Genomic DNA, 56,133 nt, shown 5'->3' on the forward strand with positions numbered 1-56,133 from the left:
GGGCTTCGCGGCTCATGTCCCCCGGCATCCGCCTGGCGGCGGATGCCTCCTCCTTTACTTCCCCGCGAAGCCCTCCCGGCCACGACGGGGCCCTCCAGGTCACGGCAAGGCGTAGCGAAAGAAGCAGACACTCCTCGTCGAAAAACCCCGCGGGATGCGGGGTTGTTCAATTTCAGCGCGGGGAAGTCCCCAACCGTCCTTCGGTCAGAACTCGGTCGAGATGCTGAACGAGTAGGACACGCCCGGGTCGTAGCGCAGGACGTGGATCTTCTGGCCGCCGCCGCCCTCGATGTACTCGTCGTACCCGGTGTCGAGGATGTTGCGCGCCGCGAAGCCCAGGGTCACCGGCGTATCGCCGAAGCGCATGGTCTTGTTCAATACCAGGTCCAGCGTCAGGCCCGGCTCTTCCATGAGGTCCTGCCGCAGGTTGTTGCCGCGGGCCGAGATGCGCTCGCTGACGTAGTTGGCGATCAGCGTGGCCTGGAGGTCCTTTTCGGTGTTCTCGATGCCGAACTGCAGGTTGGCGATGTGCTCCGACTGGCCCTGCATGTCGCTGCCGTCCAGGATCAGGCTGCGTGCGGGCTGCAGGTGGCCCGTGCCGCCGTCTAGGGCCACCGTGTCGCTCGCGTCCGCGTTCACCTCGGACTGCGACCAGGTGTAGTTGGTGGCCAGGTAGAGGCGGCTGCCGTCCCACCAGTCCGCGGCGATGCCCACGTCGAAGTACTTCTTGAACTCGAACTCGGCGCCGTAGACCGTGGCCTCGGGTGCGTTGACGAAGGTCTGCCAGAGGGTGTCGCCACCGCCGGTGAACATGATCGCTTCGATCGGGCTGTCGATCTGCTTGTAGAACAGGCCGGCGGTGAAGTACTCGCCCGAGCCGAAGAACCACTCGTAGCGGGCGTCGAGGTTGGTCAGCTCGCTGTCGATCAGGTAGGGATTGCCGTACATCTGGCGATCCTTGTCGGGGTCGGTGTACAGCTGCGGCGACAGCTCGCGGAACTGCGGACGGGCGATGGTCTGCGAGGCGCCGAAGCGGATCTGCCGGTTCTCTGCGATGTTCCAGGTCAGGGTCAGCGCGGGCAGGAAGTAGTCGTTCTCCAGCGGCGCCACGCTGCTGGCCACGCGGTTGCCGGTATAGATGTCGTACGGGTGCACCGCCTGGGTGGCGTCCTCGTAGCGGACGCCGAGGGTGCCGCGCAGGTTGGGGGTGATCTCGCCTTCGACCTGCGCGTAGGTGCCGAGGACCTTGAGCGTGGCGTCGTAGGCAGCCTGGCCGCCGGTGCCCGTGGTCTCCTCGAGCCTCAGCCAGCCCTGGCTCAGGTTGTAGTCGGAGAACAGGTAGTCGGGGCGCTGGTAGGGGAAGTAGAAGGGCATCTCGGCGCCGCCCCCCGGGCCGTCGCCCGCGAAGTACCTGAACTCGCGCGACCAGGCATTGCGGTCGTTGTCCATGTACGAGGCGCCGGCGGAAAGCGTGACGTCGCGCTGGACCGGAAGGCGCCAGGTCAGGTCGACGCCGCCGCTGGCGACCTCGTCCACGACCTCGCTGAAGCGGGTGTAGTTCTCCTGGTTCCGGACCGAGTAGGCCCAGTAGCCGTCACCCTCGTCGCGGAAGCCGATCTGCTTCTCGTAGGGCACGTCGCGGGTCGCGCGGGCCCAGGCGGCGCGCCATCGTCGCGGAAGCCGATCTGCTTCTCGTAGGGCACGTCGCGGGTCGCGCGGGCCCAGGCGGCGCGCCACTCGACCTTGAGGTCGTCGTACTCGCCAAAGGAGTGTTCGCCGCTGACCTGGTTGTTGATCATTTCGCGCTCGAACCAGCGGGTGTCGTCTTCGCGGACGCGATAGCCGCTGATGTTGTCCATGCCGGCGCGGCTGCGGGCTTCCTTGAGGGTGTCGTGCACGTACAGGGTCGTCAGGTCGATCCTGTTGCGCCCCCATTCGTAGCCGGCGCCGAGCAGGGCGTTGACGCGGGCGTTGTTGCGGGTGGTGAGGAACTCGTAGTCCTTGCCGTAGGACAGGGTTTCCAGGTTGTCGCCGAGGAACACGCCCTGTTCCTGGTCGCCGAACGTGGTGCGCCACTTGTTGTCGAAGCCGGCCGCGGCGATGAAGCCGATGCGCGCGTCATCGCCCATCTCGGCGGAATAGCCGGCGCTGAAGCCGAAGTTGACGTCCGGATCGATGTCGTCCTTTTCCTGCAGGACATTGACGCTGGCGTTCTCGAGGCTGCGGCCGATCACCGCGAGCTCTTCATTGCTGAAGTTGTTGCGGTCGACCCGCTTGCCGGTGTCCATGGCATCGCGGAGCGCGCGCGGAATCTTGCGGGTGCCGTCGTCGTAGCCCCACCAGTCGTCGTCACCGCCGCCATAGTAGGTCAGGCCCTTCTCGCCGGTGGTGCCGTCATTGAAGCCGCCGCCCACGCTGATCTTGAAGAAGGGTTCTTCGGGGATGCTCAGCGACTGCAGGTCGATCACGCCGCCGCCGAACTCGCCGGGATACCTGGCCGAATAGGTCTTCTGCACGGTCATGCTCTGCAGGGCTTCGGCGGGGAACAGGTCCAGGGGCACGACGCGCTGCATCGGCTCCGGGCTGGGAAGGGGCGAGCCGTTGAGCAGCGCCGAGGAGTAGCGCTCGCCGAGGCCGCGAACGTAGACGTACTTGTCGCCGACGATGCTCACGCCGGACACGCGCTGCAGGGCAGCGGCCGCGTCGGAGTCGCCGGTGCGCTCGAAGTCCTCGCGGGTGACGAACGAGGCGACCTCGGCGGTCTGCAGCATCGGCTCGGGAATGTATTCGCCGCGCACTTCGACCGTATCGAGCGTCGCCGCCTGGTCGGCGGGCGCCTGCTGCGCGGTGGCCGTGGCGGCCGACTGCGCAATCGTGGCCTGCACGATCGTGGCCTGGGGCGGTACCGCGGCCTGGCCGCCGGGGCTTTCAGGCTGCTGGGCCCATGCGCCCTGGCATGCGATGAGGGTGGTGATCGCGACGAACAGGCCGCTGCGTGACGGAGTGCGCTTCATATTGGGACCTTGGGCTAGCGGATACGGGCCGGGGCGTAATGGGGCGGGGGCGGCCAAGCTGGCCGCCCCCTGTTGGAGTGTCGAGCCCGGATCAGCAGGAACTGTCGGCGGTGAGGCCGCAGGTCCAGCCCTGCCACCAGGTGTCGCTCGCGTCCTTCACGCCGCCGATGTAGTCGACCTGGCGGAAGAAGTCGTGCTTGCCGGGCAGGTCCGCAGCGGCTGGGACGGCGCTCTCGTTGGCACCGTTGACGAACACACTGGTCAGGGTCGAGTTGCCCGCGACCGTGTTGACGCCGGCAGCGAAGGCCGCTTCGGCATCGGCATTGTTGAAGTTGTTCGGGCAGCCGAAGAAGACCGATTCGAGGGTGGCGGCGCTGCCGCGCTCGGGGACGTGCTCGATGCTCAGGCAGGTCTCGCCCTTGCCCGTGCCGCCGGCCTTGCGGGTGACCACGGTGTTGTAGATCTCGGCGCGGGCACCCAGGTTGACGGTGAAGCCCGAGCCGTTGCCGCTGCTGCCGCCGGCGCGACCGACATAGGTGAAGTTGGCGACGTGGGGGTTCGAGTACTGCTCGGGCGACAGCGGGATGGGATTGCTGCTGTTGGTGCCGGACCACTCGTTCATGTTGTCGCCGGTGCTGTCGCGCTGGACCGCGATGCCGAACTGCACCCCGCCGTTCCAGCCGGAGTCGATGTCGAGGCTGTCGTCGCTGGCTCCGGTGATCACGATGTAGCGGGCGTTGACCGTGCCGCCAAAGATCTCGATGCCGTCGTCCGAGCTGTTGTGGACGTGGATGTACTCGACGGTGGTGCCGTTGCCGACGCCGCCCATGGTCAGGCCCTGGAGCTCGTTGCCGCCCGAGAAGGCGAAGCCGGAGTACCTGATCTGCATGTACTGCACGGTGCCCGAGTTGTCGGTTGCCGAGTTGCCGCCGTACATGCCGAGGTCACCGCCCTCGATCCTGGTTTCGCACTGCGCGGTGCCCGGCGTGAAGTCGCCGATGCAGGTGTTGACCGGCGCGCGGCCGGCCAGCACGAGGCCGCCCCACCTGCCGTCGGTTTCAGGGCCGGCGCCGCCTTCGATGTCGATCTTGGCGGTCATGATGATCGGCTCCTCGGCGGTGCCCAGGGCGTAGATCTTCGAGCCGCGGTTGACGATCAGCGCGTCGGGGCCGGCGGAGGCGTAGATGGTCACGCCTTCCTCGATGTTGAGGATGCCTTCGCGGGCACCCGTCCTCGGGGCGGCAGGGTCACCGCCCATGTCTTCGCCGACGTGGACCGCGCCATTGATGGCGTAGACCGTGCCGGCAAGCTTCGGGACGGTGAGCTCGCCGATGATGCGCTCCGGCAGTTCGCAGGCGCGGAGGTCGGCGATGATGCCGATGTTCTGGAAACCGGTCGGGCAGGACTCGGCGGGGCCAGCCGTCGGCGGCGGCTCGCTCGGCGGCGGCGGCGGCGGAGGCGGAGGCGGAGCGGCCGGCGGAGGCGGGAACGCACCCTCGCCAGGCGAGGCAACGCGGTCGGAACCGCCGCCGCAGGCGCTCAGCGCGAGCACCGCGCCGAAAGTCATGAGAAGGGCCTTGGAACTGTGGCGCATGGACATCGGTAGGTCTCCGGGAGGAAAGGACTGCGGACGCAGCGGTGGAACCGCGGCCGGTGCGCGCCTGGCAAGGCGGCGTCCGCTGCGTTCCGGATGAATCGGGGATGAAGGCTAGAGGTCGTTCGTGACAGCTTTCTTGCAGTTGTGGTCGGCATCGCCAACGCCGGTCACATGCGACATTCCGATGACGGTTGCATGTCGCTGTCATGTCGCTGTCATGTGCTGCTGGCCTGCTTTGTGCCGTCAGGAGCTGGATGGGGCGGGAGCGGATGGACAGGCCGGAAATCGATGCGGCGTTGATGCAGTGGTTGCTGGAGCGTGTGCAGTCGGGTGCGTCGCCGGAGGATGTGGTCGCGGCGATGGTCGGGCGCGGCTGGAAGGAGGGCGACGCGGTCGCTGCCCTCGAATCCGCGATGCGCGAGCACCTCGAGGCCCACGCCCGCGACAACGACCTGCCGCCGCCCGAGCGCGTGCCCGCGCCGCTGGCGTTGAACGGACCTTCGGTGATCGAGGCTGGTGACCGCCGGGTAACCGTGCTCGCCAACCTGCTGCACCCCCGGGTGGTGGTCTTCGGCAGCGTGCTGTCGGACGCGGAGTGCGACGCCCTGGTGGCGATGGGGCGCGAGCGGCTGCGGCCGTCGTCGGTCATGAACATGGACACCGGCTCGGACGAGGTGCAGTCGGGGCGCACCAGCGACGGCATGTTTTTTCGCCGCGGCGAGAACGCGCTCTGTGACCGGGTCGAGCGCCGCCTGGCTGCCCTGGTCGACTGGCCGCTGGAAAACGGCGAGGGCCTGCAGCTGCTGCGCTACGGCCCCGGCGCCGAGTACAAGCCGCACTACGATTATTTCGACCCTGCGCGGGTGGGCGCGAGCGGGACCCTGGCGCGCGGCGGCCAACGGGTGGCGTCGATCGTGATGTACCTCAACACGCCGGCGCACGGGGGTGCCACGACGTTTCCCGATGCGCGGTTCGAAGTTGCGGCGGTCAAGGGCAATGCGGCCTTCTTCACCTACGACCGCCCGCACCCGATGACGGGCAGCCTGCACGGCGGCGCACCGGTGATCGAAGGGGAAAAGTGGGTCGCGACCAAATGGCTGCGGGTCGGTCGCTACGATTGAGCTGCCGCTGGTCGGCAGCCTGCTACCGCTGATCAGCAATAGCGGTGTTTGTCATAGAGCTGTAACCCACGGCTGGGCGCCGCGTAGTGAGATCGGTCCATCACTCACTGACAGGCGCCAGCGCGCGGGAGCACCATCATGCAGCGGATCGCGATTCCCTTTCTTCTTTCCCTGGCACTGCCGTTCGCGGCGCAGGCCTCGGGTACGCCGGCGCCGTCCACGCAGCAGGTCTACACCTTCACCGTGGAACTTGGCGCCGATGGCCGGATCGCCGGCATCGCACCCCACGGCATCGCGCCCGGCAACAGCGGCGACGCGCTGGCCGCGGAGATCCGCAACTGGGTGTTCAACCCCGGCGAGGGCGCTGGCGACACGGCCACCACCTTCCTGCGCGTGGTGGTGGACGAAGCCGCCGGCGGCGGCTACGACGTGGTCTCGGCCACCACCGGCCCGGCACTCGCGGCGATGACCCCGCCCGAGTACCCGATGCGCGACCAGTTGGCGGGCAACGAAGGCATGGTGGTGCTGCGGCTCGAGGTCGGCGCCGACGGCGCGGTGCGGGCATCCGACGTGCATGTCGCCACCGGTACGGTCTCGCGCGCGATGGCGGCGGCCGCGGCGGACGCGTCACGCCAGTGGCGCTTCTCGCCGGAGCACGTCGCCGGCAAGGCGGTGCCGTCGACCCTGTTGTGGCCGGTGTGCTACCTCGGCCCGGCGTCGAACACCTCGGCCTGCAGCTGGACCGGCCCCGACGCGCTGCGATTCTCCAGCAAGACCGTGTTGCCGCTGGATCCCAAGGTCACCGTGTCCTACACCGCGGCGCGCTGAGCGCGCTGCATCGCGGCCCGCCGCATCAGGCGGCGGGCCCGGTACCCGGGGGCGGCCGATCGAGGGGTGTGTCGGGCGGCGCCTTGTCGGGCCAGGTGCACAGGTCGCGGATCACGCACGGCCCGCACTCCGGCCGCCGCGCCTTGCAGACGTAGCGGCCGTGCAGGATCAGCCAGTGGTGGGCGTCGTGCAGGTACTCCGCCGGCACCCGTTTGAGCAGTCGGTCTTCCACCGCGCGCACGTTCTTGCCCTGCGCCAGGCCGGTGCGGTTGGAGACGCGGAAGATGTGCGTGTCCACGGCCATGGTCGGTTCGCCGAAGGCGGTGTTGAGCACCACGTTGGCGGTCTTGCGTCCGACGCCGGGCAGCGCCTCGAGTTCAGCGCGCGTGCGCGGCACCTCGCCGCCGTGGCGTTCGAGCAGCAAGGTCGCCATCGCCGCTACGTTGGCGGCCTTGGCGTTGTACAGGCCGATGGTGCTGATGTAGCGCTTGAGGCCGTCCTCGCCCAGGGCGGCGATCGCGGCGGGCGTATTGGCCACCGGGAACAGGCGCCGCGTGGCCTTGTTGACGCCGACGTCGGTGGCTTGCGCGGACAGCGTCACCGCCACCAGCAGTTCATAGGGCGTCGAGTATTCAAGCTCGGTGGTTGGCTTCGGGTCGAGTTCCGACAGGCGCGCGAACATCTCGCGCACGTGTGCGTTGGGCATCACCCGGCCGCGGCGTTCGCGCGCGGCGCTCATGAGCGCGGCCCAGACGTGCGCGCCCTTGCGCGGGCCAGCGCGGCGGCGGCGGCGGGAGGCAGGGAGGGGCGATGCGGGATGGCCGGAGCAGTGGTGCCCGCGGCCAACCCGTCATCGGCAGCGGCCGGAGCGGGTGGAAGCGATCGCGCGCGCCTGCGCTCCTCGGCGATGCGCTCCAGGCGTTTTGCACGCGCGCGGTAGCGATCGCGCGCGGCCCAGGCCGCGAGCAGGCGGTCGCGCGCCGCGACCAGCAGGTCGTTGGTCGTGTCGTCCAGCCCCGGCAGCGCCACGAAGCCGGCGAGCCCGGCCCCGATCGCCGCATCGATGTCGTCGGCGCGCAGCAGCGCAAGGATGCGAAGCGACTGTGCCGCGTCGGGCGCAGCCGGGGCAGGACCGGCGTTGAAGCCGGGACCGGTCTCGGGACGGTCGGCCACCATGCCGTGGCTCAACGGTTGTCGAACGCCGGCTTGCGGCGCTCGAGGAAGGCGGTCATGCCCTCGCGTGCATCCGCGGTGGAGAACGCAAGGCCGAACTGCGCGCTTTCGTATTCGAGGCCGTCGTCGATGGCGCACTCGCCGCCGACGTGGATGGCATCGAGGATCCCGCGCATCGCCAGCGGCGCGTTGGCGGCGAGCTTCGTGGCCAGGGCCATGGTCTCGGCGTCCAGCCCGTCGGCAGGCACCACGCGATTGACCAGGCCGAGCTCGAGCGCGCGCGCGGCATCCACCGGCGCGCCGGTCAATGTCAGCTCCAGCGCGAAGGCGCGGCCGACCAGGCGCAGCAGGCGCTGGCTGCCGCCGAAGCCGGGCAGCAGGCCAAGGGTGACCTCGGGCAGGCCGAGCTTCGCGGTGTCGGCGGCGATGCGCAGGTGGCAGCACATCGCCAGTTCCAGGCCGCCGCCCAGGGCGAAGCCGTTGATCATCGCCACCACCGGCTTGGGCATGCGCTCCATGCGCCGCATCAGGCGCTGGCCGACCAGCGAGAAATCACGCGCCTGGACCGCGCTCAGCCCGGACATCTCGGCGATGTCGGCACCGGCGACGAAGGCCTTGCCGCCGCTGCCGGTGAGGACCAGCGCACGCACCGCCTCGTCGGCCGCGGCGGCGTCGAAGGCGGCGTGCAGCGCTTCGAGCGTGGCCCTGTTGAGCGCATTCAGCTTGTCTGGACGGTTGATGGTGAGAACGCGGACGGCACCGTGGTCGGTCGTGAGAATGAGTTGGGACATGGGATTTCCGTGGTCGGGCCCGGTGCGGGAACTTCCGGCGCCGGGCAGGGTCGGATGCTGCGGTGTCAGTGGCGGTTAAGCGCTGGGGCCAGTATCCTAGCGTGTCCAGACGGGGCGGCCAGACCGCCCCGCCGCGTCTTGGACCCACCCAATCTGCAATTCCGGAGAGTCCCACGAATGAAGTTGCGCCTGCTCGCCGCCGCCCTCGCGGCCACCACCCTGGTCGCCGGTACGGCCGCCGCCCAGGACATCACTTCCGAGAAAGGGAAGCTCAGCTATGCGATCGGTTACAACACCGGCGCAGAGCTCGCGGAGCTGACCGAGCGCGGTGAAGCCGTCGACGTCAACACCGTGGTCAAGGCACTGCAGGACGCCTATGGCAAGAAGGATCCCGCGGTCCCCGTTGACGACCTGCGCACGGCCGTCGAGAACATGCAGAAGCGCCAGCAGGCCAAGATGGAGGCGGAGTTCAAGCGCATCTCCGACGCCAACAAGACGGCCAGCGACAGCTTCCTTGCGCAGAACCGCGCCAAGACGGGCGTGAAGGCCCTGCCCAGCGGCGTGCAGTACCGCGTGATCGAAGTCGGCAACGGTGCCAAGCCCACCCAGGCCAGCGATGTCGCGCTGAGCTACAAGGGCTCGCTCCCCGATGGCACCGTGCTGATCGACACCAACCAGGTGCCGCAGGGCCAGACTCCCGGCCCGATCGAACTGAAGGTCAGCCAGGTTCCGCTCGAAGGCCTGCGCGAAGCGCTGCTGCAGATGCCGGCCGGCTCGCGTTGGGAAGTGGTGCTGCCGGGCGACAAGGCCTATGGCACCGACATCCGCGCCGGCCGCATGGCCAACCAGGCCGTGGTGTTCGACGTCAAGCTGGTCAGCGTCAAGTGACCGCGGGGCGCCGCCGGCGCCCCTTGCACCAGTGCGCGGCCACCGCCGCGCACGCCAATGCACCAAGGACGCGCCGGCCCCGTGCCGGCGCGTTCGCGTTTCGAGACCCCGCAATCCGGTGGATACGATGAGCACCGATTTCCGCGCCGTGCAGACTCCCTGCATCGGCGTGTGCACGATCAACGACGACGGCCTCTGCGACGGCTGCCTGCGCACCGGTGACGAGATCGCCGGCTGGCTGGCGATGGAAGATGCCCAGCGTGAACAGCTGATGGACCTGGTGCTTCCCGCCCGCGAGGCGCGTCGCGCCTGATGTCCCCCGGGCCCGCCGATGCCGCGCTGCAGGCCGCGCTGGAGCCGCTCAACGCGGTGCCCGCGGGTCCGGCCTGGAACCTGGACGAACTGCGCGACCTGCTGCCCCAGCGCGTCGCGCTGGCCGATGCCGCGGTGCTGGTGCCGCTGGTCGGCGATCGCGAGACCCGCGTCATCCTGACCCGACGCGACGATGGCCTGCGCCACCACGGCGGGCAGGTGAGCTTTCCCGGCGGGCGCGTGGACCCGGGCGATGCCGGCCCGCTGGCTGCGGCCCTGCGCGAGGCGGAAGAGGAGATCGGCCTGCGGTCCTGCGATGCGCACGTGCTCGGCTACCTCGACCCGCTGGCGACGGTCACGGGTTTCCAGGTGCTGCCCGTGGTCGCGCGGGTACCGACGGGTTTCGTGCCGCGGCCGCGGCCCGGCGAAGTGGCCGAGGTCTTCAGCCTGCCGCTGCGCTGGCTGATGGCGCCGGAGAACCTGGAGCGGATCGCGATCCATTACCGTGGCCGCGATCGCGAGGTGTTCGAGTACCGTCGCCACGAGGCCGCGCCCGGGCAGCGCGTGTGGGGCGCCACCGCATCGATCCTGTACAACCTGCGCCAGCGCCTGCTGGCCGCCGGAGGCCTGCCGTGAACAGATCGCCCGACTGGACCACCCTGGTATCGCCCTCCGATCTCGCGGCGCGCCTGGGCGACCCTTTGCTGGTGGTGCTCGATGCGCGCTTCTCGCTCGCGGACCCGGCTGCCGGCGAAGCGGCCTGGCGCGGTGGCCATGTGCCCGGTGCGCACTACGTGCATCTCGACCGCGACCTCTCCGGTGCGCACCTGCCCGGCGGCGGACGCCACCCATGGCCAGGGGCGGCGGATTTCGGCCGCATGCTGGCGGCGCGTGGCATCACCCCGGCGCACCAGGTGGTGGCTTACGACGCGGCCGACGGCGCCTTCGCCGCACGCGCCTGGTGCCTGTTGCGGCTGGCCGGGCACGCGCGGGTGGCTGTGCTTGACGGCGGTTTCGAGGCCTGGAGCGCGCAGGGCTTGCCCGTGGACAGGGACGTATCGGAGGCGCAGCGGGCCGCGCCGTATCCGGTGGCCTACGACCGCTCGCGGCTGTACGACGGCGCCCGCGTCGAGATGCACCTGGCCGGCGGCGGCCTGCTGCTGGATGCCCGCGGCGGCGAGCGCTTCCGCGGCGAAGTCGAACCGATCGATGCGCGCGCAGGGCATGTGCCCGGCGCGGTCTCGCGCCCGTACGCATCCAACATCGCCGACGGCCGCTTCAAGTCGCGCGCAGCGCTGGCGGAAGAGTTCGCCGACCTGCTCGGTCCCCGTGCGCCGGCCGATGTGGTCGCGATGTGCGGCTCCGGCGTCACGGCCTGCCACCACCTGCTCGCGATGGCGCATGCAGGTCTGGACGGCGCCGGACTCTACACCGGTTCGTGGAGCGGCTGGATCGAGGACCCGGCGCGCCCGGTGGCCACCGGCGACCGCTGAGTCCCCGGAGGACGCGGCATTACTTGCCCAGCCGCGCCACCAGGGCGCGCAGGCCCGCCTGGGTATCGGGATCGTTCCACGCGTTCACGAAAGTGTCGATGTCGATGTGCTCCGGTGCCAGCGCCGCGTGCAGATCGGCACGCGCGATCGCGCGCGTGCGCAGCACGGGCTCCCGCGGCAGCGCCAGCAGCCCCTCGAGCCAGGTGACCGCGTGCGCGACCACGTCGGCGTGCGGCGCGAGTGCGTCGACCAGGCCGATCTCGAGTGCGCGCGCGCTCTCCACCAGTTCGCCACCTACCAGCAGGCGCTCGGCGCGGTGGATGCCGACCGTGCGCCGCATCAGGTGCTGGATGCCGTCAGGCGCGACCAGGCCGACCTGGGTCTCGTTGAGGCCGATGCGGAACGGCCCTTCGGCCATCACCCGGTAGTCGCAGCACAGTGCGAGCACGCAGCCGCCGGCGGGCGAATGGCCGGTGATTGCTGCCGCCACGGGCACCTTCGATGCCGCCAGTGCGCGCGCGGCGGAAAAGAAGTCCGTCCACGCCGCGCCGAGTTCCTCGCGCGAGCGCAGCGACAGCAGGTGCGGCACGTCGAGCCCGGCGGAGAAGGCCTTCTCGCCGCCCGACAGCACGATGCCCCGTGCGCCCGCCGCGATGGCCGCCGGCACCGCCGCTGCAAGCGCCTTGCAGAGCTCCGGGTTGAGCGCGTTGACAGGCGCGCGTGCGAGCCTGAGCTCGGTGATCGCGCCGTGGCCGATGGTGTCGATGAGTGCAGTCATGCGTCGTCGCGTCCGCGTCGGAGTGGACGGGTATCATAGGTGCATGGGCATTCTCCTTCGCATCCTCCTTCCTGCCGCGCTGCTGTGTGCAGCGACCGCGGGCGCTTCCGCTTCGGATGCGACGGCCGCCGTCGATGCCGATGTCGCCTGCGTGCCGCGCGTGGTCGACGGCTGGCTGCGTTCGCCGCCGATGCCGATGCCGATGATGGCGGGCTTCGCCCGCATCGAAAACCGGTGCGCGGCCGACACCATCGTCATCGGCGCGCGCAGTGACGCGTTCGCCAGCGTCGAGCTGCATGAGACGCAGGTGGTGGACGGCGTCAGCCGGATGCGCGAGGTCGCCGAGCTGCCGGTGGCCGCCGGTGGCGAGGTGGTGCTGCGCCCGGGCGGCCTGCACCTGATGCTGATGCGGCCGGTATCGCCGCTGGCGACGGGCGATGTCGCGCGCGTCGAGTTCACCCTGGCGGACGGCCGCAGCGTCGGCACGGACTTCGAGGTGCGCGCCGCCGACGCGCGCTGAGGGCTCCAGGCAGGGCCGCGAGCGGCGGCCAGGGGCGCGATTCTCAAGAATGAAACATCAGCGCAGTGCGCCTCCAGGGCGGGCTGTGCCACGCCCTGGGCGGATCCGGCGTACCTGTCCGCGGGATCCCGCCCGAAGGCGACGGACCGCATGTTTCAGCGATGCAACATTTTCGCAGCCGGCGATGCGGATGAATACGACATCGCCGCCAGCAGCAGGGATGGCGGCGAAAAAAACGCCGCGTGATCAATCACATGCGCGTGTCCCCGCGGTCTGGCATCAAACCTGCATTAGACAGGGTCGCACCGGCGTGCGGCACCTCCCCCTTTGTGCGCTGGCGCGACATCCCCCTAGGAGAACGACAATGCGCATCCACAAGAGCATGTTGGCCGCAGCGGTGCTGCTCGGCATCGGCCTGTCCGCCCAGGCATGGGCACAGGACCAGACCGAAGCCGGACCGGGCGACAACAACGCCAGCAATAGCGAAGACAACAGCAGCGGCGACAGCCGCGACAACGCCGGCATCGCGGCGGGCATCGGCCTGTCCAACGCATCGGCGAACAACGGCAGCAGTGCCAGCACGAGCATCGCGAGCTCGTTCAACACCTCCACGGCGGTCGCCGAGACCAACCTCCTGGGTGCGGTCACCGGCAACAGCGTGCTGGTGCTGGGAAACGTCGCGCTCAACGGCGGCAGCGCGGATGGCGGTGATGGTGGTGCCGGCATGGGTGGTCTTGCCCTGGCCGGCGGTGGCGACGGTGGCGACGGTGGCGACGGCGGCGATGCCGCTGCGATCAGCGCGCGCGACGGTGATGCCGCTGCGGCGGGCCTCGCAGGCGCGCTGGGCGCTGCCGGCTCGGACTCCGGCGATTCCATCGCCACCATCGGGGACAGTGCCTCGGGCGACAGCAGCGCGACAGCTGACGCCAGCGCCACGGGTGGCGACACCACCGCCGACAACTCCGGCAGCAGCGGCGACGCGATGGCCACGGCCGGCACCGGCGGCGATGGCGGAGACGGCTCGGGCGGCAGCGCGACCGGCGGCGACGGGATGGGCGGAGCGGGTGGCGCGGGTGGCTCCAGCTGGGCCCATGGTGGCGTCTTCGATATGTCCAACTCGATGGACGGTTCGGCGAACGCAGCCGCGGGCATCATGGTGCTCGCGCAGAACAGCGGCGCGTCCTCGCTGATCCAGCAGGGCGTGACCGTGCAGGCCAATCTGAACCTCGGCACCAGCGGTCCGTAATCCGGGCACGGGCGCGCATCGCGGGTGCATGCCCGCGGTGCGTCGCCTGATCCTGTCAAGGAGGGCGCCATGCCTGCCATCGCGATTCCTGTCCTCGCCAGCGCGCTCGCGCTGGCATCGCCGTCCGCCGAGCCGGGGCCTGTCGAAGGCTTCGGGCAGGCGGTGTCCGTCCCGGCCCTGGAGGCCCTGCGCGGCGGCGAATCCACGATCATCACCGTGGTCGACGTCGACAACCAGGGCCAGGTTGACGGCAACACCGCCGTCGGGACCGTCGGCGGCCCGAACACCGTCACCGGCGGCGCCTTCGGCAACGCCGCGGGCATCAACACCGTGATCCAGAACAGCGGTGCCAACGTCCTGATCCAGAACGGCACCGCGGTCAACGTGCAGTTCGGCGGGCCCGGTCCGTGATCCGCGCCGGCGCCGCACTCGGGACCTGCCTGGCAGCCGCCTGCATCGTGGGGCTGGCGACGGTTCCAGACGTGGCGCTGGCAGGCCGGGCCGACGTGCGCGTGCCCTACGGCGGCAGCTATTCGCTCCCCGTGACCAGCCTCAAGGCCGCGCGTTACCGCACCACGATCCCGCAGCAGTACGACTACAGCTGCGGCTCGGCGGCGGTGGCCACGCTGCTGACCTTCCAGTACGGGCAGGCGGTCAGCGAGGCGGACGTGTTCCGGCACATGTACCAGCATGGGGACCAGGCCCGGATCCGCCGCGAGGGCTTCTCGCTGCTGGACATGCGTGCGTACCTGCAGGTGCAGGGCTATGTGGCCGACGGCTTCGAAGTGCCGCTCGACCGCCTGCTCGACGAAGGCCTGCCCGCGATCGTCCTGCTCAACGACCGCGGCTACCGGCACTTCGTCGTAGTGAAGGGCATGCGCCACGGACGCGTGCTCATCGGCGACCCGGCGCGCGGGACGCGGCTGCTGCCACGGCGCGAATTCGATCGGCTGTGGGACAACCGGGTGCTGTTCGTCGTCCATAACCGCCGCGCACTCGCGGCCTTCAACCATCCGCGCGATTGGCGCCTGGCGCCGCTGGCGCCCCTGGCCACCGCGGTCCAGCGGCAGGGGCTGCAGGACGTGGTCATGCGCCGTCGCGGTCCCGGGGACATCTGAGATGAAGACTCCATTCGCAAGCCGGATCGGTTGGCAGGCCCTGGTCACCGCGCTGCTGGCGCTGGCGGCCGTGGGCTGGCCCTCCCACGGCAGGGCCTCCGAAACCAGGCTGCCGGAAGGATGGGCGCCGCTGGATGCGGCCAGGCTCGATGCGATGCGCGGCGGGTTCGCATTGCCTTCGGGACTCGTGGTCTCGTTCGGCTTCGAGCGGATGGCCTGGGTCGACGGCGAACTGGTCGCATCGCTGCGCATCGACATCCCCGACATCGCGCGGATCACGCCCGTGCAGGCGCGCGAACTCGAGCAACTGCGCCAGGTGCAGGTCGTACAGGTGGGACCCGGCAATGCCTTCGATGCCGCCGGCAGCGCCGGCGCCGGCCTGGTACTCCAGAACACCCTCGACGGCGTGCACATCCGCGTGTCCACCAGCATCGATGCGGCGAGCAACACGCTGGGCCTGCTGCAGGCGATCAACTTCAGCGACGCCTTGGGCCATGCGGGCCTGATCGCGACCGGGACGCCATGATGCGCGCAGGGGGATGCCGGGCGATCGCACTGCTCGCCGCGGCCCTGGCGATGCCGCTGCCAGCGTGGCCGCAGGCGGTCGCTCCACCTGGCGCACCGCCGGCGGACAACGAAGGCCGCATCAGCGCCCTCGAGGCGCGCCTGGACGCACAGGCGCGGGAGATCGAAGCGCTGCGCACCTACCTCCGGGGTCGACAGGCGGACTGGGACCAGGATGCCGATGGCGTCGACGCGTGGCGCCTCGATGCGCTGCGCGCGCGCGGCGGGGTCGCGGGCGCGCTGCCCGCCGCCGTCCCGGCCGCGACCGCGGTGGCCGTGGCCCAACAAACAGGCGAACCGGTGCCGGTGGGGCAGGCACCGGAGGAGTCGACGCGGCCTCCGGAGGTGGCGCAGATCTTCGACCAGCCCGGCGTGCTGACGCCGCGCGGCGCGCTGATCCTGGAGCCCTCGCTGCAGACCGGCTATTACTCCAACGACCGCGTGGCGCTGATCGGCTACACCGTGATCCCGGCGATCCTGATCGGCCTGATCGACATCCGCCAGGTCAAGACGACCAGCGTGACCGCGGCGCTGGCCGCGCGCTACGGCGTCGGCAACCGGCTCGAGCTTGAGCTCAAGGTGCCCTATATGTACATCCGCGGCGACACCGTGAGCCGCGAGATCTTCACCGGGTCGGCGCAGGACAGCGTCTTCAGCGCCGACGGCAGCGGCCTGGGCGACCTCGAGCTGACCGCGCGCTACCAGCTGCCGAACAAGGGCGCGGACCGGCCGTTCTACGTGCTCTGGCTGCGCTACAAGACGCGCACGGGCAAGGACCTGTTCGAAGTCACCACCGACTGCGTCACGCGCTGCGTCGCCAACGCCACCGGCACCGGGCTGCCCCTGGAGCTGCCCACCGGCAGCGGCTTCGCCTCGCTGCAGCCGGGCGTGACCTGGATGTACGCGTCCGACCCGGTGGTGTTCTTCGGCAGCCTGAGCTATCTGCACAACTTCGCCCGCGAGGACGTTTCGCGCACCACGCTCAGCGGTGCACCCGAGGGCTTCCCGCAGACCACCACCGAGTTCCTGGGCGAAATCGATGCGGGCGACATCTTCGGCTTCAACCTGGGCGTCGGCCTCGCCCTGAACGACCGGGCAGCGATCAGCATCGGCTACGACCACAGCATGGTCCAGCGCTCGCGGCAGAACGGCAGCGACCTGCCGGGTTCGGTGCGCGTGGTGCTGGGCACGCTGATGCTTGGCGGCACCTACCGCATCAGCGATCGCACGAGCGTCAACATCGCGCTGGGCGCGGGCATGACCCGCGATACCCCGGACGTCACCCTGGTGGCGCGGCTGCCGATCCGCTTCTGAGCCCCTGCGCCCTGTTCAGCCGGAGGGATGTCCGCTTGCTCCGCGACCCCGCGTTGGAAGGGGTGGACACGGGACGGGAGGCCATCTGCAGGGGGCGGGTGCAGCGCAGACGAATGCCTGGATGCAACGGTGTGCGCGATTTCATTCACTGGGTGGTGGCCGGGGACCGCACGGCCGCGACCCTGCCATCGAGCCTTGGCGAGCGGGGCTGGCGGGCCTGTGTGGTCTCCAGCGCGGAGGCGGTTCCGGACCTCTCCGCCGATGGCGGTGGCCATTGCTGCGCCGGGCTGGTGGACCTCCGGGGCTGCCATGGGCCTGCGCCGGCGTCGCTGCAGCACATCCGTGACGTGCTTGGCAGCGGGCGGGCGTGGGTCGCGGGACTGTCGCCCGGGCAGGTCCGCCTGGATGTCGTGCGCAAGCTGGTCCGCGACCATTGCCACGACTACGTCGTGCTGCCCTGCGAGGATGGCCTGCTGGCCACGGTGCTCGGACACGCACACGGCATGGCGCGACTGGGCGGGCGCGACGACGTCCTTGCTGCGCCGGCGCCCTCGCTGGACGGAATGATCGGCGACAGCGCAGCGATGCAGCTCCTGTACCGGCACCTGCGGCGCGTGGCCCTGACCGGAGCGCCGGTCTGCATTGGCGGTGAGACCGGCACCGGCAAGGAGCTGGCGGCCGCGGCGATCCATCGCCACTCGGCGCGCCGGGACGGAGCGCTCGTGGTGATCAACTGCGGCGCGATCCCCGACAGCCTCCTGCAGTCGGAGCTGTTCGGCTTCGAGCGCGGGGCCTTCACCGGCGCGATCCAGCGCAAGCGCGGCCGCTTCGAGCATGCCGACGGCGGCACCCTGTTCCTCGACGAGATTGGCGACCTGCCGCTGGAATCGCAGGCGTCGCTGCTGCGATTCCTCGAGCAGGGCACGATCCAGCGCCTGGGCGGGCACGAGGACATCGCGGTGGATGCGCGCATCATCTGCGCGACGCACGTCGACCTGGGGGAGGCGGTGGAGCGGGGGCGCTTCCGCGATGATCTCTACCACCGGCTGCGGGTAATCGAGCTGCACATGCCGCCGCTGCGCGAGCGCGATGGCGACATCGCGCTGCTGGCGGCCTGGGCATTGGCACGGCACGTGGGCGAGGGCGGCAGCCACGTGCGCGGATTCACCCTCGATGCCCTGCGCGCGATGCACGACCACCCCTGGCCGGGGAACATACGCGAGCTGGTCAACCGCGTGCGCCAGGCGGTGGTGATGGCCGAGGGTCCCCGCATCACCGCGCGCGACCTGCGCCTGGCGGACGCTCCCGTCGCGATGCAGACCCTGGGCGAAGCGAGGTCGGAGGGCGAGCGCGTGGCCATCGAGCGCGCCCTGGCCCGCAACGGACGCCGCCTGCAGGCGGCGGCGCGTGACCTCGGCATCTCCCGGGTCACGCTGTACCGGCTGATGAATCGCCACGGCCTGCGCGGCCAGGCCGACGGGACCGGCACGGGTTGAACCCGGGTGGGGCTCAGGCGCCGGCGATCCTCCGCACCGCGTCGGGCAGGGCGGTCGGGCGGCCGCTGCCGCGGTCGATCCAGACCATGACCACGTGGCCATCGGCATGCAGGACCGTACCGTCGGCGCTGGTGATGCGGTGGCCGAGGGTCACGCTGCTGGTGCCGACGCGGTCGGCGGTGAGCTCGACCACGATCGCACCGGGGTAGGGAATCGGATGCCGGTAGTTCATCTGCACCGCTGCCAGCAGCGGAGCGATCGCTTCGGTCACCCAGTCCTCGCCCAGCGATTCGAACCAGCGGATCCGCGCCTCCTCCAGGTAGGTCATGAAGTTGGAGTTGTTGACGTGGTTGAAGGCGTCGAGGTCGCGCCAGCGCAGTTCGATGGGCAGGCTGTGGAGCAGCTTGCCGTGCTCGGCGGGTTCGCGGTTCATGAGGAGATGTCCCTGGCCTTGCGGCGGCGGGTGGGGGTACCGGTCTTGCCGCGGGAACGGGGCCGCGGGGCCTCGGCCACCGGTGCGGCCGAGGTGCGCCCCGCGTGCTCTTCGAGCAGCCTGGCGAGGAAGCGCCCGGTGTGCGACTGCGGCATCGCGGCCACCTCTTCGGGCGTGCCCTGGGCGATGATCTCGCCGCCGCGGTGGCCGCCGTCGGGACCCAGGTCGATCACCCGGTCCGCGGTCTTGATGACGTCGAGGTTGTGTTCGATCACCACCACCGTGTTGCCGTCGTCGCGCAGCTTGTGCAGCACGCCCAGCAAGTGGTCGATGTCGTGGAAGTGCAGGCCGGTGGTGGGTTCGTCGAGGATGTACAGGGTGCGGCCGGTGTCGCGTCGCGACAGCTCCTTCGACAGCTTCACGCGCTGCGCCTCGCCGCCGGAGAGCGTGGTCGCCGACTGCCCCAGGCGGATGTAGCCCAGGCCGACGTCGGCCAGCGTCTCGAGCTTGCGCGCGAGCGCCGGCACGGCGTGGAACAGGTCAAGCGCGTCCTCGACCGTCATGTCCAGCACCTCGTGGACGTTCAGGCCCTTGTAGCGGATCTCCAGCGTCTCGCGGTTGTAGCGCTTGCCGCCGCAGACGTCGCAGGGCACGTAGATGTCGGGCAGGAAATGCATCTCGACCTTGATCAGGCCGTCGCCCTGGCAGGCCTCGCAGCGGCCGCCGCGGACATTGAAGCTGAAGCGGCCCGGGCCGTAGCCGCGCGCGCGCGACTCGGGCACCTGTGCGAACAACTCGCGCAGCGGGGTGAACAGGCCAGTATAGGTCGCCGGGTTGGAGCGCGGCGTGCGCCCGATCGGTGACTGGTCGATGTCGACCACCTTGTCGAACAGGTCCAGGCCCTCGACCGAACGGAACGGCGCCGGCTTGTGCGAGGCGCCGTTGATCTCGTTGGCGGCCAGCGCGTACAGGGTGTCGTTGATCAGCGTCGACTTGCCCGAGCCGGAGACGCCGGTGACCACGGTGAACAGCCCGTTGGGGATGACCAGGTCGACGTCCTTGAGGTTGTTGCCGCTGGCGCCCAGCAGGCGCAACTCCAGCTTCGGGTTCGGCGCGTGGCGGGTGGCCGGGATCTCGATGCGGCGCTGGCCGGAGAGGTATTGCCCGGTCAGCGAGCGCGGCGCGGCGAGGATGTCCTCGTAGCGGCCCTCGGCCACCACCTCGCCGCCGTGCACGCCGGCACCGGGGCCGATGTCGATGATGTGGTCGGCCAGTCGGATCGCGTCCTCGTCGTGTTCCACCACGATCACGGTGTTGCCCAGGTCGCGCAGGCGGGTCAGCGTGCCCAGCAGGCGTTCGTTGTCGCGCTGGTGCAGGCCGATCGAGGGTTCGTCGAGCACATACATCACGCCGACAAGACCGGCGCCGATCTGGCTGGCCAGGCGGATGCGCTGGGCCTCGCCGCCGGACAGCGAGTCCGCCTTGCGTTCGAGCGTGAGGTAGTCGAGGCCGACGTCGACCAGGAAGCCCAGGCGCTCGCGGATTTCCTTGACGATGCGCTCGGCCACTTCGCCGCGCCAGCCGGGGAGCTCGAGTTCGCTGAAGAACTGCAGCGCCTCGCCGATCGGCAGCACCACGATCGAGGGCATCGCGCGCTCGGCCACGAACACGTTGCGCGCCGAGCGGTTCAGGCGCGCGCCGCCGCAGTCGGGGCAGGGCTGTTCGCTGATGTACTTGGCCAGTTCCTCGCGCACCGCCGCGGACTCGGTCTCCCGGTAGCGGCGCTCGAGGTTGGGCACGATGCCTTCGAAGCGGTGCCGGCGCTTGCTGCGCACGCCGCTCTCGGTCACGTAGGTGAAGGCGATCTCGTCGTCGCCGCTGCCGTACAGCACGGCCTGGCGCACGTCGTCGGCCAGCTCCTGCCAACGGGTGTCGACGTCGAAGCCGTAGTGGCGCGCCAGCGACGCGATGAGCTGGAAGTAGTAATGGTTGCGGCGGTCCCAGCCACGCACCGCGCCCGCGGCCAGCGACAGCTCGGGATGGACCACCACCCGCGTCGGGTCGAAGAACTGGCTGACGCCCAGGCCGTCACAGGTCGGGCAGGCGCCCGCCGGGGCGTTGAACGAGAACAGGCGTGGCTCGAGCTCCGGCAGCGCGTAATCGCAGACCGGGCAGCTGTAGCGCGAAGAGAAGAGCAGCGGTTCGGTCGCGTCGTCGTCCAGCGCCCGCACCTCGGCCATGCCGTCGCCGAGCTTGAGCGCGGTCTCGAAGGATTCCGCCAGGCGCTGCTGCATGTCCTCGCGCACGCGGAAGCGGTCGATCACCGCTTCGATGGTGTGCTTCTGGCGCAGCGCCAGCGGCGGCACGGCGTCGATCTCGTGCACTTCGCCGTCCACGCGCACGCGCACATAGCCCTGCGCGCGCAGCTGCTCGAACACCTGGGCATGCTCGCCCTTGCGCTCGCGCACCACCGGCGCCAGCAGCATCCAGCGCCGCTCGGCGTTCGCGGGATCGTTGGCGAGCGCCATCACCTGGTCGACCATCTGGCTGACGGTCTGCGCCTCGAGCGGGTAGTGGTGGTCCGGGCAGCGCGGCTGGCCGACGCGGGCGTAGAGCAGGCGCAGGTAGTCGTAGATCTCGGTGATCGTGCCCACGGTGGAGCGCGGGTTGTGCGAGGTCGACTTCTGCTCGATCGCGATCGCCGGGGACAGGCCCTCGATCTGGTCGACGTCGGGCTTGTCCATCACGCTCAGGAACTGCCGCGCGTACGCCGACAGCGATTCGACATAGCGACGCTGGCCTTCGGCGTAGATCGTGTCGAAGGCGAGCGAGGACTTGCCGGAGCCCGACAGGCCGGTGACCACGATCAGGCGGTCGCGCGGCAGGTCGAGGCTGATGTTCTTGAGGTTGTGGGTGCGGGCTCCGCGGATGCGGATGAGGTCCAGCGCCATCGGGGTGGGGATCCGGAAAGGGGGAGGGCGGGCGATCGACCAGCCTACCGAGACCCATGGATGGGGGCAATCGGCCGGATTTCCAGAAGGCGGGGGATGAAAAGTGGTTCATCTCCCATCTTCGGGAAAACGGTTCCGACGAGGAGCGTCTGCTTCCTTCGCCATGCGTCGCCGTGAGCTGGAGGGCCCCGCCGTGGGCGGGGGGGGGGGGGGGGCTCTGGCCCCCGCGCCCCCGCGTGGGGGGGGGGCCCCCCGCAGTGCCGCCCCCGCCCCGCCCTCCCGGCCACGACGGGGCTCGGCTTCGGCTGGAGTACGCACGATCCCCGGCTTTTGCTTCCGGGCCACAGCGTACTGCTCCGCACCGGGTGCCAAGGCCCTTGAGAGCGAAGTCAAGGAGGAGGCGATGGCCGCAAGGCCAGCGCCGGGGGACATGAGCACTCAAGGGCCTTGGCATCCGGCGCCCGCGCTGTATCTATAGGCGCGCCAGTCCCTCAGTCGGGAGAAGAGCCTGAAAAAAAGGGTCCGGCGAGCCGGGCCCCTCGTAACGCACCTTGCATCCTGGATCAGCGGCGTGCCTGCTCGGCCAGCGCAAACCGCAGGTCCGTAGCGGTGGTCGTGGCGTCGTCGGGCCCTGCAGCCGCTCTGGCCTCGGTCGCCCCGGCGTTGCATGGCGCGATGTGGGTCGTTTCTGCCCGGAATCGCCGCTGTTGACCCTAAGTCAATGAATCCCCTACAATTCCGCTCCTGTCCGCCCTCGATGGCAGGCAGGCGACCACAATAACTACAGAGGAAGCTTGGTCATGTACGCAGTCCTGGTAACGGGCGGCAAGCAGTATCGTGTGATGCAGGGCGAAACGCTCCGCGTCGAGCTGCTTGACGTCGAGGCCGGCAAGGAGATCACGTTCGACGACGTGCTCATGCTCGGCGACTCCGACGGCATCAAGGTTGGCGACGCGCTCAAGGGCGCCACCGTCACCGCCACCGTCAAGGCCCACGGCCGCGCCGACAAGGTGCGCATCGTGAAGTTCCGCCGCCGCAAGCACCATCGCAAGCAGATGGGCCACCGGCAGCACTACACCGAAATCGAGATCACCGGCATTGCCGGTGGCGACAAGAAGTAAGGAGCAGCAGCCATGGCACATAAAAAGGGCGTAGGTTCCTCGCGCAACGGCCGCGACTCCAACCCGAAGTACCTCGGCGTGAAGATCTATGGTGGCCAGGCGATCGACGCCGGCAACATCATCGTCCGCCAGCGCGGCACCCAGTTCCACCCGGGTTCGGGCGTCGGCCTCGGCCGCGACCACACCCTGTTCGCGCTGATCGACGGCAAGGTCGAGTTCACGACCAAGGGTCCGAAGAAGCGTCGCACCGTGAACGTGGTCGCCGAGGCCTGAGCCCCGCGCCACGTTCCACGAAGGGCCCCGCTCCGGCGGGGCTTTTCTTTGCCGGGGGATCGATTCCGGTACCCGCTACACTGCCCGGGCTCCCGGCCCCGGAGTCCCGGATCAGATCCGGCACCCGGTCCCGGACCGCTCCAGACCGCTCCAGACTCCAGGCCAGCAGCCAATGAAACTCGTAGATGAAGCCGAAATCACCGTCATCGCCGGCAACGGCGGCAACGGCTGCGTGGGCTTCCGGCGCGAGAAGTACATCCCGCTCGGCGGCCCCGACGGCGGCGACGGCGGCAACGGCGGCGATGTCTGGCTGCAAGCCACCCGCAACCTCAACACCCTGGTGGATTTCCGACACCAGAGGATGTTCCGCGCCCGGCGCGGCGAGGACGGCATGGGCCAGCAGCGCTATGGCAAGGGCGGCGATGACACGGTGATCATGGTGCCGGTGGGCACCCAGGTGCTGAACATCGACACCGACGAGGTGATCGGCGACCTGGTGGGCGACGGCGACCGCCTGCTGGTGGCGCGCGGCGGCCAGGGCGGCCTGGGCAACATGCACTTCAAGACCTCGGTCAACCGGGCCCCGCGCAGGGCCACGCCGGGCAGTGAGGGCGAGGAGCGCACGCTGCGCCTGGAGCTGAAGCTGCTGGCCGACGTCGGCCTGCTGGGCTTTCCCAACGCCGGCAAGTCGACGCTCATCCGTGCGGTCTCCGCCGCCACGCCGAAGGTGGCGGACTATCCCTTCACCACGCTGTATCCGAACCTGGGCGTGGTCAGCGTGGAGCCGGCGCGCAGCTTCGTGATCGCCGACATTCCCGGCCTGATCGAGGGCGCCGCCGACGGTGCCGGCCTGGGCGCGCTGTTCCTGCGCCACATCCAGCGCACGCACCTGCTGCTGCACCTGGTGGAGGTCGAGCCGCTGGACGGCTCCGACGCTGGCGACCAGGTGCGCGCGATCGAGCACGAACTGGAAAAGTTCGACGCCGGCCTGCTGGACAAGCCGCGCTGGCTGCTGTTCAACAAGGCCGACCTGCTGCCCCCCGAAGACGCCCGCGCCCACGCCGAACGCGTGGTCGCCGAACTGGGCTGGACCGCCCCCTGGTTCGTCGTCTCCGGCCTCGCCAGTGACGGCACCCGCGAAGTCATGCTCCGCGTCCAGGCCTTCCTCGACGAACAGGCCCGCGACGCAGCCGATGCCGCTGACGCCTGAGGCGGGCGGGATGGAAAGAGCAAGAGCGTTCTTTTGCCACGGATTTGCGCGGATTGCGCGGATCTGGGTGCGGCCAGTCGGAACACTACGCGCTGCCCCTGCTTTTTCTTCAGATGGGGAGCCTATGGCTACAGGCTTGCCTCAGCCTGATCCGCGCAATCCGCGCAAATCCGTGGCCAAGAACGCTTTTCTCAACACCCACGCGAAAAGCCCGGCCAGGGCCGGGCTTTCGGGTGACGCGGTGCGACTCGCCTCAGGCGGCGGTGGCGAGCGCCTTGATGCGCGCGATCAGGCGGCTCTTGTGGCGGGCGGCCTTGTTCCTGTGGATCAGGCCGCGGGCGCTGAAACGGTCGAGCAGCGGCTGCGCGGAGGTGAAGGCCTCCTGGGCGCCGGCGGCGTCGTTGGAATCGAGCGCCTTGAGCACCTTCTTGACGGCGGTGCGCAGCTGCGAACGCTGGCTGTTGTTGCGCAGGTTGCGCACGACAGCCTGCTTGGCGCGCTTCTTGGAAGACTTGATGTTGGCCACGGTGGGATCCTGGGAGCGGGTGTAAAGACGGAATTCGGGTCGAGCGAGCCGGAAAGTATGGGGGAATCAGGAGTTTGGGTCAAGAATCGCCCCGGCGCGGAGCGGGCGTCGTGAGCGGGCCCTCCAAAAGCGGGCTGCTGCGCTCCACCGCGGTCTTCAGCTCGATGACCCTGCTGTCGCGGATCGCCGGCTTCCTGCGCGATGCCCTGCAGTCGCGCGTGTTCGGGGTCTCGGTGGCGATGGACGCCTTCGTCATCGCCTACCGGATCCCGAACTACCTGCGCCGGATCTTCGCCGAGGGTTCGGTGCAGATGGCCTTCGTGCCGGTGTTCAACGAACTGCGCGAGCGCGGCGACGAGCGCGCGCTGAAGGAGTTCCTCGATGCCATGGCCGGGGCGCTGCTGGCGGTGGTGCTGGTGTTCGCCGCGGTGGGAATGCTGGCCGCGCCGCTGCTGGCGCGGATGTTCGCCCCCGGGGCCATCGACGAGCCCGAGAAGCTGGCGCTGATCGCCGACATGTTGCGCATCACCTTTCCCTACCTGGTGGCCATCTCGCTGATGGCGCTGGTGGCCTCGGTGCTCAACAGCTTCGGCCGCTTCGCGCTGCCGGCGGTGACGCCGGTGCTGCACAACCTGGTGATGATCGTCGCCATCGTCTGGGTGTCGCGCTGGTTCGCCGAGCCGGTCGAGGCCCTGGCCTGGGGCGTGCTGGTGGCCGGCGTGCTGCAGCTGGCGGTGCTGTGGCCGGCGCTGGGGCGGCTGGGCCTGCGGCCGCGCTTCAAGCCCGGCTTCAACCATCCCGACGTGCGCCGGGTGGTCAGGCTGATGGTGCCGACCCTGTTCTCGTCCTCCGTGGCGCAGCTCAACCTGCTGGTGGGCACGGTGTTCGCGTCGATGCTGGTCACCGGCAGCCAGACCTGGCTGTACCTGTCCGACCGCCTGGTCGAGTTCCCGCTGGGCCTGTTCGGCGTGGCCATCGGCACGGTCATCCTCCCGCACCTGTCGCGCCGGCACGCCGCTGCGGACAGCGAGGGCTATGGCGCGACGCTGGACTGGGCGCTGCGCATGGCGCTGCTGGCCGGCGTGCCGGCCGCGATCGGGCTGCTGCTGCTGGCCGAGCCGCTGACTGCCGTGGTCTACCAGGGCGGACGCTTCACGCCGCACGACACGCGCATGGCCTCGATCAGCCTGGCGGCGATGAGCGTGGGCATCCCGGCCTTCATGCTGACCAAGGTGCTGGCGCCGGCCTTCTACGCCCGCCAGGACACGAAGACGCCGATGCGCGCGGCGATCATCACCGTGGTCGCCAACGTGGTGATGACCATCGCTTTCACCACGCCGCTGTGGCTGTGGGACGTGCCGGGCGCGCACGGCGGCATCGCCCTGGCCACCGGGCTGGCGGGGATCGTCAACGCGTGGCTGCTGTGGCGCTACCTCAAGCGTGCCGGGTTGATGCGGACACAGCCGGGCTGGGGCCGCTTCTGGCTGCGCCTGCTCGTCGCCTGCGCGGTGATGGCGGCGGCGGTGCTGGCGCTGCGGGGCTGGATCGGCGACTGGACGGCGATGGAGAGCCTGCTGTGGCGGGCGGCCTTGCTGCTGCTGGTCGTGGCGGCCGGCGCGCTCGCCTACGGCACCGCGCTGCTGGCCCTGGGCCTGCGGCCGCGGGACCTGCGCCACTGAGCGCGCGCCAGCGGCCCGGGTCGCGGCACGCCGTTATACTTGCCGGCCGACCCTGTACGGGCGCGCTGCCGCCGGCGGCGTCATACCACCTGGATTCCATGAAGCAGCTGTTCCGCGACGTCGACGGCGGGCCCCTGTGCCCCGATGGCAGCGTGGCCTGCATCGGCGCCTTCGACGGCCTGCACCTGGGCCATCGCGCGCTGGTGCGCCACGCGGCCGAGCGTGCGCGTGCGCTCGGCGTGCCGCTGGCGGCGCTCAGCTTCGAGCCGCTGCCCCGCGAGTTCTTCGCGCGCGGGGCGCCGCCACCGCGGTTGATGCTGCCGCGTGCACGCGCCGAGGGCCTGTGCGCGCTGGGCGCGGACGTGGTGGGCCTGCTGCGTTTCAATGCCGGCTTCGCGGCCATGGCGCCGGACGCGTTCGCCCGGCGCGTGCTGTCCGCGCGCCTGCGGGTGCGGGAGGTCTGGGTGGGTCCCGGCTTCCGCTACGGCAATCGCCGTGCGGGAGACCTGGAGACCCTCCGTGAGTCCGGTGCGCGCCTGGGCTTTGAAGCCGGCGAGATCGAGCCCGTGCAGCTGGACGGCGAACGCGTGTCCAGCACCCGCATCCGCGAGGCCCTGGGCTCGGGCGATTTCGACACGGCTGCGCGCCTCCTCGGGCGGCCCTACGCCATTGGCGGGCGCGTGGCGCGTGGCCGCCAGCTCGGGCGCACGCTCGGCTACCCCACCGCGAACCTGCGCTTCGGCGGCAAGGTACCTGCGTTGCAGGGCATCTACGCCACGCGCGTGCACGGCGTCGGCGACGCGCCCTGGCCCTCGGTGTCGAGCTTCGGCACCCGGCCGACGGTGGACGGCGTCGAGCCGCTGCTCGAGGCCCACCTGTTCGATTTCGACGGTGACCTGTACGGTCGCCGCATCGAGGTGGAGTTCGTCGCGCGCCTGCGTGACGAAGAGAAATACCCCGACCTGCCGACCCTGGTCGCGCAGATGGATCGCGACGCCGCCCGGGCGCGCGACATACTGATGCAGACCCCCCAGCGAGCGACCGCGTGACCGACGACAGCCAGCGCTACAAGCCGACCATCCTCCTGCCCGCGACGGCATTCCCCATGCGCGGCGACCTGCCGAAGCGGGAGCCGGACACGCTCGCGCGCTGGGAGGCGGACGGCCTGTACCAGCGCCTGCGCGAGCACGCCGCGGGCAGGCCGCGCTTCGTGCTCCACGACGGCCCGCCGTATGCCAACGGCGCGATCCACCTGGGCCATGCGGTCAACAAGATCCTCAAGGACATCATCGTCCGATCGAAGACGGTCGCCGGCTTCGACGCGCCCTATATCCCGGGCTGGGACTGCCACGGCCTGCCGATCGAGATCGCGATCGAGAAGAAGCACGGCAAGGTCGGCGTGAAGCTCGACGCCGCGGCCTTCCGCCAGGCCTGCCGCGAGTACGCGCTGGCGCAGGTCGAGCTGCAGAAGAAGGACTTCAAGCGCCTGGGCGTGCTTGGTGACTGGGACGATCCCTATCTTTCGCTGGACCCGCGCTTCGAGGCCGACGAAATGCGCGCGCTGGCCAAGGTGATCGACAACGGCCACCTGGTGCGCGGCGCGAAGCCGGTGTACTGGTGCTTCGACTGCGGCTCGGCGCTGGCCGAGGCCGAGATCGAATACCAGGACAAGGTGTCGCCGGCGGTGGACGTGGCCTATCCCGCGCGCGATCCGGCGGCCCTGGCACGCGCGTTCGGCGCGGTATTGCCCGACGGTGTCGAGGTCGCGGTGCCGATCTGGACCACCACGCCCTGGACGCTGCCGGCTTCGCTGGCGGTATCGCTGGGCCCGGACATCGAGTATTCGCTGGTCGAGGGCCCGGCACACGACGGGCGCCCGCGCTGGCTGCTGCTCGCCGCGTCGCTGGTGGAAAAAGTGCTGGCGCGCTACGGCGTCGACGGGGTCGTGGTGCATGGCCACGCCACCGGCACCGCGCTGGAGCACATGCTGCTCGCGCATCCGTTCTATGCCGAACGCGACATCCCGCTGATCCTGGGTGGGCACGTCACCGACGATGACGGCACCGGTGCCGTGCACACCGCGCCCGGCCACGGCCAGGAGGACTTCGCGGCCGCGCAGCACTACGGCATCAACGAGCGCTACACCGCCGGCCAGCTCAACCCGGTCGATGGGCGCGGCGTCTACCTGCCGTCCACGCCGGCCGCCAACGGCGTCGAACTGGCCGGCACGCACATCTGGAAGGCCAACGACGCCATCGTCGAGCTGCTGCAGGCCAGCGGCGCGCTGCTGGCGCAGGCGAAGCTCGAGCACAGCTATCCGCACTGCTGGCGGCACCGCACGCCCGTGGCCTTCCGCGCCACGCCGCAGTGGTTCATCTCGATGGACAAGGCCGGGCTGCGCCGCGATGCGCTGGCCGCGATCGAGGGCGTGGAGTGGTTCCCCGGCTGGGGCGAGGCGCGCATCGCCGGCATGGTCGGGGGCCGGCCGGACTGGACGATCTCGCGCCAGCGCACCTGGGGCGTGCCGATCGCGCTGTTCATCCACCGCGAGAGCGGCGAGCCGCACCCGCGCTCCAGCGAGCTGATGCGCGCCGTGGCCGACCGGGTGGAGCAGGGCGGGATCGACGCCTGGCAGGCGCTGGATCCCGTCGAGCTGCTCGGCGATGACGCGCCGCAGTACGAGAAAGTCACCGACATCCTCGACGTCTGGTTCGATTCCGGCGTCACCCACGAGTGCGTGCTGGCCGCGCGCGGCCTGGGCAAGCCGGCCGACCTCTACCTGGAAGGCTCCGACCAGCACCGCGGCTGGTTCCAGTCGTCGCTGCTGACCGGCATCGCGATGGACAAGGCGGCGCCGTACCGGCAGTGCCTGACCCACGGCTTCACCGTGGACGAGCACGGCCGCAAGATGTCGAAGTCGCTCGGCAACGGCATCGAGCCGCAGGAAATCATGAAGACGCTCGGCGCCGACATCCTGCGCCTGTGGATCGCGTCCGCCGACTACAGCAACGAGATGTCGCTGTCGAAGGAGATCCTCAAGCGCAACGCCGATGCCTACCGCCGCATCCGCAATACCGCACGCTTCCTGCTCGGCAACCTGCATGGCTTCGATCCCGCTACGCACCTGCCGGCGCTGGACGACATGCTCCCGCTCGATCGCTGGATCGTGCATCGCGCCTGGGAAACCCAGGAGAAGATCGTCGATGCCTATGCGCGCTACGACTTCGCCGAGATCGTGCAGCTGCTGTTGAACTTCTGCAGCGTCGACCTGGGCTCGCTGTACCTCGACGTCACCAAGGACCGCCTGTACACGATGCGCGAGGACTCGCGCGGTCGCCGCAGCGCGCAGGGCGCGATGTACCGCATCAGCGAGGCCTTCACGCGCTGGATCGCGCCGATCCTGGCGTTCACGGCCGACGAGATGTGGGGCTACCTGCCGGGCGAGCGCGAAGGCAACGTGCTGTTCGCCACCTGGTACGAGGGCCTGGCCCCGCTGCCCGACGGTGCGCCGCTGTCCGCGCGCGAGTTCGACGACCTGCTGCGCCTGCGCGAGCAGGTGGCCAAGGTGCTGGAGCCGATGCGCGCCAGTGGCGAGATCGGCGCCGCGCTCGATGCCGAGATCACCCTGGCCTGCGGCGTGTCCGACCAGAACTGGCTGTCGGGCCTGCTCGACGAGCTGCGCTTCTTCTTCATCAGCGGCGACGTGAGGCTGGTGGCCGACGACGACGCCGAGGCGATCACGGTCGCGGCCGTGCCCACGGACAAGCCCAAGTGCGTGCGCTGCTGGCAGCGTCGCGGCGACATCGGCTCGGTCGCGGCGCATCCGGCGCTGTGCGCGCGCTGCGCATCCAACGTCGACGGACCGGGGGAGGACCGCCAATGGTTCTGAAGCCCGGGCCCAACGCGCTGCCGTGGCTGCTGCTCTCGCTGCTGGTGCTGGTGCTCGACCAGCTCAGCAAGCAGTGGGTGCTGACCAGCCTGCCGGAATACACCGCAATCCCGGTGATCGACGGGTTCTGGAACTGGTACCGCACCTACAACACCGGCGCCGCGTTCAGCTTCCTGTCCGATGCCGGCGGCTGGCAGAAGTGGTTCTTCACCGTGCTGGCCTTCGGGATCAGCGGCCTGCTGGCGGTCTGGCTGTCGCGCACCCCGCGCAGCGACTGGCGCACGGCGCTGCCGTTCGCGCTGGTGATCGGCGGTGCCATCGGCAACGTGATCGACCGGCTGCTCCACGGCCACGTGATCGATTTCATCCAGTGGCACTGGCGGGACCACTACTGGCCGGCCTTCAACATCGCCGACGCGGCGATCGTCGGCGGCGCCATCGGCATCGCCCTGTTCGGCTTCTTCGCCCCCAGGCCCAAGACCCCCTAGAGGTACAATGGCGGGCATGGATATCCTCCTCGCCAATCCCCGCGGTTTCTGCGCCGGCGTCGACCGTGCGATCGAGATCGTCAAGCGCGCGATCGAAACCCTGGGTGCGCCGATCTACGTCCGCCACGAGGTGGTCCACAACCGCTACGTGGTCGACGACCTCAAGCAGCGCGGCGCGATCTTCGTCGAGGAGCTTGACGAGGTACCCGACGGCAATACGGTGATCTTCAGCGCCCACGGCGTCTCGCAGGCCGTGCGCAGCGAAGCCGACCGTCGCGGCCTGAAGGTGTTCGATGCCACGTGTCCGCTGGTGACCAAGGTGCACTTCGAGGTCGCGCGCCACTGCCGTGCCGGCCGCGACGTGGTGCTGATCGGCCATGCCGGCCATCCCGAGGTCGAGGGCACGATGGGGCAGTGGAACCGGGAGCGGGGCAGCGGCTCCATCTACCTGGTCGAGGACGTGCAGGATGTCGGCGCACTCGAGGTCGGGCAGCCGGAAAATCTCGCCTACACCACCCAGACCACGCTGTCGGTGGACGATACCCGCGGCGTGATCCAGGCCCTGCGCGAGCGCTTTCCAAAGGTCCAGGGGCCGAAGAACGACGACATCTGCTACGCCACCCAGAACCGCCAGGACGCTGTGCGCGAACTCGCCGCCGAGTGCGACCTGGTGCTGGTGGTGGGGTCGCCCAACAGCTCCAATTCCAACCGCCTGCGGGAGCTCGCCGAGCGCGTGGGCGTGGATGCCTACCTGATCGACGGCGCCGACGAAATCGAACCGGACTGGGTCGTGGGCCGACGCCACATCGGCGTGACCGCGGGCGCGTCGGCGCCGGACGTGCTGGTCGAAGGCGTGTTGGCGCGGCTGTGCGAGCTCGGCGCCAGCGGCGTGCGCGAGCTGGCCGGTGAGCAGGAAAACATGGTGTTCGCCTTGCCGAAGGAGCTGCGGTTGCAGCTGGTCGACTGACGCGGCCACGCGCTACTTGCGCGAGACGCCGCGCGCCAGCCGTTAGCTCCGGTCAAAAGGAAAAGGCCGCCCCGCGGGCGGCCTTTTCGATGGTGCTGGTGCCGGAAATAGGAATCGAACCTACGACCTACGCATTACGAATGCGCCGCTCTACCAACTGAGCTATTCCGGCGGGGCCGCACATTGTAGGGGCGTGCCGGCGTCGCGGTCAAAGCATCACACGCCCACGATCTCCAGCCCCGTGCGCAGGCGGTCGGCCAGGCGCATGGCCAGCGCGACGATGGTGAAGGTGGGGAAGGCCCAGCCGCCGGTGGGGAACACGGAACTGCCCGCCACGTGCAGGTTCTCCATCCCGTGGACCTTGCAGTCGCGGTCGACCACGCCGTCTTCGGGGCGTGCGGACATGCGGGTGGTGCCGATGTGGTGGGCGGTCCCCATGACCGCGGGCCGCAGCGCCGGGTCGCGGACCCAGGGTTCGGGCTCGAAGCGGCCGCCGCAGCAGCGGGCCGCCTCGTCGCCGAGCACGGAGGCGGCGGTGCGGTAGGAGGCGTAATCCAGGTCGGTGAAACGCCAGTCCACCCGCACCTTGCGCATGCCCATCGCGTCGCGTGAGTCGGCCAGGGTGATCCTGCTGTCGGGATTCGGGGACTGCTCGAAGTAGGCCATCAGATCCACGTGCCGGCAGCTGTCCACGGGGCGGTTGCGGAGTTTGCGCGCGACCGCACCGGCCACGTGGCCGGCGTTCATGCCCATGCGCAGCACCAGGTGCGCGCGTCGCACGTTGCCTGGAGGTGCGGGTCGGGACACTTTCGGCAGGCCCGCCGACAGTGCACGCTCCACCTTGTCTTCGACGTCGTCGCCGCCGGCAGCGGGGCGGAAGCTGGCACGCAGGTCGCGCAGGGCCTGCAGTCCGGGTGGGGTCGTGTCGGCGACCGGAATCGGCCGCGCGCGGGCATTGAGCAGGCGCAGCTGGCGCTGGGCGGCGTCGGCCAGAGCGAACTCGCGGTATAGAGAGTGCGGCCTGCGCTTGTCATCGCTGTCGTACGGTCGAAGCAGTGCGTGCAGGTCGCCATCCACGACCCGCCCCGCGACGCAGCGGGGATGGTCCATGAAGTATCGTCCGACCTGGTCATGTCGATTGCCCAGGCCGCGCGGATAGATGCGGTTGGACTGCAGCAGCAGGCGTGCGTTCTCGATGCCGCCCGTGGCGAGCACGTAGTGGCGCGCGTGCACCACGCCGCGGCGTCCGGCCAGGCTGCCGATTTCAGCGGCCCGCACGTGGTCGGCGTCGGTTGCGGCGACCAGCTCCGTGAGATTGGCGTGCAACAGCAGGGTGATGTTGGCGGCGTTCTCGAACAGTTCCCGGTACCGGGACTGGAACATGACCGGGCTCAGGAAACACACGCGCTGGACGGTGTGCTCTTCCCGCAGGGGCAGCGAATCAACGAAGTCCGCGTTGCCGAATCCACCATCGCCGACATCGTGGCGCGGGTCGATCCCGAACACGTTCCTGGCGTGGCCGCCCCACACCGCGAGTTCATCGAAGTCGATCGGCCAGCCGCTTGAAGGGACCCAGTCGCGCGGCGCCATGTCCAGGCGCGCAAGCGGTACGCAGCCCCCGCCCCACAGTCTGGAGCTGCCGCCGAGTGCCCGCAGGCGACACAGGCCGGGGTCGAAGTCGACCGGGCCGACCGACTCGCCGTCGTTGAGCGCCTGGGTCATGCGTTCGCTCTCGAGGCCCCCGCTCTCGAGCACGCATACGCTGAAGCGACTGTTTTCGAATGCGCTGGCGATCGCGATGCCGGCGGGCCCTGCGCCGATGATGCAGATATCGCATTGGTAGTTGTCGGGCGCCGATGGGTCGAGGTAGTCGAGGATCAAGAGGCGGTTCCTTCACGACGTCGCACGCCGTAAATGGCGGTGGCACCGATCTGTGACAACGCCAATCCGTTCCGGTAGCGGACACGTTTTCCCTTGTCGGAGGGCGAGTCTCGCTCCGCGCGACTGGCGACCGGTATCCTGCCTTTCTTTCTTTCGGGTCTCCTTCATGGCCAAGGCAAGGACGGCCTACGTCTGTACCGCGTGCGGCGCCGACTCCGGCAAGTGGCAGGGCCAGTGCGGCGCCTGCGGGGCCTGGGACACGCTGTCGGAAATCGTGCTCGAGTCCGCCGCTTCCGCGAAGGCGGCGGCGCCGGCGCGTCGCGGCGGCTGGGCGGGCAAGGTCGAGGCACCCAAGGTCACGCCGCTCAAGGACGTGCGCCAGGCCGACGACCTGCGCGTGTCCACCGGCATCGGCGAGTTCGACCGCGTGCTCGGCGGCGGCCTGGTCGAGGGCGCGGTGGTGCTGGTGGGCGGCGACCCCGGCATCGGCAAGTCCACCCTGCTGCTGCAGGCCGTGGCAAGCATGTCTTCCGAGCTGCCGGGGCTGTACGTGACCGGGGAGGAGTCGCTGGCGCAGGTGGCGGGTCGCGGCAAGCGCCTCGGGCTGCCGCTCGACGGAGTGAACGCGCTGGCCGAGACCTGCGTCGAGCACATCCTCGGCCACGCCGCCAGGCTCCGGCCCAAGCTGATCGTGGCCGACTCCGTGCAGACGCTGTGGACCGAGACGCTCACTGCGGCCCCCGGTTCGGTCAGCCAGGTGCGCGAGTCCGCCGCGCGGCTGGTGCGCTACGCCAAGGAGACCGGAACCGCGGTGTTCCTCGTCGGCCACGTCACCAAGGAGGGTGGCATCGCCGGCCCGCGCGTGCTCGAGCACATGGTCGACGCGGTGCTGTACTTCGAGGGCGATTCCGGCAGCCGCTTCCGCGTGCTGCGCGCGTTCAAGAACCGCTTCGGCGCGGTCAACGAGCTCGGCGTGTTCGCGATGGGCGACAAGGGCCTGAAGGAGGTGCCGAACCCGTCGGCGATCTTCCTGTCCGGCGGTTCGCGCCAGCCCGGCAGCTGCGTGATGGTGACCCGCGAGGGCACGCGGCCGCTGCTGGTCGAAGTGCAGGCGCTGGTCGACAGTTCGCCCTTGTCCAACCCGCGGCGCGTGGCCGTGGGCATGGAGCAGAACCGGCTGGCGATGCTGCTGGCGGTGCTGCATCGCCACGGCGGCATCGCGGTCGGCGACCAGGACGTCTTCGTCAACGTGGTCGGCGGCATCCGGGTGCAGGAGACGGCCGCCGACCTGCCGGTGCTGCTGGCGGTGTTGTCGTCGCTGCAGGACCGGGCGCTGGCGGAGAAGACCGTGGCCTTCGGCGAGGTCGGCCTGTCGGGCGAGATCCGCCCGGTGCCCAACGGCGAGGAGCGGCTGAAGGAGGCCGCGACCCACGGTTTCAAGCGCGCGATCGTGCCGAAGGCGAACGCCCCGAAATCCGGATCGTACAAGGGCCTGGACGTGGTGGCGGTGGAGCGGCTGGCCGACGCCATCGACGCTGCAGGCTAGTGGCGCAGCCCTGTGGGAGCGGTCAGACCCGCTGCAGCACCAGCTCCAGCACGAACTTGCTGCCGAAGAAGGCAAGCACCAGCAGCGCCATCGCCGCCAGGGTCCAGTGCACCGCCGCGCGCCCGCGCCAGCCGCGGCGCCAGCGGCCCAGCAGCAGCACACCGAACACCAGCCACGACAGCACGCTGAGCACGGTCTTGTGCAGCAGGTGCTGGGCCAGCAGGTCCTCGACGAACAGGGCGCCGGTCAACAGGGTGGCGCTGAGCAGTACGAAGCCGGTGGCGATGGTGCGGAAGAGCAGGGTTTCCAGCTCGACCAGGGGTGGCAGCGCGCGCAGCCAGTCGTGGATCTCGCGGCGGCTCAGGGCGCGCTCCTGCAGCCACAGCATCACCGCGAGCAGCGCGGCCACGGCCAGGGTCGCGTAGGCGAGCAGGGCCATCCAGGCGTGCAGTTGCAGGCGCCAGTCGAGCGGCTCCGGCGGAAGGTGGCCGCGGAGGTGGTTGGCGAGCAGCACCAGCGCCGCAAGCGGGAACACCACCACGCCGAGCGAGGCCATGCGCCCGCGCGCGCCGACGATCGTGGTCAGCGCCGCCATGCCCAGCGTCACGAGTGAAATCGCGGCGAAGAAGTGCATGTCCGCGCCTCCGAGCTCGCGCCAGGCCAGCACGTGCTCCAGGGCGTGCATCAGCATCGCGCCGGCAGCGACCGCAAGCCATGCGCGGCCGCCGCCGCGCCGGATCCCGGCCACCAGCAGGCCGGTGGCCACGAGATAGAGTGCGATCGAGACGAGGACGGGAATCATCCGCGCAGTGTCGCATAGCGCGTGACCCGCCTGAACGGGTAGCGACGCCCCGCGCGTCGAGCAGCTATGCTGGCGGCAAGCGGGGCCGCGACCCCGTGAACCTCCAAGCCCGGCCGCCTGTGTCCTTCGTGATATGGCAACCGGGCCGTGGCCTTCACGGGCCACCGGGTCGGACTGGAAACGGGCCGGCCTCCCTGTATCGGAATGGAGCACAACATGGCATCCCTGGTCGATCGTTTCGGGCGGTCGTTTCCCTATCTGCGCCTCTCGCTGACGGAGGCGTGCAACTACCGTTGCAGCTATTGCCTGCCCGACGGCTATCAGGCCGAGGGGCGTTCGCGCTTCCTCGAACTCGACGAAGTCCGGCGCCTGGTGCGCGGCTTCGCCGCCCTGGGCATGAGCAAGATCCGCCTCACCGGTGGCGAGCCCACCTTGCGCAAGGACCTGTTGCCGATCATCGGCGCGGTGTCCGCGGTGCCGGGTATCCGCCGCATCGCCATCACCACCAACGGCACCCTGCTGCCGAGGCACATCGGCGCCTGGCGCGACGCCGGGCTGACCGCGCTCAACGTCAGCCTGGACACCCTCGACCCGCTGCGCTTCCACGCCATCACCGGCCACGACCGCTTTGCCGAGGTCACCGAGGGCGTGGAGATGGCGCTGGGCCTCGGCTTCGATTCGGTCAAGCTCAACGCCGTACTGCTGCGCGGCCGCAATGACGACGAACTGCCGGCCTGGTTCGACTACCTGCGCGAGCGCGACATCGCCATCCGCTTCATCGAGCTGATGCGCACCGGCGACAACCTCGAGTTCTTCGAGCGCCACCACCTGCGCGCCGAAGCCCTGGAAGAGCAGATCGTCGAAGCCGGCTGGACGCTGCGCCCGCGCGCGCCCGACGCCGGCCCCGCGCGTGAGTACTCGCATCCGGACTACCGCGGTCGCATCGGCATCATCGCGCCGTACTCGAAGGATTTCTGCGCCGGCTGCAACCGCCTGCGGGTGACCGCGCGCGGCGACCTGCGGCTGTGCCTGTTCGGTGACTTCGGCATCGGCCTGCGCGAGCTGCTGCAGTCCGACGACGACTTCGACGCCCTGGTCGCGCGCATCAGCACGCAGCTCGGACTGAAGGCCGCCGGCCATGGCCTGCACCAGGGCGAGACCGGGCTGACCCCGCACCTGGCGTCCATCGGAGGATGAACCACGCAATGACCGAACCGCGCGCAGCGGCCTTCCACATGGCCGACATCCGCAACAAGCGACCCACGCGCCGGCGCGCGGTGGCGGTGGGCGAGCTGCTCGCGGGGGCGGAGGCCTTCCCGCTGATCGTCGAGCGTCGCCTGCCCAAGGGCGACGCCCTGGTGATGGCCGAGGTGGCCGGGCTGCAGGGCGCGAAGATGGCGTCGGCGCTGATGCCGCTGTGCCATCCGCTGCCGCTGGAGCTGGTGCAGGTGCGCTGCGTGCCGGTGCCCGAGCGCAACGCCATCCGCGTGTACTGCGAATGCGCGACAGAGGCGCGCACCGGCGTCGAGATGGAGGCCCTGGCCGGCGCCAACGCCGCGCTGCTGACGCTCTACGACCTGACCAAGCCGGTGGAGCCGGCGCTGGGCATCGACGGCATCCGCCTGCTGTTCAAGGAGGGCGGCAAGAGCGGGCTGTGGCTGCATCCCGAAGGCATGGACGATGACGAGCTGGCGCACTACCGGCCGCGTGACATCGCCCGCCTGGACGACGTGCCCTGCGCGGTGCTGACGCTCAGCGATCGTGCCAGCCGGGGCGAATACGAGGACCGCTCCGGCCCCGTGCTGGTCGAGGGCCTGCGCCGCCTGGGCGCGCGGGTGGCCGATCCGGAGGTACTGCCCGACGGCATCGAACCCCTGGCCGCGCGCCTGCGCGCGCTGGCCGGCGAGGGCGTGCGCATCTGCCTGTGCACCGGCGGCACCGGACTGGGACCGAACGACGCCACGCCCGAAGCGCTGCGCAGGGTCGCCGACCGCAGCATTGATGGCCTGGCCGAGATGTTCCGCAGCGAAAGCGCGAAGCACACCCCGCTGGCCTGGCTGAGCCGCGCCGAGGTGGTGCAGGTCGGCGGCATGCTGGTCTTCGCCCTGCCGGGCAGCCAGCGCGCGGCGAAGCAGGGCATGGATATCCTCGCGCCGCTGCTGGCGCACGCGCTGGCCATGGTCGACGGCGAGGGGCATCCGTGAGCCAGGTGGTCGATTACGGGACGGCGCTGGCGCTGATCCTGCGCGAGGCCGCGCCCTTCGCGGTCGAGCGCCGCACGCTGGCCGAGGCCGGCGGCCTGGTGCTGGCCGAGGCGGTGGTGGCGGATGCCGACCTGCCGCCCTTCGACAATTCCGCGATGGACGGCTTCGCGCTTCGCGCCGAGGGCAAGGCGGTCGCCGCCGGCGCGGAGTTCGAGGTCGCCGGCGCCCAGGTCGCCGGCGACGAGGCCGCGCGGGCCGACGGCGGCGCCTGGGAGATCATGACCGGCGCGCGCATGCCCGAGGGCCTGGACAGCGTGGTGCCGGTGGAGCGCGTGGAGGTGCTGGCGCGCGACGGCAAGGGGCGCCCGGCACGCATCCGCCTGTCCGCCGACGTGCAGCCCGGCGACAACGTGCGCCTGCGCGGCCAGGACGTCGAGCGCGGCACGACCGTGCTGCAGCCCGGCAGGCCCGTCGATTCCGCGGCGGTGATGGTGCTGGCCTCCCTGGGCGTCGACAGCGTGGCCGTGCGGCGCCGGCCGCGGGTGGCGGTGCTCAACACCGGGCGCGAGCTGGTCGACGATCCGCGGCGGCCGCTGGCCTCCGGCGAGATCCGCAACAGCAACGGGCCATTCGTGTCCGCGCGGGTCGATGCCGCGGGCGCCGAGCTGGTGCTGCGCGAGACCGTGACCGACGAACCGGCGGACTTCCTCGCCGCGCTGGCGCGCGCGCTGGCGGCGGGCGCCGACGTGGTGCTGAGCACCGGCGCAGTGTCGATGGGCCGCCACGATTTCGTGCCCGACGCGCTGCGCGGGATCGGCGCCGACATCCGCTTCCACAAGGTCGCGATCCGGCCGGGCCGGCCGCTGCTGTTCGCGCGCCTGGCCGGCGGGCAGCTGTATTTCGGCCTGCCCGGCAACCCGGCGTCGGCGGCGGTGGGGCTGCGCTTCTTCGCCGAGGCCGCGCTGCGTGCGCTGACCGGCCTGGCACCGGAGCGGCCGCTGCGGATGCCGCTGGCCGCGCCCTGGCGCAAGCGCGCCGAGCTGCGCTTCCACCTGAAGGGACGGGTCGAGCTCGCCGACGGTGCGCTGCGCGCGCGGGTGCTGCATGGCCAGGAATCGTTCAAGGTGCAGCCGCTGCTGGTGGCCAACGCCTGGATCGTGGTGCCCGCCGAGTCGATGGCGCTCGAGGCCGGCGACATGGTGGACGTGTATGCACCGGGCCACGCCGAGGGCCTGAAGATCGAAGAGGTGATGCAGTGAAAGTGGAGTTGAGTCTGTTTGGCGCGTTCCGTAGCCATGATCCGGCCGCGAAGCTGGTGCTGGAGGTGCCGGAGGGCGCGCGCGTGGCCGACCTGCGCGAGGCGCTGGACCGCCACGCCCGCGAGCACTGGCCCACGTATCGGCCGGAGTTGCTGAAGGTCTCGGCCTTCGCCAGCGAAACCACGGTGCTGCGCGACGCCGAGGCCCTGCCCGCGGGCGTGCCGATGGCGGTGCTGCCGCCGGTCAGCGGGGGCTGAGCATGGAGCGCTTCCACTGCGCGGTGACCGACATCGCCGAGGGTCCGCTGGATCCTGCCGCGGCGCTGGACTTCGTCTCCGACCCCGGTTTCGGCGGCATCACGATGTTCGTGGGCCGGGTGCGCGATCTCAACCACGGCCGCGTGGTGACCGGGGTCAGCTACGACATGTTCGAGCCACTGGCGCTGAACGGCTTCAGGGCCATTGCCGCCGACATCGATACCCGCTTCGGGCCGAAGGTCCGGCTGTACGTCGCGCACGCGAAGGGCCGCCTGGGCGTGGGCGACCTGGCCGTGGTGGTGGCCGCCGGCACCCCGCACCGCGACGAGGCCTTCCGCGCCTGCCGCGAGCTGATCGAAGCGGTGAAGCACACCAGCCCGATCTGGAAGCAGGAGCACTACGAGGACGGTGACAGCGTCTGGAGCGAAGGTTGCTCGCTGTGTGGCGACGGCCAGCATCAGCACGATCACGATCACGATCACGGGCACGATCACGGGCAGGGCCAAGCCCACGCGAATGCGGATGCGGATGCGAACGCTGCGGCATCCGCCACAACGCCCGCGGAGCGGGTACCGCCTGCGGCCCGGCCCCGGACGCAATGAAGGTCCAGCTCCAGGGCCAGTCGCTGCGGCTGCGCATCGGCGAGGACGAGCTGGCGTGGCTGCTGGCCGGCGAGACCATCGGCAATGACACGCAGGCCGGGAGCGCCGCGCTGCGACAGCGGCTGCGGATCGTCCCGGGCGACGCGGCTGTCCTGGCCGTGGACGCTGGCGAGTGGGCTTTCAGCCTGCCTGAGGCCGCGGTGCGCGATTACGTGGCCCGGCTGCCCTGCCGCGATGCGTTGGAATTCGAACTGCCCGGCGATGGCGATGCGCTGCGGCTCTCTTTCGAGGTCGACGTGCGCGACAGCGTGCGCCGCCGCGGCCCGCCGCCGCGCCGCAAGGCCCAGCGGCCGGACTGACCGGCAGCTCTACAGAAGCCGCCCCCATCCCCCGCTGCGCGGGTACTTCTCCCGCTTTGCGGGGGAAGGGGTCACGGGACGGAAGCTATACTTGGCGGTCCGCAGTCCCACGCACCAGGTCCCCCCGCATGTTCGAATCCCTCACCCAGCGACTCTCCGGCACCATCGAGCGCCTGCGCGGCCGCGGCCGGCTGACCGAGGAGAACATCCGCGAGGCCACCCGCGAGGTCCGCATCGCGCTGCTCGAGGCCGACGTCGCGCTGCCCGTGGTACAGGCCCTGATCGAGCGCATCAAGGTGCGAGCGGTCGGCCAGGAAGTGCTGAAGTCGCTGACGCCGGGCCAGGCGCTGATCAAGGTCGTGCGCGACGAGCTCACGACGGTCATGGGTGCCGCCGCCGCCGACCTGAACCTCAACGTGCCGGCGCCGGCAGTCATCCTGATGGCTGGCCTGCAGGGCGCGGGCAAGACCACGACCGTCGGCAAGCTCGCCAAGCTGCTGAAGGAAAAGCGCAAGAAAAAGGTGATGGTGGTCAGCGCCGACGTCTACCGTCCGGCCGCCATCGAACAGCTGAAGACGCTGGCGGAGCAGGTCGACGTGCGCTTCTTCGCGTCCGACGCCTCGCAGAAGCCCGTCGACATCGTCCGCGCCGCGATCGCCGATGCGCGCAAGTCGTTCATCGACGTGCTGCTGGTCGACACCGCCGGCCGCCTTGCCATCGACGAAGCGATGATGGCCGAGATCAAGGCCCTGCACGCCGCCGTGAACCCGGTCGAGACCCTGTTCGTGGTCGACGCCATGACCGGCCAGGACGCGGCCAACACCGCCAAGGCCTTCAGCGAGGCGCTGCCGCTGACCGGCGTGGTGCTGACCAAGACCGATGGCGACGCCCGCGGCGGCGCCGCGCTGAGCGTGCGTTACATCACCGGCCGCCCGATCAAGTTCATCGGCACCGGCGAAAAGGTCGATGGCCTGGACGTCTTCCATCCCGACCGCATCGCGAGCCGCATCCTCGACATGGGCGACGTGCTGTCGCTGGTCGAGCAGGTCGAGGGCCAGGTCGACAAGGACAAGGCGCAGAAGCTCGCCGAGAAGGTCGCCAAGGGCAAGAAGTTCGACCTCAACGACATGCGCGACCAGCTCGAGCAGATGCAGGGCATGGGCGGCATCCATGGCCTGATGGACAAGCTGCCGGGCATGGGCCAGATCCCCGATGCCGTGAAGAACCAGGTCACCGGCAAGGAAGTGCCGCGCATGGTTGCGATCATCGGCTCGATGACGAAGAAGGAGCGCCGCAATCCGGCGCTGCTCAACGGCTCGCGGCGCAAGCGCATTGCCGCCGGCTCCGGCGTCACGCCGGCCGACGTCAACAAGCTGATGAAGCAGTACCAGCAGATGGAAAAGATGATGGGCAAGCTGGGCCGCGGCGGCATGAAGGGCATGATGCGCGGCCTGCAGGGGATGATGGGCGGCCGCGGCGCGATGCCGTTCCGCTGAGCGCGACGGTGGCCTCGATGGACGTGGGCAATCCCGCGGCCGCCGGCCACTTCACCACGATGCAGGTGCGCGGCGGCGCGGTGCAAGGCCTGGACCTGCACCTGGCGCGGCTGCGCGATGCGACATTGGAAATGTTCGGCGTCGCCCTTGAGGAAGGCGCGCTGCGCTTGCGGCTGCGTGAGGCGCTGGCCGCCGACGCCGGAGCGGACGCAGAAAGGGCATGCACGCTGCGCGTGCTGGTGCGCGGCGCTGCTGCACGCGATGCTGCCTGCGCGACGGGCGAAGCGGGCATTGGTGCCGGCGTCGTCGACGTCAGCATCGAACTCGAGCCACCGCGCGATCCTGGCACCGCTCCGCTGAGGCTGCGCAGTTTTCGCGTCCTTCGCGAGAGTCCGCGCTTGAAGCACCTCGTCCTGGGTCCCCAGTTCGAAGCGCGGCGCGCCGCGCAGGCCGCGGGCTTCGACGACGCGCTGCTGGTCGATGCCGAGGGCTTCATCGCGGAAGGCACGTTCTGGAACGTCGCGTTCTGGGACGGCGCCGCCGTCACCTGGCCCGATGCGCCGTGCCTGGACGGCGTGACCCGGCGGCTGCTGCAGGCGGCGCTGGCTGCAAGGGACGTGCCGCAGCGTCGACGGCCCCTGCCGCTGGAGGCGCTGCCGGGCATGCGCGCCGCTTTCGCGCTGAATTCCCGCGGTGTCCAGGAGATCGGCCAGGTCGACAGCTGCTCGTTCGCCGGCGATGCGCGCTTCGGCGCGGAGTTGCGAGCACTGCTGGCCGGCTGCGTCTGGCAGCGATTCTGAACACGGCTTGGGGCCAGTAAGGGGTGCGATGGGGTGCATGCGCCCAACCGGTGCCCCGGGTGCGCCGGCCTGGAGCGCGGGCCCGCCCGCGTCCGGGCGGGGGATTCGCGCGGCGCAAAATCTTCCGCTACAATTCCCGGCTTACCTCGCCACCCTGGCGACTGGGCAACACGGAAACCACCATGGTCAAGATCCGCCTCACCCGCGGCGGCGCCAAGAAGCGCCCCTTCTACCACATCATCGTCACCGACTCGCGCAGCGCGCGCGACGGCCGCAATATCGAGCGCCTGGGCTACTACAACCCCGTCGCGCAGGGCGCCGAGCAGCGCGTGGTGCTGGACACCGCCCGCGTCGACCACTGGGTCGGGCAGGGCGCACAGCTGAGCGACAAGGTCCGCGACCTGTACAAGGACGCGGTCAAGGCCACGGCGGCCACCGCCGCCTGACGGCCCGGCCGCGCCTCCGCGCGCGGCCGCCTTCCTCATGGACACCGCCGGGCGCCGCATCCTGCTGGGCAGGGTCCACGGCGCCTTCGGCGTGCGTGGCGAACTGAAGCTGGAATCGTTCACCGATCCGGCGCGCGCCATCTTCCGCTACCAGCCCTGGATCCTGCGCGACGCGCAGGGTCGCGAGCGCGAGCTTGCGGACGTGCGCGGCCGCGAAGGCGGCAAGGGCCTGGTGGCCACGATCCCCGGCATCGAGGACCGCGATGCCGCCGAGGCGATGCGCGGCAGCGAAGTCTGGGTGCCGCGTTCGACACTCCCGCCGCCGGCCCCGGGTGAGTACTACTGGGTCGACCTTGAGGGCCTGCGCGTGGCCAACGTCGAGGGGGTCGACTTCGGCACCGTCTCGCACCTGTTCTCCACCGGCGCCAATGACGTGCTGGTGGCGCGCGGCGACCGCGAGCGGATGATTCCCTTCGTGACGCCCGACTATGTCGTCTCCGTCGACTTCGAGGCCGGCCTGGTCACGGTCGACTGGGATCCGGAGTTCTAGGCGATGCGCATCGACGTCGTCAGCCTGTTCCCGGACTTCGTGGCCCAGGTCGCCGGCCATGGCGTGGTCGGGCGCGCCGGCGAGCGCGGCCTGCTGTCCCTGCATGGCTGGAACCCGCGCGACTTTGCCGAAGGCAATTACCGCCGCGTCGACGACCGCCCCTTTGGCGGCGGTCCCGGCATGGTGATGCTGATCGATCCGCTGCGCGCAGCGCTGGCCGCGGCCCGGGCGGCCGATCCGGCGCCGGCGCGCGTGGTCTACCTGAGTCCGCAGGGACGGCCGCTGGACCAGGCCAAGGCCCGCGAACTGGCCGCGCTTCCGCGCCTGGTGCTGCTCTGCGGTCGCTACGAGGGGGTGGACGAGCGCCTGCTGGCCGCCGAGGTCGACGAGGAGCTGTCGATCGGCGACTACGTGCTGTCAGGCGGCGAGCTGGCCGCGGCGGTGGTGGTGGATGCCGTCGCCCGGCTGCTGCCGGGGGCCTTGAACGATGCGGAATCCGCGGCCCAGGACAGCTTCGAGCCGCCCGCGGATGGCAAGGGTGGGCCGCTGCTGCTGGATTGCCCGCACTACACCCGGCCGGTCGTACATGCGCTTGGGGCCGTGCCGCCGGTGCTGCTGTCGGGCAACCATGCCGACATCGCCCGCTGGCGCTACCAGCAGGCCCTGGGGAGGACCTGGCAGCGGCGCCCGGACCTGATCGACCTCACGGCGCTGTCGCCTGCCGACCGCCGCCTGCTCGACGCCTGGCTGGCCGAAGCCGGACTGCCGCCCGCCGGCCAGGACTGAGCCCTGGCACGGAAGGCGAAAACCGCGCTACAATGCGCGGCTAGCTATAACCACGCCAAGACGCGGGTCCACGTGCACTCGCGCTAAAACAGCCCACAGGGCACTACCAACAGGCATCCACCACCATGAACAAGCCCTCGCTCAATACGCTGCTGCAGAACTTCGAGACCGAGCAGGTCCAGCGCCAGCTCCCCGTCTTCGGTCCCGGCGACACTGTGATCGTCAACGTCAAGGTCAAGGAAGGCACCCGCGAGCGCGTCCAGGCCTACGAGGGCGTGGTCATCGCAAAGAAGAACGCCGGCCTCAACTCCTCGTTCACCGTGCGCAAGATCTCGCATGGCTACGGGGTCGAGCGCGTCTTCCAGAGCCACAGCGCCGCGATCGACTCGGTCGAGGTCAAGCGACGCGGCGCCGTGCGCGCGGGCAAGCTGTACTACCTGCGTGAGCTCGAGGGCCGCAAGGCGCGCATCAAGGAAGATCTCGCCGGCAACGCCAAGGCCCGCGCCAAGGCCGCTGCCGAAGCCGCTGCCGCCGCCAAGGTTCCCGTTGCCGAACCGGCTGCCGCTGCCGAGCCGGCTGCGTCGGCCGAGTAAGCACGGCCCGCGCAGCACGCGCGAAAGGTGTTTCGCCGGACGGCCGCCCCAGGGTGGCCGTCCGCGTTTCCGGGCCTTCGTTCGTGCCGCGCTGGATCCCGTTCGTTCCGGCGTGCCGGCTGCGTCCAGGTCGGATCCGCGTCCGCTCAGTCCCGGGTTGATGCAGTCGCCGTGGCCGTGGCCGGTGACAACACGTCGCCCAGGCCCCCCCGCGCCGCCGTGCGCGGGCAGGGATCCGCCACCGGCGCAGGCGGCTGCGCAGGCACTTCGGCCGCAATCGCCACCGCATCGGTATCGCCGGCGAGCATCCGTGCTTCGCGCCAGCCGCCCCAGCGGTAATAGGCCAGCGACATCAGCATCGCGCACAGCGCGCCCACCGGGAAGCTCAGCCAGATCGCGTCCGCGCCCAGCGCCGGCTGCAGCAGCTTGGCGAAGGGCACGCGGATGCCCACAGCGCGAACACGAGGATCAGCAGCAGCGGCGCGATCAGCGCGCCGGTCAGCAGGAAATTGAAGGCCACGCCCGCGCGCGTGGTGCCCTCGACCCGCCTCGGCCAGGACACCAGCAGGGTGGGGGCGATGGCGCCGTGGGTGAGGTCGCGTGTGGAAGGTGCTGCCATCGGGGCATCCTGCCAGAACCGCCCTCGCTGCCGGCGCTAGAATCCGCGCATGGCAGAGCGATCAGGCGAACGGGAGACCTTGGACAGCGTCCGCATCGACATCTGGCTGTGGGCCGCGCGCTTCTTCAGGACGCGCACGCTGGCGAAGCAGGCGGTGGACACCGGCAAGGTCGAGGTGGCTGGGCAGCGGCCCAAGGCCTCGCGCGCGGTGCGCGTGGGCGATGCGCTGCGGGTGGTGCGCGGCGATGACGCGTTCGAGGTCGAGGTGCTGGGGCTGTCGGATGATCGCGGCCCGGCAGCGGTTGCACGGCAGCTCTATCGCGAATCGGAGGCGTCGGTGAAGGCGCGGGAAGAAGCGGCGCTGGTCAGGCGTGCCACCAGTGACGGCTACCGTGCGCCGGAGCATCGCCCGGACAAGCGGGCGCGGCGCTTGATCAGGGCGCTCGGCGATATCGATGCGGGCTGAGCCCGTCGGGATGTATCCGCGAGCTTGCCCGCATCTGTCCTTCGGGCATCCTCCCCCGGGAAGCGGGGGAGGAGTGCGCCGCTGGCCTTACTCGTCGCCCAGGCTGTTGGGCGACTGTTCGGCGGCGAAGGCGCCGAGCTTGCGCAGGGCCGCTTCCACGCCTGCGCCGTAGGCCGGGTCGGCCTTCGTGCAGTTGTCGACGTGGCGGCGCTTGATGAAGTCCGGCGCATCGCCCATGGCGCGGGCGGTGTTGTCGAACAGCAGCTGCTGCTTCTCCGGAGTGATCAGCCGGAACAGGTCGCCGGGCTGCTTGAAGTAGTTGTCGTCGTCGTCGCGGAAGTTCCACCAGTCGGCGTCGCCGGTGATCTTCAGCGGCGGTTCGCGGTACTGCGGCTGCTCCTGCCACTGGTTGAAGCTGTTGGGCTCGTAGTGGGGCAGGCCGCCGTAGTTGCCGTCGACGCGGCCGATGCCGTCGCGGTGGTTGCTGTTGACCGGGCAGCGCGCGGCGTTGACCGGGATCTGCTGGTAGTTGGTGCCCAGGCGGTAGCGCTGCGCGTCGGCGTAGTTGAACAGCCGCGACTGCAGCATCTTGTCCGGCGACACGCCGATGCCCGGCACCAGGTTGCCCGGCGCGAAGGCGCTCTGCTCGACGTCGGCGAAGAAGTTCTCCGGATTGCGGTTGAGCTCGAACTCGCCGACCTCGATCAGCGGGTAGTCGCCCTTGGGCCACACCTTGGTCAGGTCGAAGGGGTGGTAGGGCACCTTCTCCGCGTCGGTCTCCGGCATGATCTGCACGTACATCTTCCACTTCGGGAAGTCGCCGCGCTCGATGGCTTCGTACAGGTCGCGCTGGTTGCTCTCGCGGTCGTTGCCGATGACCTCGGCCGCTTCGGCATCGCTCAGGTTCTTGATGCCCTGCTGGGTGCGGAAGTGGAACTTCACCCAGTAGCGTTCGCCGGCATCGTTCCAGAAACTGTAGGTGTGCGAACCGAAGCCGTGCATGTTGCGGTAGCTGGCGGGAATGCCGCGGTCGCTCATCACGATGGTGACCTGGTGCAGGGCCTCGGGCAGCAACGTCCACCAGTCCCAGTTGTAGGTGGCCGAGCGCAGGTTGGTGCGCGGGTCGCGCTTGACCACCTTGTTGAGGTCCGGGAACTTGCGCGGGTCGCGGATGAAGAACACGGGGGTGTTGTTGCCCACCATGTCCCAGTTGCCTTCCTCGGTGTAGAACTTCAGCGCGAAGCCGCGGATGTCGCGCTCGGCGTCGGCCGCGCCGCGCTCGCCGGCCACGGTGGTGAAGCGGGCGAACATCTCGGTCTTCTTGCCGACTTCGGAGAAGATCGCGGCACGGGTGTACTTGGTGACGTCGTTGGTGACGGTGAAGGTGCCGAAGGCGCCGGAACCCTTGGCGTGCATGCGACGCTCGGGAATCACCTCGCGCACGAAGTTGCCGAGCTTCTCGTGCAGCCAGACGTCCTGGGCCAGCAGCGGACCGCGCGGGCCGGCGGTGAGGCTGTTCTGGTTGTCCGGCACGGGGGCGCCGAAATCGGTGGTCAGATGGGTGACGGGGCACTTCTTGCCGCTGTCGGAAGGCTTGCTCATGGTGCTGGCTCCCCTGATCGGGTGGTGGGCTAGGTCTGCAACCGACTCTACGTCGGCCCGATAGAAAGGTGAAATCGAATAAAGGAGATCGATTGATAGCGTTCTCCTATCGATCGCGACTCACTTCTTGCCGAACAGGCCGCCCAGCTTCATCAGATCGCCGATGCCGAGCTGGCCGTCGCCGTCCTGGTCGAGCACGGCGCCGAGCAGGCCGCCACCGAGGCCGCCCTGCTGGCGGATCTGCTGCTGCTCCTGGCCGAGCAGGCCGCCCAGGGCTTCGGCGCCACTGGCCGGCTGCGAGGAAGCGCCGGACATCGCTTGCTTGGCGAGGTAGGCCATCACGATCGGCGCCAGCATCTTCAGCAGCTGGCCGGCCTGGCCCTGGCCGAGGCCGGTGGCCTGCGCAACGCCGGTTTCGGCCCGCGCCTGGTTGCCGCCGAAGATGTGGCCGAGGATGGCGCCGCCCTGGTCGCCGCCACCAAGCACCGAGCCCAGCACGCTGCCGACGTCGGCGCCGGCATGGTCCTTCTGCAGTGCGCCGAACAGCGCCTGCGCACCCTGCGGCTGGCTGGCGTTCTTTCCGAGTGCGCCCATGAGCAGTGGCAGTGCGGCATTGATCGCGGCCGAGGACTGCTCCTGGCTGATGCCCAACCGCTGCGCGAACTGGCTGGCGGGTGCGCCCTGGAGCTGGGCGGCAAGGGTGTCGGTGAGGGTGGCCATGCGGGACTCCTGTCGTCGGGACTCCCGATGGTACGCGCGGAGCGCGCAGGCGTGATGGCCGTCAGTGCTGCGGTGGGCCGTCGATGCGGCGCGTCCAGTCCTCGATCCGGCTGGAGTCCAGGCGGCGCGTGAGCAGCGTCCGCCAAGAGGGCACCAGCGGCAGCGCCAGCGCTTCGCCGAGCAGCGCGGGATCGAGCACGCGATCGGCGAGCAGGCGCATGAGCCTGCGCAGTGGCCAGGCAGGCCAGGGGCGCTCGAGCAGGACCAGCGCATCTCCGGCCTGTGCCGTGCCGGGCTGCAGCACGCGGTAATACCAGCCGCTGCGACCGGTGTGCTGCACGCGGCGCGCCATGTCGGGCACGCCGAAGCGGTCGTTGAGCTTCCAGCACGGCTGGCGGCCTTGGCTGACCTCCAGCACCGCGGCGCCGAGCGCATAGCGGTCGCCGAGGCAGACCGTGCCCTCGTCCAGGCCGCGGGTGCTGATGTTCTCGCCGAAGGCGCCGGGAGCGGCGAGCACCGGCAGTTCGCCCAGCTCCGCGCGCCAGGCCGCGTAGTGGTCGAAGGGGTAGTGGTGGACGGCCTTGTCGACGCCGCCGTGCACGCGGGTGTCGCCCTGTTCATCGCCCTCGAGGCCCAGCTCGCCGATGCGTACGGGGCCGCTGCGCGGAGTCTTGGCGATGCCGCTGCGGCTGCCGGGACGCGTATAGGGCACTACGACGCCGGTGAGCAGCGCCTCGACGCGCAGGCCTGTGTCGTCCGACGCCGCGCTCACGACAGCGCCTTGAGCCGGTACAGGGCTTCCAGCGCCTGTTTCGGCGTGAGTTCGTCGGGGTCGATGCCCGCCAGCGCTTCCAGCGCCGCGGAGGAGGGTGCGAACAGCCCGAACTGCTGCGGCGAATCCAGCGTCTCCGCCGACAGCGGCGGCGATGCCGGCGGACCCTGCTGCTCGAGCTCGGCGAGCCGCGCGCGCGCCTGGCCCAGCACCGGCCTGGGCAGTCCGGCCAGCGCCGCCACCTGCAGGCCGAAGCTGCGGTTGGCGGGGCCGTCCTTGACGGCATGCATGAACACCAGCGCGTCGCCGTGCTCGACTGCATCCAGGTGCACGTTGGCGATGCCGCTGCCCGGCGTCGCCAGCGCGGTCAGCTCGAAATAGTGCGTGGCGAACAGCGTGTAGCAGCGGTTGTGCGCGGCCAGGTGGCGCGCGCAGGCCTCGGCCAGCGCCAGGCCGTCGTAGGTCGACGTGCCGCGGCCGATCTCGTCCATCAGCACCAGCGACTGCGCCGTGGCGTGGTGCAGGATGTGGCTGGTCTCGCTCATTTCGACCATGAAGGTCGACTGCCCGCGGGCGAGGTCGTCGCCGGCACCGATGCGGGTGAGGATGCGGTCGATCGGCCCGATGCGCGCCGCGCTGGCCGGCACGAAGCTGCCGATGTGGGCCAACAGCACGATCAGCGCGTTCTGGCGCATGTAGGTGCTCTTGCCGCCCATGTTGGGGCCGGTGATCACCAGCATGCGGCGGTCGTCGCCGAGCATCAGGTCGTTGGGTTCGAAGGGGTCGTCGCGGACGGCTTCGACCACCGGGTGGCGGCCGCGCTCGATGTGCAGGCAGGACGCGTCGACCAGCTCCGGCCGCGACCAGTCCAGCGCCTGCGCGCGCTCGGCCAGGCCCGCGAGCACGTCGAGTTCGGCCAGTGCGCCCGCGCAGCGCTTGAGCGATTCCAGGTGCAGGTTGAGCTCGTCCAGCAGCTGCTCGTAGAGCAGGCGCTCGCGGGCGAGTGCGCGCTCACGGGCGGACAGCACCTTGTCCTCGAAGCCCTTCAGCTCCTCGGTGATGTAGCGCTCGGCGTTGGTCAGCGTCTGGCGGCGGGTGTAGTGCGTCGGTGCCTTTGCCACGTGCGCCTTGCCGATCTCGAGGTAATAGCCGTGCACGCGGTTGTAGCCGACCTTGAGCGTGGCGATGCCGCTGGCCTCGCGCTCGCGGGCTTCGAGGTCGATCAGGAACCGGTCGGCGTGGGTCGACAGGCGGCGCAGTTCCGCGAGTTCGGCATCGTGGCCATCGGCGAACACGCCGCCGTCGCGTGCCAGCACCGGCGGCTGCTCGACCAGGGCGTCGGCCAGCAGCCGCGCCTGCGCATCGTGCTCGCCCAGGCCGGCGACCAGCGCCTGCAGCCGCGGCGAATCCACCGTTGCCAGCAGTGCGCGCAGCGCCGGCAGCAGGCCCAGCGCGTCGCGCAGGGTCGACAGGTCGCGCGGCCGCGCCGAGCGCAGCGCAATGCGCGAGAGGATGCGTTCGACGTCGCCGAGCGCGCGGAACTGCTCGCGCAGGTCGCGTTCGACGCCGTCGTCGATCAGCGCGCCGACGGCATGGTGGCGCTGGGCGACCACTGTGCGGTCGCGCAGCGGACGGTGCAGCCAGCGGCGCAGCAGGCGCCCGCCCATCGGCGTGACCGTGCTGTCGAGCACGCCGAGCAGGGTGTGCTTCTGCTCGCCGTCCACGCGCGTGTCGAGTTCCAGGTGGCGGCGGGTGGCGGCGTTCATGGCGATGGCGCCGTCGCTGGATTCCACCGCGATCGCGGTCAGGTGCGGCAGGCGCTGCTTCTGCGTCTCCTCGACGTAGCCCAGCAATGCGCCGGCCGCGGCGATCGCCAGCGGACGCTCGTCGATGCCGAAGGCGGTCAGGTCGTGCAGGCCGAAGAAGCGCAGCAGCTGGCGGCGGCCGCTGTCGGCGTCGAACAGCCAGGGCGCGCGCCGGCGCAGGCCGCCGCGGGTGGTGGCGAAGGCCGGCCAGCCTTCCTCGTCGGGCAGCAGCAGCTCGGCGGGATCCAGGCGCGCCAGTTCGGCTTCCAGCGCGTCGTCGCTGGCGACCTCGTTGGCCAGGAAGCGGCCCCCGGCCAGGTCTGCCCAGGCCAGGCCGTAACCGGACTTCCCGCGGCTGACGGCCAGCAGCAGGGTGTCGCGGCGCTCGCTCAGCAGCGCCTCGTCGGTGACCGTGCCGGGGGTGACGATGCGCACCACCTTGCGCTCGACCAGGCCCTTGCTCGTGGCCGGATCGCCGACCTGTTCGCAGATCGCCACCGACTCGCCCAGGGCCACCAGCCGTGCCAGATAGCCTTCCGCCGCGTGGTGCGGCACGCCCGCCATCGGGATCGGCGCTCCGCCCGAGGCGCCGCGCTGGGTCAGTGTGATGTCGAGCAGCTTCGCCGCGCGTCGCGCGTCGTCGTGGAACAGCTCGTAGAAGTCGCCCATGCGGAAGAACAGCAGCACGTCGGGGTGCTCCGCCTTGTTGGCGAAGTACTGCTTCATGAGGGGGGTGTGTTCGGGCGTCTTGTCCAGCGTCATCTGTCCGGTGGGCAGGGCGCGCAACGGGCGCGCCCGACCCGGGATTGTAGCGGGACCACCCTCGGCCGCGACCGCGGACAGGAGCAAGCGCACGGGTGGCTGGACAAGGCTCGGGGCAGCACCTTTCCGCGCACATACGCATGCGTCCGGAATTGTGCTAGCGTCGCATCAAGGCAGCGGAATCGCCGCTCCGGGCCAGTCCCCCCACGCAGGCCCGGTGCGTGCCGCCATGGTGTTCCATGGCGGCGTCCGCGCCGATACGACGACTGCGAAATCACCATCAGTAGGGGGACACCCATGGTCTCAGGCCATCTGCAACGCCACGCGCTCGCCACCGCGCTCCTCGCCATCCTCGCAAGCCCCGCACTGGTGTCCACGGCGCACGCCCAGGACGCCGCACCCGCGGCGGAAGAACAACCCACCACGCTGGCCGGCATCACGGTCACCGCGCAGAAGCGCGAGGAAGCACTGCAGGACGTGCCGATCTCGGTCACCGTGCTCGACGAGCAACTGATCCAGGACACCGGTGTCCGCGACATCAAGGACCTGCAGGTCCTGGTGCCCGGCCTGACCGTGACCAGCACCCAGAACGAGGCGATCACCACGGCCCGCATCCGCGGCATCGGCACCGTCGGTGACAACGTCGGCCTCGAGTCGTCGGTGGGCGTGGTCATCGACGGCGTCTACCGCCCGCGCAACAGCGTCGGCTTCGGCGACCTCGGCCAGATCGAGCGCATCGAAGTGTTGAAGGGCCCGCAGGGCACTGTGTTCGGCAAGAACACGTCCGCGGGCGTGATCAACGTCGTCACGCGCCGGCCGAGCTACACCCAGAGCGCCGAGGCGGAGATCACCGCCGGCAACTATGGCGCGCTTGGCGTCGCTGGCAGCTACAACGATGCCCTGGGCGAGAATGCCGCCTTCAGCATTTATGCCGCGAAGCGCAAGCGCGACGGCTGGATGGACGTGGAGACCGGCAGCGGTCCCCGCACCGAGGACAAGGACTACGACCAGGACTTCCACACGATCCGCGGCAAGCTGCTGTTCGAACCGACTGAAAACCTCGACATCCTGCTGTCGGGCGACTTCACCAACCGCGACGAGAACTGCTGCACAGCGGTGCAGACGGTCGTGGGACAGAGCGCGCTGGCGCTCAACGCCGTCGCTGGCCATCAGACGGTGGCAGCGCCCGGCGACGATCCCTTCGACCGCGTCGCCTACAGCAACCGTCCGACCACGCAGAAGATCAAGGACAGCGGCGTCAGCGCGGAGGTCAACTGGGAGACGGGCTGGTTCGGCGGCGCCACGCTGACCTCGATCACCGCCTCGCGCGAGTGGGAGAGCATCAATGGCCTCGACTACGACTTCAGCACGGCCGACATCCTGTATCGCAACGCCGACAAGGACGAGTCGTTCACCGGCTTCGATACCTTCAGCCAGGAGTTCCGCCTGACCGGCTCCACCGACCGGATCGACTGGATGTTCGGGCTGTTCTACTCGGACGAGGATCTGGACCGCACCGAGACCTATCGCGTCGGCGCGCATTACGAGCCGTATGTGTCGTCGCTGATCAGCAACCTCGTGCTCGGCACGCTGGCGCAGCAGTTGGCGCCGTTGGGTATCCCGGTCGACATGACGAACCCCGCGCTGTTCCTGTCACAGGTCAGCGGACAGCCCTTCGGCACCAACTTCGCCGGACTGGGCGCGCACGACCGCTACAAGCAGAACGCGGAGAGCCTGGCGCTGTTCACCAACAACACCTGGCACGCGACCGATGCGCTTGATGTCACCCTGGGCCTTCGCTACACGCGCGAAAAGAAGGAGCTGGTCTCCGACTACAGCAACCCCAACGGCAGCATCGGCTGCGGCTCGATGCTGGCCAACCCGGCCGCGCGCGTCGGCGGCGCGCTGTACCAGCGCATCCCCGGGCTGGCGATGCTGCCGCCGGAACTGCAGGCGCAGATCATCGGTGGCGCGGCCAGCCAGATCGTCGGCTATTCCTGCCTGCCCTGGAGCAACGCGCTGCACAGCGGCCGTTCGACCGTGCAGGAAGGCGACGAGAAGGAGTGGTCGGGGACCGTGAAGGCGGCCTACCGCTGGAACGACAACGTGATGACCTACGGTTCGTTCGCGCGCGGCCACAAGGGTGGCGGCTTCAACATGGACCGCGTGCAGTCGGCCGACGGCAACTCCGCCAGCGGCGCCGGCATCATGCCGGTCAACGACACCTCGTTCGGCGGCGAGTTCGTCGACAGCTTCGAGCTGGGCGCCAAGACCACCTGGGCCGGCGGCACGCTGCTGCTGAACGCGACGCTGTTCCACCAGGAGTACGAGGACTTCCAGCTCAACAGCTTCCTCGGCACCAGCTTCGTGGTGCGTTCGATCCCCGAAGTCACCTCGTCGGGCATCGACGCCGAGCTGCTGTGGCAGCCCGCGGCGGTGCCGGGGCTGATGCTGCAGGGCGGACTGATGTACGCAAAGACCGAGTTCGGGAACGACATTCCCGGCCCGGACTTCGTGGAGCGCACGCCGCTGAGCACGTCGGGCGCGCTGTACAAGCTTCCCGGCGCGACGATGCCGTTCGCGCCGGAGTGGTCCGGCTCGCTGTCTGCGACCTACGAATGGGACTTCTCCAGCAGCCTGGTCGGCCGCTTCAACATCGGCGCCAAGTACATGGGCGACTACAACACCGGGTCGGACCTGGACGTGGAGAAGCACCAGGATTCGTACACGGTGGTCAACGCGCGCTTCGGCATTGGTCGTGACGACGGCCGTTGGATGCTGGAGTTCTGGGGCACCAACGTCACCGATACGGAGTACGTGCAGGTCGGCTTCGACGGTCCGCTGCAGAACCTGTTCCCCGATCCGGGCAATCCGTTCAATACCTACAATGCGTTCCCGGCGGCGCCGCGCATGTACGGCGTGACCCTGCGCGTCCGCTACTGATCCACGCGGTACCGGAAGCCCGCGCATCCCCGGATGTGCGGGCTTTTTTGCGCGTCCGCGGGCGACAGGCTGGAACGATTGCGGTACAACGGCGCTCTCCCCCCGCCGCCGCCCTCGGACCTCCCGATGCCCGTTCCCGTTCCTGTACCTACCGATGATGCCCTTCGCGAAATCGCGGAGAGTATCGGCACGCAGCTGCTCGGCGACCGCCACATGCTGGTCACTGCGGAAAGCTGCACGGGCGGCTGGATCGCCAAGACCGTCACCGACGTCGCCGGTTCGTCAGGCTGGTTCGACTGCGGCCTGGCGGCCTACAGCTACGAGGCCAAGCAGGCCCTGCTCGGCGTGCGCCCGCAGACCCTGGAGGAGCACGGCGCGGTCAGCCGCGAGACGGCGATCGAGATGGTGTCCGGCGCGCTGGTGCATTCCGGCGCCACGGTGGCGGTGGCGGTGACCGGCATCGCCGGTCCCGGCGGCGGCACCGGGGACAAGCCGGTGGGCACGGTGTGGATCGCCTGGAAGCGCCGCGGCGGCTATCCGCAGGCCGAAATGTTCGCATTCGCCGGCGACCGCGATGCGGTACGCAGGCAGACGGTGGCCGAAGCGCTGCGCGGCCTCGAGCGGCTGCTATGAGGATGGCGCGGTGACGATGCTCGACGCCCTCGCCGGCGTCCGCGACCTGGGACGCCTGCAGGAGATCGCCAGCGTGTTCGTGCGCCACGGCTTCGGCGACCTGGTGCGCCGTAGCGGCATGGCCGGGGTGCTTGAACGTGCCGGCCGGCTGCTGCACTGGGAGCAGACCGGGCACAAGGAACAGCTGAAGCCGCCGCAGCGCCTGCGCCGCGCGCTGCAGGAGCTGGGGCCGACCTTCGTCAAGCTCGGCCAGGTGCTGGCCACGCGCGTGGACCTGCTGCCGCCGGAGTGGATCGCCGAGCTGAGCCTGCTGCAGAACGCGGTGCCGGCGCTGCCCTGGGAGAACGTGCTGCCGCAGTTGGTCAAGGATCTCGGCGTCGAGCCGGACGTGGCCTTTGCGCGGGTGGAGACGGTGCCGGTCGCGGCCGCCTCGCTGGCCC

Annotated in this window: 51 protein-coding genes, 1 tRNA gene, 3 pseudogenes and 1 riboswitch (1 of these 56 only partly in view); of the genes and pseudogenes, 37 read left to right on the forward strand and 18 right to left on the reverse strand. The window is 70.1% G+C overall.

Annotation, left to right across the window (positions count from 1 at the left end):
* Positions 1–204: 204 nt before the first annotated feature.
* The 3 genes from E2169_RS14595 to E2169_RS00010 form a co-directional block, all read right to left on the reverse strand.
* On the reverse strand, positions 205–1,617 hold the full coding sequence (locus E2169_RS14595) for a TonB-dependent receptor domain-containing protein (RefSeq protein WP_425480533.1): 1,413 nt from the start codon (positions 1,615–1,617) through the stop codon (positions 205–207).
* Positions 1,503–3,014 carry a TonB-dependent receptor plug domain-containing protein gene (locus tag E2169_RS14600; protein ID WP_425480529.1) on the reverse strand — a complete coding sequence of 504 codons (1,512 nt, stop codon included), beginning with the start codon at positions 3,012–3,014 and terminating at the stop codon, positions 1,503–1,505. Before E2169_RS14600 ends, E2169_RS14595 begins: the two co-directional genes overlap by 115 nt.
* A gap of 91 nt (positions 3,015–3,105) precedes the next feature.
* Positions 3,106–4,614 (reverse strand): hypothetical protein, encoded by a 1,509-nt coding sequence (locus E2169_RS00010; RefSeq protein WP_132984588.1) that lies wholly within the window; start codon positions 4,612–4,614, stop codon positions 3,106–3,108.
* Between the two features lie 266 nt (positions 4,615–4,880).
* On the opposite strand from E2169_RS00010, the gene E2169_RS00015 reads away from it, so the two are divergent.
* A complete protein-coding gene (locus tag E2169_RS00015; protein WP_132984589.1) occupies positions 4,881–5,732 on the forward strand; it encodes a 2OG-Fe(II) oxygenase in 852 nt (283 codons plus the stop codon).
* A 138-nt stretch (positions 5,733–5,870) separates the two neighbouring features.
* The gene (locus E2169_RS00020; RefSeq protein WP_132984590.1) at positions 5,871–6,560 is read left to right on the forward strand and encodes a TonB family protein; all 690 of its coding nucleotides are present in this window, start codon (positions 5,871–5,873) and stop codon (positions 6,558–6,560) included.
* A gap of 25 nt (positions 6,561–6,585) precedes the next feature.
* Here the strand turns inward: E2169_RS00020 and nth are convergent, their stop codons facing one another.
* Genes nth through E2169_RS00035 form a run of 3 tightly spaced genes read right to left on the reverse strand, consistent with a single transcriptional unit; the run spans position 6,586 to position 8,524 of the window.
* Entirely contained in the window at positions 6,586–7,299 is a 714-nt protein-coding gene (nth, locus tag E2169_RS00025; RefSeq protein WP_132984591.1) for an endonuclease III, read from the reverse strand.
* Positions 7,296–7,736 carry a hypothetical protein gene (locus E2169_RS00030; RefSeq protein WP_229659151.1) on the reverse strand — a complete coding sequence of 147 codons (441 nt, stop codon included), beginning with the start codon at positions 7,734–7,736 and terminating at the stop codon, positions 7,296–7,298. Before E2169_RS00030 ends, nth begins: the two co-directional genes overlap by 4 nt.
* Positions 7,737–7,744: 8 nt before the next feature.
* Positions 7,745–8,524, reverse strand: coding sequence for an enoyl-CoA hydratase-related protein (locus E2169_RS00035; RefSeq protein ID WP_132984592.1), 780 nt, complete (start codon positions 8,522–8,524; stop codon positions 7,745–7,747).
* Between the two features lie 177 nt (positions 8,525–8,701).
* Between E2169_RS00035 and E2169_RS00040 the strand changes: the two genes are divergently transcribed.
* The 3 genes and pseudogenes from E2169_RS00040 (at position 8,702) to E2169_RS00050 (ending at position 11,217) form a co-directional block, all read left to right on the forward strand.
* Positions 8,702–9,412, forward strand: a complete 711-nt coding sequence (locus E2169_RS00040; RefSeq protein ID WP_132984593.1) for an FKBP-type peptidyl-prolyl cis-trans isomerase N-terminal domain-containing protein — start codon at positions 8,702–8,704, stop codon at positions 9,410–9,412.
* A gap of 127 nt (positions 9,413–9,539) precedes the next feature.
* Positions 9,540–10,360: pseudogene (locus E2169_RS00045) on the forward strand (CoA pyrophosphatase).
* Positions 10,357–11,217, forward strand: a complete 861-nt coding sequence (locus E2169_RS00050) for a sulfurtransferase (protein WP_132984594.1) — start codon at positions 10,357–10,359, stop codon at positions 11,215–11,217. The pseudogene E2169_RS00045 and the gene E2169_RS00050 overlap by 4 nt, the downstream one beginning before the upstream one ends.
* A 19-nt stretch (positions 11,218–11,236) precedes the next feature.
* Here E2169_RS00050 and E2169_RS00055 read toward each other — a convergent pair whose 3' ends face one another.
* The gene (locus tag E2169_RS00055; RefSeq protein ID WP_132984595.1) at positions 11,237–11,995 is read right to left on the reverse strand and encodes an enoyl-CoA hydratase/isomerase family protein; all 759 of its coding nucleotides are present in this window, start codon (positions 11,993–11,995) and stop codon (positions 11,237–11,239) included.
* Between the two features lie 43 nt (positions 11,996–12,038).
* Here E2169_RS00055 and E2169_RS00060 point away from each other — a divergent pair, with 43 nt between their 5' ends.
* The 7 genes from E2169_RS00060 (at position 12,039) to E2169_RS00090 (ending at position 18,253) form a co-directional block, all read left to right on the forward strand.
* Complete coding sequence (locus E2169_RS00060; RefSeq protein WP_132984596.1) at positions 12,039–12,515, forward strand: copper chaperone PCu(A)C; 477 nt, start codon at positions 12,039–12,041, stop codon at positions 12,513–12,515.
* A gap of 364 nt (positions 12,516–12,879) precedes the next feature.
* Complete coding sequence (locus E2169_RS00065; protein ID WP_207918332.1) at positions 12,880–13,761, forward strand: hypothetical protein; 882 nt, start codon at positions 12,880–12,882, stop codon at positions 13,759–13,761.
* Positions 13,762–13,830: 69 nt separating this feature from the next.
* Positions 13,831–14,172, forward strand: a complete 342-nt coding sequence (locus E2169_RS00070; protein WP_132984597.1) for a hypothetical protein — start codon at positions 13,831–13,833, stop codon at positions 14,170–14,172.
* Positions 14,169–14,879 (forward strand): C39 family peptidase, encoded by a 711-nt coding sequence (locus E2169_RS00075; RefSeq protein ID WP_229659150.1) that lies wholly within the window; start codon positions 14,169–14,171, stop codon positions 14,877–14,879. The genes E2169_RS00070 and E2169_RS00075 overlap by 4 nt, the downstream gene beginning before the upstream one ends.
* 1 nt (position 14,880) lies before the next feature.
* Complete coding sequence (locus E2169_RS00080) at positions 14,881–15,405, forward strand: hypothetical protein (protein ID WP_132984598.1); 525 nt, start codon at positions 14,881–14,883, stop codon at positions 15,403–15,405.
* Entirely contained in the window at positions 15,405–16,757 is a 1,353-nt protein-coding gene (locus tag E2169_RS00085; protein WP_207918333.1) for an acetate kinase, read from the forward strand. The genes E2169_RS00080 and E2169_RS00085 overlap by 1 nt, the downstream gene beginning before the upstream one ends.
* 131 nt (positions 16,758–16,888) lie before the next feature.
* A complete protein-coding gene (locus E2169_RS00090; protein WP_207918334.1) occupies positions 16,889–18,253 on the forward strand; it encodes a sigma-54 dependent transcriptional regulator in 1,365 nt (454 codons plus the stop codon).
* Positions 18,254–18,266: 13 nt separating this feature from the next.
* Here the strand turns inward: E2169_RS00090 and E2169_RS00095 are convergent, their stop codons facing one another.
* Together E2169_RS00095 and uvrA are read right to left on the reverse strand one after the other, a co-directional pair.
* A complete protein-coding gene (locus E2169_RS00095; RefSeq protein ID WP_132984600.1) occupies positions 18,267–18,686 on the reverse strand; it encodes an acyl-CoA thioesterase in 420 nt (139 codons plus the stop codon).
* The gene (uvrA, locus tag E2169_RS00100) at positions 18,683–21,637 is read right to left on the reverse strand and encodes an excinuclease ABC subunit UvrA (protein ID WP_132984601.1); all 2,955 of its coding nucleotides are present in this window, start codon (positions 21,635–21,637) and stop codon (positions 18,683–18,685) included. The genes E2169_RS00095 and uvrA overlap by 4 nt, the downstream gene beginning before the upstream one ends.
* 800 nt (positions 21,638–22,437) lie before the next feature.
* Between uvrA and rplU the strand changes: the two genes are divergently transcribed.
* From rplU to cgtA, 3 genes are all read left to right on the forward strand, one after another.
* Positions 22,438–22,758: a 50S ribosomal protein L21 gene (gene rplU, locus E2169_RS00105; protein WP_132984602.1), complete on the forward strand. Its 321-nt coding sequence runs from the start codon at positions 22,438–22,440 to the stop codon at positions 22,756–22,758.
* Between the two features lie 12 nt (positions 22,759–22,770).
* Entirely contained in the window at positions 22,771–23,031 is a 261-nt protein-coding gene (rpmA, locus tag E2169_RS00110; RefSeq protein ID WP_132984603.1) for a 50S ribosomal protein L27, read from the forward strand.
* 172 nt (positions 23,032–23,203) lie between these two features.
* Positions 23,204–24,241 (forward strand): Obg family GTPase CgtA, encoded by a 1,038-nt coding sequence (gene cgtA / locus E2169_RS00115; protein ID WP_132984604.1) that lies wholly within the window; start codon positions 23,204–23,206, stop codon positions 24,239–24,241.
* Between the two features lie 253 nt (positions 24,242–24,494).
* Here cgtA and rpsT read toward each other — a convergent pair whose 3' ends face one another.
* A complete protein-coding gene (gene rpsT / locus E2169_RS00120; RefSeq protein ID WP_132984605.1) occupies positions 24,495–24,767 on the reverse strand; it encodes a 30S ribosomal protein S20 in 273 nt (90 codons plus the stop codon).
* Between the two features lie 110 nt (positions 24,768–24,877).
* Here rpsT and murJ point away from each other — a divergent pair, with 110 nt between their 5' ends.
* The 5 genes from murJ to ispH all read left to right on the forward strand — a co-directional run bounded on the left by murJ (position 24,878) and on the right by ispH (position 31,790).
* Positions 24,878–26,446 carry a murein biosynthesis integral membrane protein MurJ gene (murJ, locus tag E2169_RS00125; protein WP_268236935.1) on the forward strand — a complete coding sequence of 523 codons (1,569 nt, stop codon included), beginning with the start codon at positions 24,878–24,880 and terminating at the stop codon, positions 26,444–26,446.
* Positions 26,447–26,544: 98 nt separating this feature from the next.
* Positions 26,545–27,495, forward strand: coding sequence for a bifunctional riboflavin kinase/FAD synthetase (locus E2169_RS00130; protein WP_132984606.1), 951 nt, complete (start codon positions 26,545–26,547; stop codon positions 27,493–27,495).
* A 56-nt stretch (positions 27,496–27,551) separates the two neighbouring features.
* Complete coding sequence (ileS, locus tag E2169_RS00135; protein WP_229659205.1) at positions 27,552–30,335, forward strand: isoleucine--tRNA ligase; 2,784 nt, start codon at positions 27,552–27,554, stop codon at positions 30,333–30,335.
* On the forward strand, positions 30,326–30,823 hold the full coding sequence (gene lspA, locus E2169_RS00140) for a signal peptidase II (protein WP_132984608.1): 498 nt from the start codon (positions 30,326–30,328) through the stop codon (positions 30,821–30,823). The genes ileS and lspA overlap by 10 nt, the downstream gene beginning before the upstream one ends.
* Positions 30,824–30,839: 16 nt before the next feature.
* Entirely contained in the window at positions 30,840–31,790 is a 951-nt protein-coding gene (gene ispH, locus E2169_RS00145; protein WP_132984609.1) for a 4-hydroxy-3-methylbut-2-enyl diphosphate reductase, read from the forward strand.
* A gap of 96 nt (positions 31,791–31,886) precedes the next feature.
* On the opposite strand, the gene E2169_RS00150 is transcribed toward ispH, so the two are convergent.
* Both E2169_RS00150 and E2169_RS00155 read right to left on the reverse strand, forming a co-directional pair.
* Positions 31,887–31,962 (reverse strand) — tRNA-Thr (locus E2169_RS00150).
* 44 nt (positions 31,963–32,006) lie between these two features.
* Entirely contained in the window at positions 32,007–33,671 is a 1,665-nt protein-coding gene (locus E2169_RS00155; protein ID WP_229659149.1) for a GMC oxidoreductase, read from the reverse strand.
* Between the two features lie 166 nt (positions 33,672–33,837).
* Here E2169_RS00155 and radA point away from each other — a divergent pair, with 166 nt between their 5' ends.
* On the forward strand, positions 33,838–35,217 hold the full coding sequence (radA, locus tag E2169_RS00160) for a DNA repair protein RadA (protein ID WP_132984610.1): 1,380 nt from the start codon (positions 33,838–33,840) through the stop codon (positions 35,215–35,217).
* A 22-nt stretch (positions 35,218–35,239) separates the two neighbouring features.
* Here the strand turns inward: radA and E2169_RS00165 are convergent, their stop codons facing one another.
* Positions 35,240–36,019 carry a cytochrome C assembly family protein gene (locus tag E2169_RS00165; protein ID WP_132984611.1) on the reverse strand — a complete coding sequence of 260 codons (780 nt, stop codon included), beginning with the start codon at positions 36,017–36,019 and terminating at the stop codon, positions 35,240–35,242.
* An 89-nt stretch (positions 36,020–36,108) separates the two neighbouring features.
* Positions 36,109–36,245, forward strand: a riboswitch (molybdenum cofactor riboswitch).
* Here E2169_RS00165 and moaA point away from each other — a divergent pair.
* The 12 genes and pseudogenes from moaA to rplS all read left to right on the forward strand — a co-directional run bounded on the left by moaA (position 36,236) and on the right by rplS (position 45,371).
* Positions 36,236–37,216: a GTP 3',8-cyclase MoaA gene (moaA, locus tag E2169_RS00170; RefSeq protein ID WP_132984612.1), complete on the forward strand. Its 981-nt coding sequence runs from the start codon at positions 36,236–36,238 to the stop codon at positions 37,214–37,216. Its footprint overlaps the riboswitch before it by 10 nt.
* A gap of 8 nt (positions 37,217–37,224) precedes the next feature.
* Complete coding sequence (moaCB, locus tag E2169_RS00175; protein WP_229659148.1) at positions 37,225–38,223, forward strand: bifunctional molybdenum cofactor biosynthesis protein MoaC/MoaB; 999 nt, start codon at positions 37,225–37,227, stop codon at positions 38,221–38,223.
* 5 nt (positions 38,224–38,228) lie between these two features.
* A complete protein-coding gene (locus tag E2169_RS00180) occupies positions 38,229–39,482 on the forward strand; it encodes a molybdopterin molybdotransferase MoeA (protein WP_370465146.1) in 1,254 nt (417 codons plus the stop codon).
* Between the two features lie 2 nt (positions 39,483–39,484).
* Positions 39,485–39,739 carry a MoaD/ThiS family protein gene (locus E2169_RS00185; RefSeq protein ID WP_229659204.1) on the forward strand — a complete coding sequence of 85 codons (255 nt, stop codon included), beginning with the start codon at positions 39,485–39,487 and terminating at the stop codon, positions 39,737–39,739.
* A 2-nt stretch (positions 39,740–39,741) separates the two neighbouring features.
* Positions 39,742–40,227: pseudogene (locus tag E2169_RS00190) on the forward strand (molybdenum cofactor biosynthesis protein MoaE); the annotation flags it as partial.
* A 110-nt stretch (positions 40,228–40,337) separates the two neighbouring features.
* Positions 40,338–40,700 carry a hypothetical protein gene (locus tag E2169_RS00195; RefSeq protein ID WP_132984616.1) on the forward strand — a complete coding sequence of 121 codons (363 nt, stop codon included), beginning with the start codon at positions 40,338–40,340 and terminating at the stop codon, positions 40,698–40,700.
* Between the two features lie 128 nt (positions 40,701–40,828).
* Positions 40,829–42,196 carry a signal recognition particle protein gene (gene ffh / locus E2169_RS00200; RefSeq protein ID WP_132984617.1) on the forward strand — a complete coding sequence of 456 codons (1,368 nt, stop codon included), beginning with the start codon at positions 40,829–40,831 and terminating at the stop codon, positions 42,194–42,196.
* A gap of 17 nt (positions 42,197–42,213) precedes the next feature.
* The gene (locus E2169_RS00205; RefSeq protein WP_268236964.1) at positions 42,214–42,996 is read left to right on the forward strand and encodes an aminotransferase class IV; all 783 of its coding nucleotides are present in this window, start codon (positions 42,214–42,216) and stop codon (positions 42,994–42,996) included.
* 182 nt (positions 42,997–43,178) lie between these two features.
* Positions 43,179–43,442 (forward strand): 30S ribosomal protein S16, encoded by a 264-nt coding sequence (rpsP, locus tag E2169_RS00210; RefSeq protein WP_132984619.1) that lies wholly within the window; start codon positions 43,179–43,181, stop codon positions 43,440–43,442.
* Positions 43,443–43,479: 37 nt separating this feature from the next.
* Positions 43,480–43,992, forward strand: a complete 513-nt coding sequence (gene rimM, locus E2169_RS00215) for a ribosome maturation factor RimM (protein WP_132984620.1) — start codon at positions 43,480–43,482, stop codon at positions 43,990–43,992.
* A 3-nt stretch (positions 43,993–43,995) separates the two neighbouring features.
* Entirely contained in the window at positions 43,996–44,778 is a 783-nt protein-coding gene (gene trmD, locus E2169_RS00220; protein ID WP_132984621.1) for a tRNA (guanosine(37)-N1)-methyltransferase TrmD, read from the forward strand.
* A 125-nt stretch (positions 44,779–44,903) separates the two neighbouring features.
* Positions 44,904–45,371, forward strand: coding sequence for a 50S ribosomal protein L19 (gene rplS / locus E2169_RS00225; RefSeq protein ID WP_132984622.1), 468 nt, complete (start codon positions 44,904–44,906; stop codon positions 45,369–45,371).
* 146 nt (positions 45,372–45,517) lie between these two features.
* Here rplS and E2169_RS00230 read toward each other — a convergent pair.
* A pseudogene (locus E2169_RS00230) lies at positions 45,518–45,918 on the reverse strand (hypothetical protein); the annotation flags it as partial.
* 121 nt (positions 45,919–46,039) lie between these two features.
* Here E2169_RS00230 and E2169_RS00235 point away from each other — a divergent pair.
* Positions 46,040–46,456, forward strand: coding sequence for an RNA-binding S4 domain-containing protein (locus tag E2169_RS00235; protein ID WP_132984623.1), 417 nt, complete (start codon positions 46,040–46,042; stop codon positions 46,454–46,456).
* Positions 46,457–46,543: 87 nt separating this feature from the next.
* Here the strand turns inward: E2169_RS00235 and E2169_RS00240 are convergent, their stop codons facing one another.
* The 4 genes from E2169_RS00240 to mutS form a co-directional block, all read right to left on the reverse strand.
* Positions 46,544–48,058, reverse strand: a complete 1,515-nt coding sequence (locus tag E2169_RS00240; RefSeq protein WP_132984624.1) for a catalase — start codon at positions 48,056–48,058, stop codon at positions 46,544–46,546.
* Between the two features lie 120 nt (positions 48,059–48,178).
* Positions 48,179–48,778, reverse strand: coding sequence for a DUF937 domain-containing protein (locus E2169_RS00245; protein WP_132984625.1), 600 nt, complete (start codon positions 48,776–48,778; stop codon positions 48,179–48,181).
* Between the two features lie 61 nt (positions 48,779–48,839).
* A complete protein-coding gene (locus E2169_RS00250) occupies positions 48,840–49,550 on the reverse strand; it encodes an MOSC domain-containing protein (RefSeq protein WP_132984626.1) in 711 nt (236 codons plus the stop codon).
* Complete coding sequence (gene mutS, locus E2169_RS00255) at positions 49,547–52,117, reverse strand: DNA mismatch repair protein MutS (RefSeq protein ID WP_132985412.1); 2,571 nt, start codon at positions 52,115–52,117, stop codon at positions 49,547–49,549. The genes E2169_RS00250 and mutS overlap by 4 nt, the downstream gene beginning before the upstream one ends.
* Before the next feature lie 297 nt (positions 52,118–52,414).
* Here mutS and E2169_RS00260 point away from each other — a divergent pair, with 297 nt between their 5' ends.
* The 3 genes from E2169_RS00260 to E2169_RS00270 form a co-directional block, all read left to right on the forward strand.
* Entirely contained in the window at positions 52,415–55,060 is a 2,646-nt protein-coding gene (locus tag E2169_RS00260) for a TonB-dependent receptor (RefSeq protein ID WP_132984627.1), read from the forward strand.
* A gap of 126 nt (positions 55,061–55,186) precedes the next feature.
* Positions 55,187–55,693, forward strand: a complete 507-nt coding sequence (locus E2169_RS00265; RefSeq protein WP_132984628.1) for a CinA family protein — start codon at positions 55,187–55,189, stop codon at positions 55,691–55,693.
* A gap of 16 nt (positions 55,694–55,709) precedes the next feature.
* Positions 55,710–56,133, forward strand: partial view of an ABC1 kinase family protein gene (locus E2169_RS00270; RefSeq protein ID WP_132985413.1) — the beginning only. It continues 1,259 nt past the right edge of the window; the window shows 424 of its 1,683 coding nt (coding positions 1–424); it begins with the start codon at positions 55,710–55,712; its stop codon lies beyond the right edge, outside the window.

Source organism: Luteimonas terricola (genome assembly GCF_004352845.1).
Lineage (GTDB): Bacteria > Pseudomonadota > Gammaproteobacteria > Xanthomonadales > Xanthomonadaceae > Luteimonas > Luteimonas terricola.

Coding starts and splice junctions, on each gene's coding strand:
- mutS (WP_132985412.1), bottom strand. CDS start 52,117: ATGACGCTGGACAAGACGCCCGAACACACCCCCCTCATGAAGCAGTAC.
- E2169_RS00165 (WP_132984611.1), bottom strand. CDS start 36,019: ATGATTCCCGTCCTCGTCTCGATCGCACTCTATCTCGTGGCCACCGGC.
- nth (WP_132984591.1), bottom strand. CDS start 7,299: ATGAGCGCCGCGCGCGAACGCCGCGGCCGGGTGATGCCCAACGCACAC.
- E2169_RS00070 (WP_132984597.1), top strand. CDS start 13,831: ATGCCTGCCATCGCGATTCCTGTCCTCGCCAGCGCGCTCGCGCTGGCA.
- ileS (WP_229659205.1), top strand. CDS start 27,552: ATGCGCGGCGACCTGCCGAAGCGGGAGCCGGACACGCTCGCGCGCTGG.
- cgtA (WP_132984604.1), top strand. CDS start 23,204: ATGAAACTCGTAGATGAAGCCGAAATCACCGTCATCGCCGGCAACGGC.
- E2169_RS00015 (WP_132984589.1), top strand. CDS start 4,881: ATGGACAGGCCGGAAATCGATGCGGCGTTGATGCAGTGGTTGCTGGAG.
- uvrA (WP_132984601.1), bottom strand. CDS start 21,637: ATGGCGCTGGACCTCATCCGCATCCGCGGAGCCCGCACCCACAACCTC.
- E2169_RS00265 (WP_132984628.1), top strand. CDS start 55,187: ATGCCCGTTCCCGTTCCTGTACCTACCGATGATGCCCTTCGCGAAATC.
- rplS (WP_132984622.1), top strand. CDS start 44,904: ATGAACAAGCCCTCGCTCAATACGCTGCTGCAGAACTTCGAGACCGAG.
- E2169_RS00195 (WP_132984616.1), top strand. CDS start 40,338: ATGAAGGTCCAGCTCCAGGGCCAGTCGCTGCGGCTGCGCATCGGCGAG.
- E2169_RS00065 (WP_207918332.1), top strand. CDS start 12,880: ATGCGCATCCACAAGAGCATGTTGGCCGCAGCGGTGCTGCTCGGCATC.
- radA (WP_132984610.1), top strand. CDS start 33,838: ATGGCCAAGGCAAGGACGGCCTACGTCTGTACCGCGTGCGGCGCCGAC.
- E2169_RS00060 (WP_132984596.1), top strand. CDS start 12,039: ATGGGCATTCTCCTTCGCATCCTCCTTCCTGCCGCGCTGCTGTGTGCA.
- moaCB (WP_229659148.1), top strand. CDS start 37,225: ATGACCGAACCGCGCGCAGCGGCCTTCCACATGGCCGACATCCGCAAC.
- ffh (WP_132984617.1), top strand. CDS start 40,829: ATGTTCGAATCCCTCACCCAGCGACTCTCCGGCACCATCGAGCGCCTG.
- ispH (WP_132984609.1), top strand. CDS start 30,840: ATGGATATCCTCCTCGCCAATCCCCGCGGTTTCTGCGCCGGCGTCGAC.
- E2169_RS00205 (WP_268236964.1), top strand. CDS start 42,214: ATGGACGTGGGCAATCCCGCGGCCGCCGGCCACTTCACCACGATGCAG.
- E2169_RS00085 (WP_207918333.1), top strand. CDS start 15,405: ATGCGCGCAGGGGGATGCCGGGCGATCGCACTGCTCGCCGCGGCCCTG.
- lspA (WP_132984608.1), top strand. CDS start 30,326: ATGGTTCTGAAGCCCGGGCCCAACGCGCTGCCGTGGCTGCTGCTCTCG.
- E2169_RS00235 (WP_132984623.1), top strand. CDS start 46,040: ATGGCAGAGCGATCAGGCGAACGGGAGACCTTGGACAGCGTCCGCATC.
- rpmA (WP_132984603.1), top strand. CDS start 22,771: ATGGCACATAAAAAGGGCGTAGGTTCCTCGCGCAACGGCCGCGACTCC.
- E2169_RS00240 (WP_132984624.1), bottom strand. CDS start 48,058: ATGAGCAAGCCTTCCGACAGCGGCAAGAAGTGCCCCGTCACCCATCTG.
- E2169_RS00035 (WP_132984592.1), bottom strand. CDS start 8,524: ATGTCCCAACTCATTCTCACGACCGACCACGGTGCCGTCCGCGTTCTC.
- rimM (WP_132984620.1), top strand. CDS start 43,480: ATGGACACCGCCGGGCGCCGCATCCTGCTGGGCAGGGTCCACGGCGCC.
- E2169_RS00130 (WP_132984606.1), top strand. CDS start 26,545: ATGAAGCAGCTGTTCCGCGACGTCGACGGCGGGCCCCTGTGCCCCGAT.
- E2169_RS00095 (WP_132984600.1), bottom strand. CDS start 18,686: ATGAACCGCGAACCCGCCGAGCACGGCAAGCTGCTCCACAGCCTGCCC.
- rplU (WP_132984602.1), top strand. CDS start 22,438: ATGTACGCAGTCCTGGTAACGGGCGGCAAGCAGTATCGTGTGATGCAG.
- E2169_RS00040 (WP_132984593.1), top strand. CDS start 8,702: ATGAAGTTGCGCCTGCTCGCCGCCGCCCTCGCGGCCACCACCCTGGTC.
- E2169_RS14600 (WP_425480529.1), bottom strand. CDS start 3,014: ATGAAGCGCACTCCGTCACGCAGCGGCCTGTTCGTCGCGATCACCACC.
- E2169_RS00260 (WP_132984627.1), top strand. CDS start 52,415: ATGGTCTCAGGCCATCTGCAACGCCACGCGCTCGCCACCGCGCTCCTC.
- E2169_RS00055 (WP_132984595.1), bottom strand. CDS start 11,995: ATGACTGCACTCATCGACACCATCGGCCACGGCGCGATCACCGAGCTC.
- rpsP (WP_132984619.1), top strand. CDS start 43,179: ATGGTCAAGATCCGCCTCACCCGCGGCGGCGCCAAGAAGCGCCCCTTC.
- trmD (WP_132984621.1), top strand. CDS start 43,996: ATGCGCATCGACGTCGTCAGCCTGTTCCCGGACTTCGTGGCCCAGGTC.
- E2169_RS00010 (WP_132984588.1), bottom strand. CDS start 4,614: ATGTCCATGCGCCACAGTTCCAAGGCCCTTCTCATGACTTTCGGCGCG.
- E2169_RS00030 (WP_229659151.1), bottom strand. CDS start 7,736: ATGGTGGCCGACCGTCCCGAGACCGGTCCCGGCTTCAACGCCGGTCCT.
- moaA (WP_132984612.1), top strand. CDS start 36,236: ATGGCATCCCTGGTCGATCGTTTCGGGCGGTCGTTTCCCTATCTGCGC.
- E2169_RS00020 (WP_132984590.1), top strand. CDS start 5,871: ATGCAGCGGATCGCGATTCCCTTTCTTCTTTCCCTGGCACTGCCGTTC.
- E2169_RS00080 (WP_132984598.1), top strand. CDS start 14,881: ATGAAGACTCCATTCGCAAGCCGGATCGGTTGGCAGGCCCTGGTCACC.
- E2169_RS00245 (WP_132984625.1), bottom strand. CDS start 48,778: ATGGCCACCCTCACCGACACCCTTGCCGCCCAGCTCCAGGGCGCACCC.